The sequence below is a fragment of the Streptomyces fildesensis genome (assembly GCF_016107395.1).
Lineage (GTDB): Bacteria > Actinomycetota > Actinomycetes > Streptomycetales > Streptomycetaceae > Actinacidiphila > Actinacidiphila fildesensis.
On sequence record NZ_JAAIKO010000045.1, the window covers coordinates 1 to 57,671 of the forward strand.

The following is a 57,671-nucleotide window of genomic DNA, read 5'->3' on the forward strand; positions in this document are numbered from 1 at the left end:
CAGCGCACTCCTCAACACACCGTGTATACCCATAAGTTGAGGAATTCAGCACTAGCGCCGCCCATGCGTGCCAGTTGCTCACACCACACCCAGCAGACGCTCCAGCAGCCGCGACGCGCTGACCACGCCCAGCAGCCGGTCCCCGCCCGTGGGATCGGCGCCATGTTCGACCACCGCGACCAGGGGACTGCGCGAGGACGCCATCAGCGCGGCGACCTCCACCGCGGTGTCCTCCGCGTCCGCGATCGCCGGCGGGCCCGCGTTCTTCGGCAGGACGTCGGCTACCGTGCGCCCGGTCAGCGCCTGGCACAGGCGGTCCGCGTGCGGCTCGTCGATCACCGCAGCCAGCGCCGGATCCTCCAGCACATAGCCCGGCACCAGGAACCGCACCAGCTGTGAGGCGGGCAGGATCGCTCTCGGCATCCCGTAAGGGTCCAGCACCAAGACGGCCGGGAGCCGTTGCTCGGCCAACAGCCGCGCGGCGGCCAGCGCCTGATCACCCTCGGCGATGCTGGGATAGGGCTCGGCCAGATCACGGGCACGCATCAGCGGCTCCTCGCACACGATGAAGCGCCCACCGCCAGGGCCGTTCCCGGCCCTCTCCGGGGCACCAGGAACGGAACAGGATGTGCCGGCCGCAGCAGTAGGAAACCGCCTCACACGTCGCCACGGGAACCTCCAGATCGGCAAAAAGGATCGCCAAAGCGATCGCCGACCAGACTTCCCGGCACACCAAGCAGGACTCTACGCACCACCCCCGCCCCCGACCAGGACCTCCGGGCCCCGACATGTCGTTGTCAACTCAACGATGTTGCGTCAGATGCAACGTGAGCGTGGTCGAGGATCTACCGGGGGCTGCGTACCTGCTCCTTGCCGACGGCAAGTACACCTGGACCCGCAGTCTCGGAAGCACTGTTGGAAGGCTGGGCACGGCAGCAGCGCACCGGGTTCCTGGACTTCGAGTCGAAGATCCGTCCCAGAACCTCACTGGTCCGACGACTGACCAGCTTCACCCCATGAGCACCCCGTGGCAGTGGGAGCAGGCCGAGGTGGAGGCTTTCTTCGATCAACTGAGTACGGGCCAGAGTGAGTGTCAGTCATGGGAGCTTTGGTGGTTTGGCAGGGTTCCGCCGTGGAGTGCTCAGCTGGGGTTGATGGTCTTACGTAAGCCGTAGACGGCGGCGCCGAGGGCGAGGACCGCCGCGCCGGAGGCAGCTGATGCCAGTGGCAGGGCGAAGGCCAGGACAATGCAGCCGATGAGGCCGAGGGCGGGTACCGCACGTGGCGGGCAGCCTTCGGCGGGAGTGAGGGTGAAGGCCGCGGCGTTGGCGATGGCGTAGTAGGCCAGCACTCCGAAGGAGGAGAAGCCGATCGCCCCGCGCACGTCCACGGTCGCGGCGAGCACAACGACGACGGCACCAACGGCGAGTTCGGCGCGGTAGGGGACGTGGAAACGCGGATGGACGGCAGCCAGGACGGTCAGGGCGGTGACGGCGACGGCGACGGCCGTGTACACCACGAGGGTGGTGCCCAGGGCGATCGGGATGGCGCGGGGGATGGTGCGGGCGGGGTCGCGGACTTCCTCGCCGAGGGTGGCGATGCGCGCATAGCCTGCGAAGGCGAAGAACAGCAGCCCGGCGGCTTGGAGCACACCTGTGACGGTGGTGTCCGCGCCGATGTCCAGCCGGGCGGTGTGGGCGGTTCCACCGGTCAGGCAGACGGTCACCACGGCGGCGAGGACTGCCAGCACGAAGGCGACGATGACCCGTGTCAGCCAGGCTGACTTCTGCACCCCGGCGTAGTTCACCGCGGTGAGCGCCACGACAGCGGCGACCGCTACCGCGTGCGCCTGTCCGGGCCACACATAGGTACCGAGGGTCAGGGCCATCGCCGCGCACGAGGCGGTCTTGCCGACCACGAAAGCCCACCCGGCCAGGTAGCCCCAGAAATTCCCGAGGCGTTCGCGGCCGTAGACGTAGGCTCCGCCGGATTGGGGGGTAACGGGCGGGCTGAGGACGTGGCGTTGCAGTAGGCCACCACAGCGGCGAGCGCCAGGCCGACGAGCAGACCGGACCCGGCCGCGCCGGCAGCCGGGGCGAGTGCGGCGAAGATACCCGCTCCGATCATCGAACCGAGGCACTCCGACCTCGTCGCTCAGCCGTACGCCTCGGCCTCGACGACCCCACGTCCGTCCTCGCGCTGGCCGAACACCCCGATCCCTCGGCTAGAGGCCGGCTCGGTCTCTAGCGGCACATCCACGCGCCGACTCCGCGCTGAGCACCGACCCAGCCGTTCGAGAGCGAGCCGTTGCGAAGGTGCCTCGACGGCTGCCATCCGGCCGACGGTGGTCGGCTGGGGCTGCAAGAGGAAGCGGGGATCATAGGCGACGGCAGCTGCGCGCTGCGCGCATTTGAGCACTTTCGCTGAATCAAATCGTTCGCCCAGTGCAAAGGTTAGCGTGGCTCATGCCCCGGCACACCCAGGGGCAACAGCGTCCGCCCGATGAACCGTCGCGCACTCCAGGAGGCATGATGAAATCTCATGCGCGGAATCCGAGGCTCTCATCCCGTCGCGGCCGCCTGACGGCCGTTGCCGTCGCTCTCGTGGCAGTCATCGCCACCGTATCCGTATGGCTCGCGCAGACAAACAGCTCCGCTCACGAGTCAGTCTCCGCGAACCTCCCGGTGTCGGGGGCCGGCCAAGCCGCCCCGAGGGCGGGAAACACGGGTGCCGTCACCGAGTTGGACAAGACGTTCCTCACCAAGGTCCGACAAGCCGGCCTGTGGGAGATGCCGGCGGGCCGGCTCGCCCAAACGCATGCATCGAGTGAAGCCATCAAACGCGCTGGTATGCATCTGCTCGACGGGCACAGCACGCTCGATCAGCTGGTCCGCGAGGACTCCGCGGCGCTGAACGTGCCGATTCCCGACCAGGCCACCGCCGAACAACAAGGCTGGGTAACCCAGTTGGAAAATGCGCGTGGCGAAGCCTTCGACCAGCTCTTCGTGGACCTCCTCCGGGCATCCCACGGCAAGGTATTCATCACCATCGGTGAGGTGCGCGCGGGCACCAAGAACTCCTTGGTGCGGCGACTGGCAACGCAGGCCAACAACACCGTCCAGGACCACATGGATGTCCTGGAGGACACCGGCCTCGTCAGGGACACCACCCTCGACGACATCGCCTCGACCATTCCCAAGTGACCCTCCGCCGTGCCGTGCCACGAGATGAACCCTCAGAGCGCGGGGCGACGGCCGCGAGAGGCATCCCGAGCCTCGGCGTTCACGCTCAGCGACTGCGGGTGGCCCACACCTCAACGTACGGCCCCGGGTCGATGCGGTCGATAGCCCTGGTCCTGACCACAAACGAGGGCGGGCACGACGCCTTTCTTCCGCCCCATCGCCCCACCCCGTCGGAGTTCGCCGCAGGACGGTACACCGCCGTCTACGAAGTGGACATGGGCGTTCACTCCTGCACCGCGTCAGTGCCGCTACCCAGCGACAACGACGCCTTCGACTTCACCGCCGATCTGGACGTGACCTGGCAGGTCATTCAGCCGGATCAGTTCGCGACCAGCCGAGAGCGCGACATGCCCGCTCTGTTGGCCGGGCGGCTGGACGAACTGGATGCGCCCGCTCGGGCTCAGGCATTGCGTGGGGCTGTCGGCCCAGGCGATTCACGCCTCGGCCTGGTCCGTTTGCAGTCCAGCCGGCAGGACTTCGGGTTGAGGTGGGCGGCGCTGATGTACTCGGCCAGGGCCGTCGCGTGACGCCACGCCTTCTTCGAGGTGTTGGACCCGGTAATGGATCAGGCGGTCAGCGAAGGCGTTGGTGGTGGTCGTCGAGGACCTTCGATCTCCTGTCGGTCATGCCAGATCAGTACGCCCGAGCCAGGAAGGCTTGACCGGAACGCCGTCGTTGTACCGCTCCACCGGACTCGAGTCGCCCACAACCGGCGGTGTGGTGCCCTCGGATTCCGGTAGTTGCGCATCCACCGGCTCCGGCTGTGGTTCCGGCGTTGCTGTGGGCACGGGCGCCGCCGAGTCCTCGACCAACTCCGCCAGGGTGAAGCGCGTACTGAAGGACTGCCAGGTGCCGTCCACGACGAGAAGAAGCCCGTCACATGTTCGGAACAGACGGCGGCGCTGCGGACTTCTGGGGTGTTCGGGTTCGTGCCGGCGGGCGCGGGCCTCCAGTTCGGCCAGCGCCTCCTGTCTGCTGCCCTCCACGTGTTGCATGACGGAAGCCTCGGTGTGCTTGCGTTCCCCCAAGCCCACGGTCGTCTCCATGACCAGCCCCCACACGGCCATGCCTGTCTCCCTTTGGTTCGGTTCACTGGCCAACCCATGAACTGGGTGTTCGCGCAGGCGCGCTGAATCGGCGGTACGTCTCACGGCTCCGGCGGCAGCCGTAGCTCTGTGCAGTTTCCGAGCCGGACCTGGTCCATTGCGAACGCGGTCACGTACTCGCGCAACGACACCCGCTGTTCATGACGCTCGGCGGCCGTCGGAGGGTGGTATTCCTTCTGCCCCTCACCCCGGTCCGAGTAGCCGTAGCCCCAGTGCGCGGCGAAGCCGGTGTTCTCACCGTCGCAGCTGGCGATCGCCCACGCCTGGTCCTCGGTCAACGATGGCTTCCAGGCGCCGTCGCCCATCGGCAGCGGGTCGGGCCCCGATCCCATCTCGCGCACGTGCGGCCCCCAGTCGCCGTGCCAGCTGGTGAGTTCGACGAGCGGCCGGCCGGGCTTGGTTCCCTCGCCTGGCGCGTTCAGGGTGCACCGGCCGACGATGCCGCCGTCGGCGATGGCGATGCGGACCTTGCGTTCGAGCCCGTCGGCCGGGACATGGGTGGTGGCGAGAGCGTCGCAGGCGGTGCCTTTCGCCTCTGCTCGGGGCACGTAGGCGCCGAGGTCCGGTACCGCTCCGTCCTGCGGAGCAGGCAGCGGCCGACCGCCACAACCGAGTTTCTCGCTCACCATGTTCGTCATCCGTACCGCCAGTCGCAGCATCGCCGCTTTCTCCTGACGGCTCTCGGCGAAGTACGTCCACGTTCCCACCAGTAGCCGCCGCGGTCCTTGGCCGGGTTCATTGCCGGCGCGCGGGCACGGGGGCATGAGGTAGACGAGACTGTTCTCGGCTTCGAAGCCGGGCAGCCCACCGGGCAGCACCGCGTGCGGTGGACGGCCGGTGCCGACGAACGACAGCTCCTTCTTCTGACCTGCTTGGTCCAAGTACGCGTCGACAGCGACTACGACCTTGTCCCTGTCGTCCGTCAGCACGCAGTGGTACTCGCCACGATCCTTGTCGAAGGACTGCCGCTCCGCCCCGAGCCGCGCGTCCGTACGCACCGTTCGCAGATCGTCGCTGGGCAGCTTGTGGTCGCATGCCTCACGTGACAGCCACCAGTCCTTTACCGGAGCCTGGACCGAGAATCCGACAACGACCAGGACGATGGCCGTACAAGCCAAGCCCCACAGCCACTTGCGGTGCCGCAGTGCCCAATTCTTCACCGATTCCCCGCCCCCGTAGTCACTTCCGAGTCATCGCGCCACCCTTGCACAGGGGAGGGTGCAAGGCGCCCCCGGGCCCCGTTACTTGGGCCGCTTCGCCACGTCCAGTGTCCGTCGCCGTTTGCCGCCGTTTACCGCCGTTCGCCGAGACTCCTGAGGCCACGATGCCCCACCAGGCTGCACGGTGCGTCCGAATCGGGGATCCGACGGAAGGCACTCACTGTGCCAGTGGCGAGTCCGGCGCCATTGCGTCGACCTCTGCCGGTCATAAGGGCCGCCAGCCACCCGGCACGCTCCGCAGGCGCGCGCCGAGGTGCCTACACCACTGACGGGCCCTCAGGCGTTGAAGGTGAACACCCTCTCCGCGCCAATCTGTCGAAGTACCGGCCGTACGTCGGAGGAGGCGTCCCGGATCGTCACACTGCTGTACTCGGAACCCGAGCGGCGGAGCGCGCTAATGAGTCCGATCGCGGCGTTTGCGTCGATCCGCCGCACATCGCGAAAATCGATGACCCACTCGCCGGGAGCGCGGCGGCGACCCGAGGCGGCGCGTTGGGTGTTCTTGGACAAGGGGAAGCCCACTGCCCTGAGGCTCTGGGGCGGCCGGACGGACGAGTCCGGCCCATGCCCCGTCAAGATTTCGTTGTCGGGCGTCCGCGACGCCGCCCACCGGATCCTGGACCGGCACCAGAGCATCGACGCCCTCATCCACTCCACCGGCGTACTCACCACCCAGGAGAGCCGCACGGCCGACGGGCTCCACCCGTTCTTCGCAGTCAACTACCTCAGCCGCTACCACCTCACCCAGCTCCTCCTGCCCGCTCTGCGCCACTCCGAGCGGCCGACCGTGGTCATGAATGACCGCCGCCATCCCGCCGACCGACGACGCCGACTTCACCCGGTTCCCCACGTTCGACTCGTTCAATTTCGCCCGCGACCGCAAGCCGGCCCAACTCGCCAACCACCACTACGCCGCCCACCTCACCCGCACCGAACCCGGCCTCGCCGCCGGGGTCGTGAACGCGGGCGCCGCGAAGACCGACATCCTGCGCAGCGCCCCCTGGTACATGCGGGCCGGCGCCAAGGTCCTCGGACCGGTCGTCTTCGACACCGTCGAGACCTCCGCGCGCAACGTCGTCGAAGCCGTCCGCCGCGACGACTGGACGACGCCTGCCTACTGGAGCAAGACCGGCCGCTTCGAGCAGTGCACCCCCATCGCGCTCGACCCCACGGTCACCCAGCACCTGGTGGACGTCTCCCGCGCTCTCACCGGAGTCTGACACCGCAGCACTCGGCCACGGACACGGCGGGTCAGCCGTCCGAGACGTCGTCCTCGTCTTCATCGAGGACCGGCTCGTTCGGATCGCGCAGCGGACGCGGGCCGCAGGCCGCCGGCCGCCGGGCTGGAGCCCTGGAAGCTGTAGAGGCCGAGCATGCTGAGGTTTGCGCGGTGGAGCGGGGACAGCCGGGCGACGTCCTCGTCCAGGTCGTCGTGTTCGCGCTGGTCGGCGGGCAGCGCCCGCACGCATATTGAGGTCATGATCTCTTCGCTCGCCGGCCCGATCTGGTCGTGGTCGCGGCCCGCTCCGCCGTCCCCGTGCACTACACGTCGTGGGAACACTTCACCGAGGACCGGGACCAGGTCACCACTGCCTTCACGACCGCCGGCCTCGGGGAGGCCCTTCGCCGGCTCGTGCCGGGAGTCCCTGAGACGCTCGGGTGACGCCCCGCGCGCCGGGTCGACGAGGTGATCACTGTGCGGTCGTGGTGGGGCAGGCACTCTCCAGGATAGAAAGGACGGTATGACCGAGCGCACGAACCCGGTGGGGGCCACAGACGATGTCGACGCGGTGACCCGTGCGGTACTGACCGCCTCACGGGTCCTGGTCGCGGTCTCCGCGCGCTCGCTGGCGGCCGTCGAGGACCGTGTGACGCTGCCGCAGTTCCGTCTGCTGGTGACGCTGTCCACGCACGGAACGGCCAAGCTCGTGGAGGTCGCCGAGTGGCTGGGCGTCAACCCTTCCACCGCGATGCGCATGGTCGACCGGCTGATCGCTGTCGGCTTCGCCGACCGGCAGATCAACCCCCGTAACCGGCGCGAGACCATGCTCGCGCTGACCGAACGGGGACGCCGCATCGTCGAGGAGGTCACCACCCACAGGCGTGCCGAGATCGCGACGATCGTCGAGCGCGTGGCGCCTGCCCAGCGTGCCGTTCTGGTGGACGCGTTGACCGCGTTCGCCGAGGCGGCCGGCGAGCCCGCAGTCCCCCGGTCGGCGCAGGACCTCCACCCTCTGGGCTGGCCCGACCCGTCTGCCACCACGAACCGCTGATTTGCGGCAACCCGCAACAGACGACCCCTCCACGAGCGGCCTCAGTGCCGCGAGATCGACTGTTGTCGTTTCCGCACTGTGCATAGGCTCGGGCGGCTCGGTGGGACGCGAGGGTCCGATCGGTGCAGATCGGCTCCGCCCTGGGGCCCTCTCGTAAAGGTCGATGAAAACCGGTTACGGCTTCCGGTCGCGTGCGGCGCAGCGGGTTCGCCCTGCTCAGCATCGTCGCGGGCATGGTCGATATTGGCTTCACCCGCGTCCTGTACCGCGTCGAGGACGTCTGCGACTGGGTCTGGCGCGGACCTGAGTGGCTGCGCCCCGCTGCGGGCGGGATCCTGCTGGGTGTCCTGCTTCTGACGCTTCCTCAGATGTACGGGGTCGGTTACCCGGTGCTGCAGAAGGCCGCGCAGGGCGGATAGTGGCCGGGTTCCTGCTTCTCCTGCTGGCCGGCAAGATCCTCGCGACCACCCTGACGATCGGCATCGGCGGATCCGGCGGCGTCTTCGCCCCGAGCCCAGCCGTATCCAGCGGGTACGGCTGCGGAGGTCGGACCCAGTCGCAGCCTGCTGGGTTCGTGCCCTCCCGGGTCGGATTGCTCACGGTCTCAGGGGCAGCGAGCGCCGTCCCAGGAGCTCGGCCAAGCCGCGGCGGGTGGCGGCCAGGACCACGCGGTCCTGGGCCTGCAAGATGTAGCCGTCGGGGAGCTCCCACACCAAGTCGGCCGGGCGGTCGGCCGGCTCGTACCCAATGGATCGCGCGGTGGCCAGATCCGGGGTGCGATGGCCCGGGGCAGAGGTGTCCAGGGCCAGGACCCGCCAGGAGCCGGGCCGGAACGCCTCGGCGACGGTGCGGCCTTCCAGTTCCTGGTGGCCCGCCACCTCGACCGCCGCGAAGAGCAGCACCTTGCGCTCGACCGGTATGGCACCCAGGATCTGGCGGCCCATCATGGCGCCGCCGAAGGCTGGTGCGGCCAGGTGGGAGACGCTGCGACTGCGGGTGACGGCGTCCGGGTGGGCGGCGCGCAGGGTGCGGTAGACGGCGGTCGCGAAGTCGTCGTCGTACAGCCGCATGGACACCCTCAGGTCGGGCTTGACCGAGCGGGCGGAGAGGGCGGCCTCCAGGTTGGTGGTGTCGGAGCTGGTCAGGGCGAGCAGGGCGTGCGCCCGGTGGATCCGGGCGGCCTCCAGTACGCCTTCCTGCGCAACATCTCCGAGGACGACCGGAACGTGCAGGCGACGGGCGAGCGCGAGTCCCCGAGCCTGGGGATCGTTCTCCACGCAGACGACAGGGATGCCCAGTTCGAGCAGCCGGGCCAGTACCCGGGCGCCGACCTTGCCCAGCCCCAGGAGGACGACATGGCCGGACAGTCCGCGCGGCGGGCGGCGCAGGGCGGAGGCACTGCGGAAGGCGCCGAGTGCCTCCAGGACCCCGGCGACCAGGACCGGCAGGAGCAGCAGGCCCATGAGCCCGGTGAACAGCTGGATCACCTTGCGACTGGCCGGTTCGGCGACCGCCGGGTCGTCGATGGCGAACAGATCGAGGAGGGTGAGATAACCGGCGTGCAGCGGGCTGCCGCCGGTGGTGAGCCAGGACGACACGGCAAGGCCGAGCGCGGCTGCTCCGATACCGGCGACGGACCAGAGGAGCCGACGGGAGAAGAGTGAACCGAGCGGGACACCGGGGGCTTGCCAACCGCGCGGCGGTGATGAGGTTGATGCCGGGGCGATGGCTTCCAGGACAACGGTTCTCCGCCCCGTGGCCGCTGCCACTGTGCGCGCGTCGGGCAGCAGTTGCGGACCGGCGGTTCCGCTGCGGTCCGAACCCTCGCTGCCCGCCGGGTCGTTGACGGTGGAGGACAGCAGGGCAAGGGTGCACAGCCCCTCGTCGGCGACCTGGCCCCGGCCCGGCGGGGTGCGTTCGACAGCCCGCAACAGCAGCCCGTCGGCCTGTACGACCTTGCTGGTGCCGGCGATCGCCGAGGCGGCCAGCGCCGGGGCCGCGGTGTCCGCATCCGACAGCACGGTGGTGGATGCGTCGAGGACCTGTGGATCGATCCCGGGATCGGCGACCGCCGCCGCCTGGTCGAGGAGCGCCTCCAGGTGCTGGCCCAGCTTCCTGTTGTAGAGCCGGATCACCAGCCGCAGCCTGGGGTTGAGACGTCGGGCCGTCAACGCCGCCCGGATGTTGATCTCGTCGTCGTCGTAGACCAGCGCCAGCGCCTCGGCCCTCTCCACCCCGGCTTCCCGCAGCACCTCTTCATGAGGCTCGTCCGCCTCCAACAGGATTACGGCCTCGGCCTGCTCGTCGGGGATGACACCCCTGCGCGCCACGGCTGCCGTCATACGGCCGAGAAGTGCGGAGGTCCACTCGCCGCGTGGGCCCGGCGACGCCGGCCGCCGAGTGCCGTACCCGGTCCCCGGCGGCACGACGAGAGTCACCGGCTCCCCGTAGAGCTGACGCAGCTCGGCCGCGAGCCGGTGCGCGAGTGCGTCGTCGCCGCAGACGATCATATGGGCGACCGGGCCGGGAAGTTGGACCTGCTGAGGAAGTGACACCACGCCCCCTAGACTCCCTCAGCCCGTTGCCTGGTTCCTCCCCGGGTCCGGGACGCAGGACCCGGGAACGCAGGAAAGCCTCCGCCTCCGCCGCTCCGGCCGGGCCCCGGATGCACCGCGGGCCCTGCCACCCGTCAGGCCACCGACTCCGACTTGCTCTCCACGTCCTCGATCCCGGTGGGCCGCCCGGCCCGGACCCAGCGTGCATACAGCCCGCCGGCGATGAGCAGAGTGGCCGCAAGGGACAGCATCGGCCAGCCGCGCAGCAGGTTCACGGCGAGGGTGAAGGCGACGGCCGCCGCGGCCAGGGCGTTGACCCAGGCCAGTGCCGGCTTCTTCTCGGTGCGGGCGAAGCTGGTCATGGCGAGCAGGCCGACCAGGAAGCTGACGAAGACCGCGACCGCATAGAAGAGCACGAGTTTCTGCTCCTGGCCGGCCGCCGCGACGATGATCACGGCAGCGGCGGCCAGGTAGGCGACCACCGACCAGTACGGGGTGTGGTGCTTGTTCGTACGTCCCAGGACCGGCGGCAGTACGCCCGGCGCGCCCGCCGTGCCCGCCAGGGCCTTCAGCAGACCGGGTCCGGCCTGGAAGGACGAGCTGGCAGCCGCCAGCAGCAGCAGCGAACTGGTCAGCTGGAACGCCCCATACAGCCAGCCGGGGCCTGCCGCCGCGTGCGCGATGTCGGCGATCTGGGTGGAGTCGGCACCCGGGATGCCGACGTGCAGATGTACGGCAAGCGCGGTCAGCGCGATCGTCAGCCCGCCGACGATCACCACGAGCAGGGCGAGAGTGCCCCGGCCGAAGCGGCGCCGGTGGTTGTCATCCAGCTGGCCGAGCTGGGCGATCGCGGTCGACGGCGCCTCGACGCCGGTGGCCAGGGCCATCGCGACGGGGAAGGCGAGTACCACCGCGAGCACCGCCGACCGGCCCGGGTCGGTGCTGGTCGCGGCGTGCCCCGTCTCGTGCGGGGAGACGAAGCCGAGCACGAGCACGGCGACGGAGACCACGACGAACAGCACGGTCATCACCGCGAACAGCAGCCGGCCGCCGTGCCCGAACCAGGTCAGCCCGGCCACCAGCACCAGCAGCCCGAGGGCCAATGGGATGCGGGCCACCGCGAGTTCGGGGAACAGGGCGATCACCGCGCTGGACGCCGCCGAGATCGAGATGCCGATGGTCAGGACGAAGTCCACCACCAGCGCGCCGATGGGCAGGAAGGTCCAGCGGGGCCCGAAGGCCCGCCCGGCCGCGGCCGCGGCTCCCCCGCCCTTGGGGAAACGACGTACCAGTTGCCAGTAGTTGGCGGTCACCACCACGACCAGGCCCACCACCAGTGACATGGTCGGCAACAGCAGTGCCAGGTCACCGTCAAGGGCCCGCAGAGCCGCCTCGATGGCGTACGCGACGGATGACACCGGGTCGGCGATGACCGCGAAGGCGAACGCGAAGAAGAGGACCGAGCGGCGCGGGCCACGGGAAGCACCGAAGGGCGCGCCAGCAGGGCGAGCCTGCCCACGGAGAGACATGCTGGAGCCTTTCATGACGGAACAAATGCGGAACGCACAAACGCGCAACGCATTGCCGACCAGGCTTCCCGGCACACCGGATGAGAGCTTACGTCAGGAAGTCGACAGGGACCGTCAGGAAATCGTCAAGAATCCCGCACCGCAGGCCGGCACCATGCTGGTCAGGAACCGGGGGGCCGTACCTGCCGCGCACCAGAAGATCTCCGCGGCGAGCGGCGGGGGATCGCCTCGGCGAGCGGACGGGCGACCGTCACCGACGGCGAGGTCCCGGCGGCCGGCCCCTCTTCCTGGCCGGTCCGGGTCAGTGGCCGACGAGTTCGCCGGTGAGCTTGCCGTGCAAGTCGGAGCTGGGCTTGTTCAGGCCGGTGATCTCCACGCTCTTGCCGCGCTGCTCATACTTGCTCTCGATGGCGTCCAGGGCCGCGACGGTAGAGGCGTCCCAGATGTGGGCGGCGGAGAGATCGATGACGACCTTGTCCGGGTCGGTGACGTAGTTGAACTGGCCGACGAGATCGTTGGAGGACGCGAAGAACAGCTCGCCGGTGACCCGGTAGACCGCCGTCGTGCCGTCCGGATCGGTCACGGCGGTGACTTCGGCGAGGTGGGCGACGCGCTTGGCGAAGATGACCATGGCGGTGATCGAGCCGACGACGACACCGATGGCGAGGTTATGGGTGGTGACCACGCAGCCGACGGTGATCACCATGACGGCGATCTCACCGGCGGGCATCCTCTTGAGCGTCTTGGGGGCGATGGAGTGCCAGTCGAAGGTCGCAAAGGACACCATCACCATCACGGCGACCAGCGCGGCCATGGGGATGGCGGAGACGACCGGCCCGAAGACGACGCACAGCACCATCAGGAAGGCGCCGGCCAGGAACGTCGACAGGCGGGTGCGGGCACCGGACACCTTCACATTGATCATCGTCTGGCCGATCATCGCGCAGCCGCCCATCCCGCCGAAGAACCCGGTGACGATGTTCGCGATGCCCTGCCCGATGGACTCACGGGTCTTCGAGGAGTGCGTGTCGGTGATCTCGTCGACCAGTTTGGCGGTCATCAGCGACTCCATCAGTCCGACCAGCGCCATCGCGAGCGCGTAGGGAGCGACGGTGGTGAGGGTGTCCACCGTGAACGGCACATCGGGTAGGCCCGGTACCGGAAGGGAGGACGGCAGCGCGCCCTTGTCGCCGACGGTCGGCACGGCGATTCCGGCGGCGACAGTGATGACGGTCAGGATGACGATGGAGACGAGTGGCGCCGGGATCACCTTCGTGACCTTGGGAAAGAACACCATCAGGGCGAGTCCGCCGATGAGCAGCGGGTAGACGGCCCACGGCACGTCGTGCATCTCGGGAACCTGGGCCATGAAGATCAGGATCGCGAGGGAATTGACGAAGCCGACCATCACCGAGCGCGGCACGAACCGCATGAGCTTCGCGACCCCGAGCGCGCCGAGCACGATCTGAAGGACGCCTGCCAGGATCACGGCCGCAACCAGGTAGCCGAAGCCGTGCTCCCGGTTGAGCGGCGCGATGACCAGTGCGACCGCGCCGGTCGCGGCCGAGATCATCGCGGGGCGGCCGCCGACGAACGCGATGGTGACTGCCATCGTGAACGAGGCGAAGAGACCGATCGCCGGGTCGACCCCGGCGATGACCGAGAAGGAGATCGCCTCCGGGATCAGGGCGAGTGCGACCACCAGGCCGGCCAGGACTTCGGTGCGGAAGACCTTCGGCGACAGCCAGGACGGTCGCGCCACGCGTCGACGTGCGATCGCGAACAGTGCGGAGGAGGACAAGGAGGAATGCCTGTCGTACTCGGGCACACTCCAGGCGAGCGTGCGGGAAGACACATCCGGGCCGGAGAGCCCGTACGGCGCCCGAGCGATGCGCGCGCTCTTACGGGCTCGGTGGTCATCGCCGGGAGCGTCGTCGGTCCGGCACGGTGGACGGCGCGGGCTGCGGGCCCGCACCAGGGAGAGGAGGACGTGGGGTCCTCAACCGGAAGGAACTCTACCCTAACGTTAGAGTAGAGATCGAGGACGGCCACACAAGCCGCCGTACAGCCGCGAGAGGGCGCACCGGGTGAGCAGCGAGCACATGCAGATCGGCGAGGTCGCGGCCCGCACCGAACTCTCCCTGCGCACCATCCGTCACTACGAGGAGACCGGACTGGTCACCCCTTCGGCACGCTCCCAGGGTGGCTTCCGCCTCTACACCGAGAGCGACGTCGCCCGCCTCATGGTCATCCGCCGCATGAAGCCGCTCGGCTTCGCCCTCGATCAGATGCGCGACCTGCTGGATGCCACCGACCGCCTCGACGCGGACGGCGCGCCGGACGCCCGCGAACGGGAAGCGTTGCTCGAACGCGTGCGCACGTACGAACAGACCGCCACCGAGCAGGTAGAAAGGCTCCGAGTCCAGCTGTCCCAGGCACAGGACTTCGCCGCCGCACTCCACGCCCGGCTGCATCACGACGCGGCGCGGGCCGCCTCCAGCCAGCCGTGATCAGGACTGCGAGGGGCTGCCGTCCAGTAGCTGGTCACGGCCGGTGCGGTCCAGCACGTAGGGCGTACGAGACCGCCGCGCGCAGATGCCCGGTCACCCCCGGCACTCGGGCCTGTCGTCGCGTTGTCGCCGGGTCGAAGCTCGGATGGCGGCGATGCTCCCGCCTGCAGTCAGCCGCCCGCAACGCCGCCGGCACTGCCCGCCCAACACCCCATCGCGGGCATCACCCAGCGTCGGCGCTCCAAATCACCGCCATGGTTTGCAACGAATCAAATGAACCCCGACCCGAGAGGGCCCTGACCTGCGGAAAGACGGCAACGCGGCGCGGCGCGCCTCCCGGACCAATACCGTCGCAGCTCCGGCCCGGGACCTGAACAGACAAGAGGTACACGTGCTACGCGAAGTGTGGCCCTGCGTCGACGCCCACCGCCGCGCGGGCCGGCCCGTCGTGCTGGCCCGCCTGGTCGGCCGCGACGGCCCAGGATCACGGCCACTCGGGGCCACCATGGCCGTCGCCGGGGACGGAACGTGGCGCGGCTCGCTGTCGGGCGGCTGCGTCGAGGGCATCATCCTGGACGCGGCCCGCGCCGTCCTGGCCGGGGCCGCGCCCCATGTGACCGCTGTGGCGCCCGGGGAACACCTCCTGCCCTGGGAGAGCGCTCCGGCCTGCGCGGGCGAAATGCAGGTTCTCATCACGCCCGCGCCACCCGAGCCGGTGCACTCCGCCATCACCGCGGCCCTGGCCGAGGACCGCCCACTCGCGGTCCGGGTCGGGCTGCTGCCGCCCTACCCCCGGTCGACAGCCACCACCCCAGGCCAACTGCCCTACGAGGGACCCGCGTTCACCGAGGAGCTGGCAAGCCGGCCGCAGCTGCTGCTGATCGGCGCGACGGATCTCGCCGCTGTCCTGGCCACCCTGGCCCGGCCACTGCACCGCAGAGTCGTCGTCCTCGACCCGCGGCCCGGCCATGTCGCCTCCGGGGCCTTCCCCGATACCGTCGCAGTCGTCCGTGCCTGGCCCGACAAGTGGATCGCCCGCCACCCGCTCGGCGCACGCGACGCCGGTCGTCACACTCAGTCACGACCCGCGCATTGACGACCGCGCCCTCCGCGCCGCTCTGGCAGGCTCCGCGGGGTACGTCGCCGGGCTCGGCAGCCGGGCCACCCACGCTGGGCGCCTGCGCCGCCTGTCCGACGCCCCCGGACTGGACCGCCTGACCGGCCCCGCGGGCCTCGACCTCGGCGGAGCATCCCTCGCGGAGAGCGCCCTATCCATCCTCGCCGAGCTCGTCGCGGTGGACAACGGACGCGGCGGGCGGCGCCTGCGAGACGGCAACCTGCCCATCCAGGCCACCACGGCCACAGCGCACGCCTAGCCGATCAGGTGTTCCTCTTGCGCCTGCCCACCTCGGCCCGTTCGCACTGATGGACCTTGACAACACCGTTTTGGCGGCCTGCGGCGGGCGGTAAGGATCGCCGTTTTGGCCTGCCCGATGATCTGCTGCGCCTTGCCGGGGTCGGCGAAACGGCTGACCTACTCGGCGAGGGTGCGAGCGGTGGCCGGTATCGCGGCGCGGCCCTGCCCAGTGCATCAGACGACGAACTCGCGGCCTGTCGCACGTAGGCTTGAGGCGTGCTGCGAGGGCATGGAACGTTCGAGACTGGCCAGGATCCGGAGGATCGATGGCTACCGGGCACGATCACCAGTCGGTAGGAACTCACCCTCGGTTGCGGCACTTACGCACACGTCAAGGGATCACCGCAGGTCACGGCTCCTGCCGTATCCATGTGATCGCATGGTGATCGCCGCCCTCAACACCGACGGCCGACAATGGATATGCCGGCTTCCGTACGACCACGGGAAGCGATCACCATGCGCACCGCCTCCGACCACGGCCGCGTCTACCGCCGTTGCGGCTGCCGCAACCAGCAACACCGCCAGCTCGGAGCACACTGCCCCCAGCTCGCCACCGATCCGGGTCACGGCACCTGGACGTTCGCCGTCGACCTCCCCTCCCCCGCCCCAGGCCGGCACACCATCCGCCGTGGCGGCTACTCCACCGAGGAGTCAGCCCGCACCGCGCTGCGCCGGCTCCTCGAAGGACACAATTCCGGATTCAGCGCCGACCCCAACCAGACCGTCGGCGACTACCTGAACGCCTGGCTCAAGGCCAAGGACCTGGCTCTCAAACCGACGACCATGGCCCGCTACCGCACGTACGTCACCCAAGATCTCATCCCCGCCCTCGGCGAGATGCCCCTCGACGACCTCGGCTACCCCCATGTCGCCGGCCTCGTCCACGCCGAGCTCGCCCGCGGCAGAGGCCGGGTCACCGTTCACCGCATCCTCGCCACGCTCTCCAGCGCGCTGGGTGACGCCGTCAGGCACCACCGGCTACCCGCCAACCCCGCCCGGCCCACGATCATCCCCCGTCCCGCGGCAGCAGAACGTCGCATCTGGACTGTCCAGGAAGCCTCGCGATTCCTGCGGCACTGCCACGCCGCAGAACCGCTGTTCGCCGACCTCGTCGAAGTCCTCATCGGCACCGGCATGCGCAAAGGAGAAGCGCTCGCGCTGCACTGGAACGACGTCCACTTCAACCAGCAGGCCCTCTTCGTCCGCTACACGCTCTCCGCCATCGACAACAATCGCCTCGTCCTGACCACACCCAAAACCCGCAGCAGCAGGAACTGGGTCGCCCTCTCCCCACGCGTCGCCACCGCCCTCCGCAACCGCGCCCAGGACGCCCCAACCCTGAGCCGGCCAGATCACAGCGGGTACGTCTTCCACCGCCCCGACGGCCGCCCCCTCCACCCCGAATACGTCCTCAACCACTTCCACTACCTGTGCAAGGAAGCAGGCGTGCCCCGCACCGGAATCCACGACCTGCGACACCTGACCGCCACCATCGCCATCACCGCAGGCGTCCCCCTCACCGTGGTCTCCAAGACTCTCCGCCACTCAACGCTCTCCACCACCGCCAACATCTACAGCCACCTCACCGCCCAAGCCGCCCGCGAAGCCGTCACGACCATCGACACAACCCTGACCAGAAGCGACGACAGCACAGCAACCCCGACCCTCATCGCGGGACCACGACCACGAGGCGACCACAACCCCAAACTCCGCAATTGCCTCGCCCTGGCCAATCAACCCAGACCGAACCCGAGTTGCCCGACGCACTTCGAGAAGGGGGCGAAGAGCCGCGATCACAATGCGACCACCACTGCCACAAACACGGAAAAGGCCGTCTCCGCATCTCTGCGAAAACGGCCTCCGACCTGCGAAAACGCTGGTCGGGACGACAGGATTTGAACCTGCGACCCCTTGACCCCCAGACGCGCCAGTTGTTCGGAATCGCCCATGCCGTGTGGTCCCCAACTAGTCCCCAGGGAAATGGTCCTAGCGTCATGCCGCAAGCTCCCCTCCAGTGTGAGCGGCTTGTCAGGAATTCACAAGACGTCGAAAATGCGGAGGGTGGAGGCTGGAGATGGAGAAGGGGACCTGGGGCCTCCTACGCGATTGGCCGGCGCAGTCCCTAACGATCTGCGACAGGGCCCGAGGGCCGTCGGGCACCCTTTGGTAGTACAAGGGCACCGGCGACATCGCGGCCGCCTTCGCCGCACGCGTCAAGGCCGGGGCAACATCCGGGCCCGCAGCTTCAGCGAGCGCGCGGCCCGGTTGCACTCGCGGCCCGACGGCGATCTTGGTTGCTGAAAGGAACGGTGACGCCTGGACGTCGCGGATCACGGTGCGCTCGGAGACGTCCAACTCGCGGGCGAGAGCGACGGCGGTCAGACCGGGGCTCAACTGGACGAGGAAGGCCATACGGATCAGGCGGGCGGCACGCATGGCCCAATTCTTCCGGGACGGTGTCCGCAACCGCGCCCCGGCCCGGCTTCACCACTCGTGTCGGCACAGCCGGTCTGTCGGAATTACTTCAAAGGAAGTCATCCGTACGGCCCGACCGGCGGCCGGTGGCTCTGGCGACACGGATGCGGTCCTCGGCCCGGGCCCATCGGCGGTGCCGGGGCTCAAAGTCGGGAGCTCAGAGTGCCGGGGGTACCTCCTGCGGGCCGCCGCGCCCGCCCTGCCCCTGCCGATAACCTCATCCGCCCTGGTGGGAGCCGGTTTACGGGGTGCGCGCGATCACGGGTACCAGCGCACAAAATGGGCCTCTCGCACGGTTGGTCACCGCCCCGCCATGATGATCGCGTGCTGTGTCGACTGGCTTACCTGACCGTCATGAACGCCTTCGCCATGCTCCGCCTGCTGCCGATGAGCGACCGGGACAAGGACGCGGAGATCCTCGAGTTGCGCCATCAGATCACGGTGTTGCAGCGCCAACTCGGCAAAGACAGAGTGCGGTTCACCCCGGACGATCGCGCGTTCCTGGCAGCCCTGCTGCACCGGATGCCGTCGGAGGCGCTGCGCAAGATACGGGTGGTGGTGCGTCCGGACACGGTGCTGCGCTGGCACCGCGACATGGTCGCACGCCGCCACGCGGCCCGATCCCGGCCCAGGCGCCCGGGAAGGCCACGCACCGTGCGCTCCATCCGCACCCTGGTCCTGCGGCTCGCACGGGAGAATCCCCACTGGGGATATCGCCGCATCCACGGTGAACTCCTCGTTCTCGGGATCAAGGTGGGTGCCTCCACCGTCTGGGAAATCCTGAAGGATGCCGGGATCGACCCGGCGCCCGAACGCGCTTCCAGTACGTGGGCGGACTTCCTGCGCTCCCAGGCCGACGCCCTGCTGGCGTGCGACTTCCTGGAGACGGTCACCTTGTCCGGGGCGCGGCTGTACGTGTTCGCGGTGATCGAGCATGCCAGCCGGCGGATCCGGATCCTTGGCGCCACCGCCCACCCCACAGCCACCTGGGTCATTCAAGCCGCGAAGAACCTCGTCATGGATCTCGAAGACGCCGGCTGTCGGGCCAGGTTCCTGATCCGGGACCGTGACGGGAAGTTCCCCGCCCTGTTCGACGCCGTCCTGGCGGACGCGGGGGTCGACGTGGTGCTCAGCGGCGTACGGATGCCACGGATGAACTCGATCATGGAACGGTGGGTGCAGACCTGCCGGCGCGAACTGCTGGACCGCACCTTGATCTGGAACCAGCGACACTTACTGCACGCGCTACGGGAGTTCGAAGAGCACTACAACTCCCACCGGCCCCATCAGGGCATCGCCAACGCCCGCCCACTGCACCCGCTGCCGGTTCCCGTCACCGATCCAGAACAGATCGACCGCCTAGACATACGTAGACGCGAACGACTCGGCGGCATCCTCCACGAGTACCAACATGCTGCGTGACCTGTACGGATGAGGTTATCGGCAGGGGCAACGTCACCACACCGATCGACGAATCAACCCGGTCTACTGCGAAGTCTCATCGCTGAGCACTGTTGGGCTCGGGTTCATGAACCCGGTCAGCCGAGGCCATCGGCCATATATCAGACTGAAGGCGGTTATAGCAATTTGCTATAATTCGCTGCAGCACCGGAGTCCCGAGGAACTCACGAGATCACAGTTTGCAGCCGTTCGTACACGCACACACTAGGCGCCTTGTCCATTCCACCACGAGTGGTCGACTTTCGCTTCCTCTAGCGCTGCAAGACGGCGAAAGACATGCATAACGAATTCACTAGGAAGCCTGACCGCATGGGCTGTCAGATAATGACTAAGCCCGGTAGGCCAGATGAATTCCCCGTCTGTTAGTTCCGCATTGCCATTAGGCTCATTGCAGACTCGGCATCGAGAAACGCCCATGAATTGACGTACGATCTGTCCTTGATTGAGATAGTCGGCCACTATTTCGCGCTCCGATTCATCCCACTCGACATCCATCATCGCTGCGACATCCGGGAGGCCGGCGACACTTTCCGATCTCCAGTAACCCAATGCCTTCAGGTCCATATCGCCACCCTCACTTCGGTTCAAATGGAATCCAATCTCCTTCTACGGGTCGCTCATTTTTGTCCCACAATACCACCTTGCCGCTGTTGGTAATTCGGACGTCCTGCATGGGTGCCAGCACCAGCGTGCCGAGTTCATTGGCGAGTTCTTGGGCGCCCGTTCCGCAAGCCGCCTGGCACGCGAGCAGGCGCACAGGCTCCCCGTCCCATCCAGCAGCTCTGACCTCCTGCGCCAACTCGGCAGGCGAGATGTTGGTCCCCGGAAGTCCTGGGTCTCGGATGAAGCCGTTGGCCTCATCCCCATGCACGACGACGTCGAACCACCCTTCAGGGGTCTTGATTTTGGCGAAGGGGCTGTGATCACCACCCCTGATGGGATATTGCTTGGGCATAACGTGAGCAGACTTCCCCATCGTTATCCCTCCGTTTTCACCAACGGCGTCCCTCTGCCATCCCTTCAACCCGCCCAGTCCAGCCACGACGACCTGCTGGGTGAGTTGGTCGCCGGCGGCGTCGTACTGGTCTGCGAGTTCGTCGCAGCCTTGCTGACGGAGCATTTCAGCGGCGCGGTAGAGGCGGTAGGCGGGGCGGATCGGGAGGTATTTGTCGACAAAGGCGCCCGCCCCACCATTGCGTCCTGTGACAGCGTTAGCGAGGTCGCCGACGAAGACGAAGGGGAGCTTCGCGCCCTCTACGAGCCCGCCGCCAAACGCCTCAACGCGGCTCATAATCGGGTCGTACCAGCTGCGGCCGGAGGGGTCGGTGGCGTAGGTGGGGCCGTTGTTCGCGTAGGTGTAGTCCGCGGTGTAGGGGCTGGCCGTGCGCAGTTGGATGGGGTCCTGGCTGGTGAAGCGGCCGATGATGGGGTCGTAGTTGCGGGCGCGGAGGTTGTAGCCGGCGGTGGTGGGGGTGGATTCCTTGTATTGGCCGGTGTAGCCGAACGGGTCGGCCGGGGCGGTGGCGGCGAGTTTGGTCTGGGTCTGTTCGCCGTAGGCGGTGTAGCTGTTGCGGTACTGGTTGACGCCGGTGGAGTTGGTCAGGTCGGTGACCGAGCCGAGGGCGTCGTGGTGGTAGAAGAACGCGTCCGCGGCTGTCTGCTGGGTCTGGATCTGCTCCAAGGGGTTGTACGCGTAGTCCGCGATCAGGGCGCCGGAACCGTTGGTCTCGGTGGCGATCTGCGGGAGGGAGTTGTTGAGGTCCCAGGCGGTGGTGCGTTGCAGAGTGCCGGCCTTGGAGGCGATGGTGCGGTTGCCCCCGGCGTCGTAGGTAAAGGTGTAGCTCGTTCCGCCGGTGGTGGCTTGGGTGAGGCGGTTGTTGGCGTCGTAGGCGAGAGTGTCGCCGCCGCTACCCGTCTGGTTGCCGTCCGCGTCGTACGTGAAGGCGCGGGTGGTGGCGCCGGTGACCGCGCTGCTCAGCTGGTCGGCGGCATCGTAGGTGTAATCGGTGACCGCGGTGGGGGTGGTCTGGGTCTTGCGGTTGCCCGCGCCGTCGTAGGTGTAGGTGGTGGCGGTGGCCGGGCTGGGGCAGGTCGCGGCCTGGGTGGCCGCGGCGCACTCGGTCAACAAGCGCCCGGCTGGGTCGTAGGTGTAGTACTGCGAGGCGGCTGGCTGGCCGGCGCGGGTGGCGTCGACGCGGGTGGGTCGGCCGGCGTCGTCCAGCGTCAGCGCCCAGTTCGACAGCGCAGTGCCGGCTTTGGTGCTGCCGATGCTGGCGAGACGGCCGTCCTGATCGTAGCCGCGTTGTTCGGTGTAACCGTTGGTGGCGGGCAGTGTTGTGGTGGTGAGGTTGCCAGCCGGGTCGTAGCCGTAGGTGGTGACGGCGGGGGCGGGGGCGGCGGTCTGCCAGGGGTTGATCCAGGTGCCGTTGGTGGCGCGCTTGGTGTAGCCCACCAGGCTGGTGGCGCCGGCCAGGACCTTCAGGTCGGTGCCCGCCGCGGTCGCGGTGGCCTCGGTCAAGCCGGTCAAGGCGCCGGCGGCGCCGAAGACGTCACCCCAGGTGGTCCAGGTGCCATCGGTCTTGCGGACGGCGTGCCAGAGTTTGCCGGAGGCGACGGTCAGGACTTCCAGGCCGGAGGCGGTCGAGGCGACGGTCACGCGCGTCGGGTCGGTCAGCGTGCCGTGGACGGCCCCGAAGACATCCCCCCAGGCTGTCCAGGTGGCATCCGGTTTGCGGATGGTGTGCCAGAGCTTGCCGCCCGCAATGGCCACCAGTTCCAGCCCGGACGGTGTCGCGGCCACGGTGATGCGGGACGGGTTGGCCAGGGTGCTGCCGACCGCGCCGAAGACGTTGCCCCAGGGGGTCCAGGTGCCGTCGGGCTTGCGGATGGCGTGCCACAGCTTGCCGTCGGCGATGGCGACCATTTCCAGGCCGGAGGCGGTGGAGGTCAAGGAGGAGTAGGTGAGGTTGGTCAGGGTGCTGCCGACCGCGCCGAAGACGTCGCCCCAGGGGCTCCAGGTCCCGTCCGCCTTGCGGACGCTGTGCCACAGCTTGCCGCCGGAGACCATGGTGACTTGCAGACCGCCGCTGACCCAGGCCGCTGCCACCGCGCTGACGGCCGGCTTGCTGCCCGTCTTGGGGGCCAGATCCTCAAAGACCGGCCAGGTGCCGTCCGCTTTCTGCTGCGCGTACCAGACCTTGCCGTCGGCGACCGCCACCGCGTGGGTCTGTGTGCTGTCTCCGGCGATCGCGATGCCTTGGAGCTTGGAGGGATCCAGGGTGGCCGCCGTGACCGGGCCCGGGGTACTCATGGTGCTCTGCCGGCCGTCGGCGTCGTAGCCGTAGGCGTACGTCCTGCCGTCCGGGTACGTGCGATTGGTCAGCTGTCCCGCGTCGTCATAGCTGTAGGCGAAGGCCCCACCGTGATCGGGCGTCGCCGTCTTCAAGCGGCCGGCCGCGTCGTAGCCGAAGGTGCGGGTGCCGGTGGCATCGGTCAGCGTCTTGCGCTGGCCGTTGGCGTAGTAGGTGGTGGCCATCGCTGCGGTGCTGTCGCTGTACGTGGTTCCGGACGGCAGACCCCGCCCGTCGAACACGGTAGTCGCGGTGGTCCCGCGCGCATTGGTCACCGTGGTGGTGTTGCTGTCCGCGTCGTGCCCGATGCTCTGCTTGCGCCCCAGCGGGTCGGTGACGCTCTTCTGCCGACCCGCGTCGTCGTACTCGTACGTCGTGGGGTGTCCGTTGGGGTCCGTGCGGGTCGCCAGGGTGCCGGTGACGTTGTAGGTGTAGCTGGTGGGCGCGCCATCGGGGCCGGTGACCTTCTTGATCCGACCCAGTTCGTCGTATCCGGTCCTGGTGACGTGGCCCAGTGGGTCGGTAACTGTCTCGACCTGGTTCAGGGCGTTGTACCCGGTGGTGGTGATCTTGCCCAGGGGGTCGGTGACTTTGGTGGTGTTGCCGGCCTCGTCATAGCGGTACGTGGTGGTGAACTTGGTCGGGTCCGCGTTTGGGACGTTGCCGCGGGGGTCGACCTGGGTGGCTGTGCGCCCGTCCGCGTCGTAGGACCAGCTGGTCGTGAAGCCCAGCGGTGTCGTCTGGGTGGTGCGGTGGCCGTCCGCGTCGTAGCCGTAGGACGTGATCTTGCCCAGCGGGTCGGTCCTGCGGTCCTGAAGGTCGGTCTTGGTGTAGGTGTACGCCGTGACCTTGTTCAGCGGGTCCGTGGTCGCCGCGATGTTGTCGTTGCCGTCGTAGCTGGTCCTGGTGACGTGTTTGAGGGGGTCGGTCACCGAGACGGGACGGTTGAGCGCGTCGTAGTCGGTCGTGGTGAGCGCGCCGGCGGGCTCGGTGACGCTGGTGCGGTTGCCGTTCGGGTCGTAGCCGTAACTGGTGGTGAAGGCGGCCTTGTTGGCGCCGGGGAGGTTCCCGCGCGGTGTGAGGGTGCTGAGCAGGTGATTGTTCTTGTCGTAGGTGTAGGTCGTGGTGTTGCCGAGGGGGTCGGTGACGGTCTGGAGATTACCGACCGGATCGTAGGTGTTGGTGGTGATCTTTCCGGCGGGGTCGGTGACGGCGCGGACGTTTCCGGCCCGATCCCAGGTGTAGGAGGTCAGGTGGGAGGCGGCGTCGGTCACCGAGGCGAGCATCCCGGCGTCGTCGTAGTCGTAGGACGTGAGGTGCCCGAGAGGGTCCGTGACGGATTTCAGGGGTCCGCGCGGGTCATACACATAAGTGGTCGTGAAGGCAGCAGGATCGGCGCCGGAGACGTTTCCGCGCGGGTCGGTCTTCGCCGTGATCCGGCCTGCGGGGTCGTAGCGGAAGGTGCTGATCTCCCCGAGGGGGGTGGTGACCGATGTCCGGTTGCCTGCCGGGTCGTACCCGTAGGTCGTCTTCTTGCCTCGGGGGGTGGTCACCGATTCGAGGGCGCCGAGCGAGGTGTAGGTGTATGCGGCCTTGCCGCCGGCGGGGTCGGTGCTGTCCATCAGCTGGTTGGCGACGTAGTGGTACTTGGTGGTGTTGCCGCGGCTGTCGGTGTGGCTCTCCATGTTGCCGGCCGGGTCGTAGGTCCAGCTCTCGCTGTAGCCCACTGATGCGGGAGCCTGCCGGGTGAGCATGTGCCCGGCGCCGTCGTACGTCATCGACGTCGTGTTACCGAGTCGATCGGTGATGGCCACCGGGCGCAGGTAGCGGTCGTAGTCGTAGGAGACCTGCTTGCCGTACGGATCGGTGCTCTGCAGCAGGACGTTGCCGGAGTAGACGTCGCTCCACACCCCGCCGTTGGCGTCGGTGGTGTTCGAGGTACGGCTGTTGTCCCAACTGAAGTTGCTCTTCTTGCCGTTGGGATCGGTCTGCGTCACGACGCGACCGCTCGTGTCGTAGGTGTTGGCGACCTTCCCGCCCATGGGGTCGATGATGCTGTTCAGTCGCTGACCGGTGTCGTACCCGTACGTCGTGGCCTTGCCCGCCGGATCGGTGACGGTCGTCAGCAGCCCCGCGGTATAGGTGTAGCCCACGAAGGTGCCGTCCGGCAGCGCCACCTTGCTCAGCCGCCCGTCGGTACCGACGGTGAAAGCGGTGCTCCGGCCGGCCGTGTCAGTGATGGAAGCCAGCCGGCCCGAGGCGTACGCCAAGGTCAGTCCGTGGCCGCTCGTGTCCAGCAGCGCGGTGAGTTGGCCACTGCTGTTGAAGACACTGCGGGAGTGGTCCTCGGCCGTCACCGTGTACGTGCTCCCCGACACGTCCAGGACCAGATGGGCACCGGCAGGAGTGGCGTATGTCCCGTTGCCCTGCTTCTGGAAGACGACCAGCGAGCCGTCGGCGGTACGCAAGGACGCGGTACTTGCGGCCAGTGTCAGCTGGGAGTCGAACGGCATGGACCAGCCCCGGCCCAACAGACCCACCGCGGCGGAGTCCGAACGGTAGAAGCGGTCGAGGGACAGCGGCGTGCCCGCGCCGATCAGTGTCGCGTCCGTAGCTCTCTCGAAGAACGTACCCGTCGCGGTGTTCACCGGGTCCGCACGATGCGCCTGCGCGTAGCAGGTGCAGATGCCCACCTGCGCTCCGGGAATACCTGGCGTGTAGAACGCCGTGGTCGGCGGGGAGGTGGTCCCGTTCGGGCTGGTCGACCCGTCGGTGCCTTCCATGAAGATCCAGGCGTAGTACTGCTTGCCGTCCTGCAGGGGACCGCCCGCCGTGTTCGACGCCCACCAAAAGCACTGGTCCGCCGGGTAGGAGCTACTCCCCCACCAGCCGTAGCACCACGCCCCGGTCTCAAGGAATTTGCCCTGGGGGTTGCCGGTAGCCTTCTTGATCTCCTGCTGGTAGACCGGCTTGCCGGCCTGGTCCATCACATAAAGCCACAAGCCGCTGTACGAAGCAGCCGTGCCCGCACCGAACTTCGCCTGGCCGCCGATCGACAGATAGGCCGGATACGCAGTGGCGTAGGCCGACACCCACGCGGGGTCGGCGACTGCGGCAGCCGTGGCCGGGCGGGAGGGCTTCCGCGCGGCCACGGCCGGACCCGTACTCGCATGAGCCGCGGGGCGGTCGTGGGGTTGGAGGGCCTGCTTCTTTGCCTGGGCCTTGAGGTTCTTGTTGGTGCTCGGGTCGGCGTAGCCGCGCATGGGTGACAACTGGGCCTGCTGGGACGCCAACTGACTGCGCCGCTCGGCGAGAGACATCGCCGTCGGGGGCTTCGGAAGGTCCGCCGCGGATCTGGTACTCGCTGCTTCCGCGATGGCCGGCAACGCGTTCGCCTGTGTCGGCCGTGCTCGCGCCCAGCTGGGCGACCCCCCACTCACCGCCAACAGCGCGAGCACCACAAACGCCAGAAGCGTCTTCCGAGCATGCCTGAACATCCCGCCCCCTACGACCGACCAGCAACCGTAGGGATCTTCGGCGAAACCAGAAGCGATCAACCCGCCAACGCTGAGACATGGCGCAAAAGCATTCTTGATTCAAACATATGTCTCATTAACTGTGGGCCCGACCCTCGCTGGACTCCGCTGTAAGGCCGCGCAGGGAAGCCGGGCACCATCGCGGACGAACCGCACGCCGCACCGGCTCACGACACCTACGTACCGAACGGCATCGACATCCAGGGGCCGCCCAACCGTCCGAATCACTGGGGCTGAGTGGAGCAAGCTGTCCTACCCGGCGCAAATAGGTTCGCAAGCTTGACCCCTTGACGCCCCGTAAAGGGATCTGCTCAGGTCAGGAGGCCAGCAGGGGAGCTGGTGGTCGCCTGGTGGTCGCCTGGTGGTCGCAGGCTATTCCTTGCGACCGCGCGAAGACCGATCATGGACGCGAACCCTGTTCAACTCAATCGTTGGAAGCGATCACCATGCGCTCCACCGTCCACCGCGGCCGCGTCTACCGGCGGTGCGGCTGCCGCGACCAGAACCGCAGGCAACTCGGGGCCCACTGCCCCCAGCTCACCACCGACCCCGATCACGGCTCCTGGACCTTCGCCGTCGACCTCCCCTCCCCCACCGAACCCAACCAGCCCAGCGACCACACGAGCCCCACCCGACATCGGCACACCGTGCGCCGCGGCGGCTTCCCCACCCAGGACACCGCCCGCGCCGCCCTGCACCGACTCCTCGACGGCGCCCAGGGCGGATTCGACGCCGACCCCAACCAGACCCTCACCGTCTACCTCACCGCCTGGCTCAAGGACAAAGAACTCACCCTCAAACCCACCACCTACGCCCGCTACCGCGACTACACCCGGCACGACCTCATCCCGGCGTTCGGCGACGTACTCCTCGACGACCTCGGCCACCAGCACATCGCCGCCTTCGTCCACACCCAACTCGCCGCCGGCCGCGGCAAGGTCACCATCCATCGGTGCCTCGCGACCCTCTCCAGCGCTCTGGGCGAAGCCGTCCGCCACCAGCGCCTCACCCACAACCCGGCCCGGCCCACGCTCATCCCCCGCCCGGCCGCCGCGGAACGCACCATCTGGACCGTCCCCCAGGCCATCCGCTTCCTGGACTTCTGCCGCCACGCCGACCCACCCATGGCCGACCTCGTCGAAGTCCTCATCGGCACCGGCATCCGCAAAGGCGAAGCCCTCGGCCTGCACTGGAACGACGTACACCCGTCCCAAGACGTCCTCTACATCCGCTACACGCTCTCCGCCGTCGACAACAACCAGCTCGTCCTCACCGCGCCCAAGACCCGCACCAGCAAAACCTGGGTCGCCATCTCCCCACGCGTCGCCGGCGCCCTCCAACGCCGCGCCCACGACAAACCACCGTCATCCGAGAACGCATTCCGCGGCGGCCTGGTCTTCCACCAACCGGACGGCCGGCCCCTGCACCCCGGGTACGTCCTCAACCACTTCCACGACCTCAGCCGCCAAGCCCATGTCCCCCGCACCACCCTCCACGACCTACGCCACCTCGCCGCAACGATCTCCATCACCGCCGGCGTCCCGCTGACCGTCGTGTCCAAAACGCTGCGGCACTCCACACTCTCCACCACCGCGAACATCTACAGCCACCTCACCGCACAAGCCGCCCACGACGCCGTCGACAGCATCGACCACACCCTCACTGCAAGCGACCGAACCACCAACCGCAACCGCCGCAAACTGCGGCCGCGACCACAACCCGACCACAACCCCCGGGCCCACAACCGGATGAACATCCTGAAGACCGCACCGCCCAGAGCCGATTGCACCCACGAGGTGCGGGCCGGCCGAAGGGGCACGCCGCACTGCGACCACCACGCGACCACCGGACCCCGAAAGGCGGAAAAGGCCGCCTCCGCATTTCTGCGAAAACGGCCTCCGACCTGCGAAAACGCTGGTCGGGACGACAGGATTTGAACCTGCGACCCCTTGACCCCCAGCGTTCGACCAAGTTTGACGGTCTGTCATAGCTGGTCCCGTGCAGTCCAGATAACCCAGGTCAGGTCCCGTTCTACGAGGACCGCCATGACGACCATTCCGGCTTCATGACGACTCGTCCGTGAGACGCCTGTGAGATCCAGGCGGATGCAACCCCGGATGGAGGCACGAGCCCGCTCCGCTCAAGGCCGCGTGCCTACATCAGACAACATGACCGGTCGGCAACCGTGCTCCGAGGCGTCTGGACGTTGATGTCAGGAGCAGCCTGCCGGTCTCGGCTCGCACAGCCGAAATCCTCGGCGATCAGTCGCACCGGCCGCACAAGTATTCGCGCGGCAAGGAGGACCGCGGATTGGCCACCCCCGGCACGGGGGCCCACCGGCCGCGGTGCGCCCGGTGCGACGGTGGACCGTACGGCGACTGCCACGCCGGCCGGTCACCTCGACCCGAGAAACCCAGGCCGCGGCGCCGCACGACCGGGTCCTGGAGCGGTTCGGCTGCCAGGCTGGGGAGCCAGGCGTCGAAGAGCTTGTGGTTGGCGTTGACGCGGAAAGTGCCGTGCGCCCGGAAGCGCCCGGAGGGGCACCTGTGGCAACGGCGGAGAACAATCGGCAGGCAGGTGGGAACTACCACCCAGGTTCTGGACATGGAGATACACCGGTTCCAGTGAGAAGACCACAGCGAAAAGGAGCACGGCGCACAGGTGCGACGCGCGACGGTTTCAGCGCTCGGGGTGTCTCACTTGGTGTACATTGCCACGTCCTTGCCAGGGGCGACTGCGGGCGGGAGCACGCTAACCGCCCACGGGAGTACAGGTCCACTGAATTCCGGGCGCGGGCGGCGACGCCCCCGCGGCGAGCGACCGTGAGCGGCACTCACATCGGGGCCTCAGTCATAGCGGCAGGCTACGACCAGGCCCAGCCCACCACCTCGCAGGGTCCTCGAAGAGGAAATCCGGGTGCGCTGACCGGGCACGCAACGGGCACGGTGTTCGGCTACTCGTAGATCTCCGCGGCGCTCAATGCCCGTGCGAAGAACGTCCAATCGCCGTCGACCGGCATCTCCTGGCCGAAGTTCCGATACCAGTTCGGCGAGGACCTGATCCAGGGCGCCAGCGCTTCCAGGTACTGCTCAAGCGTGGGGTTCTCCCACTCGTCGTCACGGTGGAGGAAATCCGCCCGCAGGTCGATGATGTGCGCCACCAGAGCTTCCCTGCTGTCGACTTCATTGGCCGGATTCGCTGGCAGCTCCATCATGGCGGCACCGTACCGCGCCACCGACGCCAAGCGCATGCGACCCCGGAACCCGATGTTTCTCCGCCCGTTCGCACAGGGGCAGACCGCGCGTTGTACGTCCTCCGGCATCCCGAAAATCCGTCGCGCTCTGTCGTACCCGCTGTGGCATCTTGAGCAGCATGATCGAAGTGACTGACCCGCGTAACCCGGCGGCCGCGTAGGGGACATCTACGAAGACTGCTCCTTCCACCCAGTCCTCTGCACAGAGATCGACAATGACGGCGGCGTGGTACTCAGCGGCATCTCGCTCATCGACGGCAGCTTTCCTCGGTCGTGCGATGGCCAGTACTGTGCACCCATCCGCATCCGGGTCGAAGAGGTCATGACCATCAAACGTGACCTGGCGAGCTACGTCAGCCGGCGGCAGATCGAGCTGGGCAGAGCCGACAACGTATGAAGGCCGGCTGAGTCCATCGTCCATCGCACGTGCTTCCCAAGTCCGTTTTCCCTGCTCAGAGGCTGACTCGCCCGGGTTCACCGGCGTTCAGACCGGGTCGGGGCGTCAGGCGCGGCAGCGACGCGTACGCCCTCGAACCGAGCCGCACGGCGGCGAATGAGACGGAGAATGAGACGGCCGCAGAGGCGCTCACCAGTCCCGCCACTGGTCCGTGAGTTCATGCCGGCCAAGCCCGCGCCTGGCGGTCAGGGCCCTGACATCGACCCCGTGCTCGGTGAGGGCCTCATCGATGTAGGCACACAACCGCTCGCGCTCATCCGTCTCGAAGGCGCTTTCGTCGTGGTCCTCGTTCACGGCGTTCAGGGCCAGGACAACGCGCTCCACTACGGCGAAGATCTGCGCGTCGTCTCCTCCGGCGACCGTGGGCAACTCGGCCTCGAACGTGTCGAGGACGGCATCGGTCTCCAGCAAGAGCTTCTCAGGGAAAAGTTCGACCCTGTAAGCACACTCGGGATCAAGTATGCCAGCGCTCAGCTCCGCAGCCTCCTCGGCCACACCCCTGCGCCAGTGCGTCGTTGGTCTCTCAGTCATGAAGCGGACCGTATAGCGCAGGTCTGACAGCGATGCCCGCTCCCACAATCCAGCTCATGACTGCGACGCGCTGGCCGTGATCTCAAATCCGGAGGACTCATCCCAGGGAACCGCCTTCCAGAGGCTGACTACCGCGGCCCATATTCGATTCACCAGGGGCCAGTCAGGGTTGTTTCCGCTGAGGGTGACCATGGCCAGCAGATCGCATCCCCAGATGCCCTGCTCATCGTTGGGCGACGTGGCGATCACCGCTTCCGCTATCGCTGCAACCCCCACGTGTACTTCAAGCATGAGCAAGTCTGCGACTGATCCGTCACTGGCACTGTTCTTGGTGCCCAGCTTGGCGCGGCCACCGGATCGACGTACGGGCCTTGCCACTCGCCTACCAGAGGTTCGCCCGTCTCCAACAGATAGTCCAGCAGGCGATCAAGTGCCTCGTCTCCCTTCGCTTCTCCTGAGCGGCAGAAAAAGTTGAGCTGATAGGCCATCGGTCCCCCGTCGTTCGACGAATGCTCACGCATCGCAGTCTCCGCTCCATGGCGCTGAACGGCCGGCAGCTGCCTTCGGCAACCACAACGATGCACGCACGGCACCTGACATCGCGGTACCCAGAGGGGCGTTCCGTAGCAAATGGATGGAGACACGCGAGGCCCCCGTTCCCAGCGTTGCCGCTGGTGGCGGGGTCTTCTGACACCGTTCCAAGGTGCCGCTGGAGGGATTCGAACCTGTGCACCCGGCTCCGGAGGCCGGAGGCGTCCCAGCGGTTCTCGCACTTCAGGCGGCCTGCGTGGCTTTGGGTGCCCTGCCCCATCCCGCAAATACGCCGCTTCTGGGAGGATGCGATGTGATCACCCTCGACGTCAGTACCGCCGCCGACGAACGTGAGCTGCGGCCATGCTCAGGCAAGCCCTCGACCACTACCAGGCTGACTACTGCCCTGGCTTCGTATCCGAGTACATATAGCTGGCCTTCCACTCCGTCGACAGAACCTGGGCTTGGGAATCACAGGCCAAGCAAGCGGCTAGTGGGGCGCTGAGCTGCGGAAACGAGGTCGCGATCGGGGCCCAGGACGCAGGGTACCCAGGCCCACGATTGACCGTGGTTTACCGCCCCACCGGGCACGCAACGGGCACGGTGCGCAGCTACACGTATACCTTCGCGGCGCTCAACGCCCGCGCGAGGAAAGTCCAATCGTCGTCGATCGGCATCTCCTGGCCGAAGTTCCGGTACCAGTTCGGCGACGACTCGATCCAGGCCGCCAGCGCTTCCAGGTACTGCTCAAGCGTGGGAATCTCCCACTCGTCGCTGCGGTCGAGAAGATCCGCCCGCAGGTCGAGGATGTGAGCTACAAGAGCTTCCCTGCTGTCGACTTCATTGGCCGGGTTGACTGGCAGCTCCATCATGGCGGCACCGTACCGCGCCACCGGCGTAACCCGCGCACCCATCCGCATCCGGACCGAAGAGGTCATGGCCATTGAACGCGACCTGGGCGGGGTGGCTCCACCTCGGAGCCTTCGGGTCCGCGGAAGGCGCGATGACTACAGCCGCCACCGCTTCTCGCGCGACCTGGCTTCGGACGGCGATGTCTCCCGGACCAGATGGTACAAATTCTCGAAGTAGACCTGCCAACGGATGGGGTCTTGCAGAGAGGGACTTCGCCTCGCGCGCTCCGCGCGAATCAGCGGCTCCATCTTCTCCCAAATCAGGATGACGGAGCCGCCCAAGTACCCCGAGACGGGCTCCACGTCGACCACGTTGTGGGTGACCAGGGCGCCGACGTTGTCGTAGAACCAAGCCAGGTCACGCACGAGTTTCTGCTTGTCCGGCGGGAGGGCGTCGAGCCCCTGTGACAAATCGAAGGTATCGAGCTCTCGGTAGACGAAGGCTCGGGCCTCGGTGAGGTTGTCGTCTCGATGCTCACTGAAGAGCCCAATGACGACCGGCAACGTGTTGGAGTGGCGGGCCAGCGTTAGTTGCCGGAGGGACACCAGCACCGAGACGACCACGGCCGTGATGGATAACGCCAACGCTACTACGTTCACTCAGGTCCTCCATGGGCCATGGACGGGCCGCAGGCTCAGCTGTCTTCAACCGCGGGAGCCTGCACCTTGCCGCGCATGGCGGCACTCCCTTGCCCGCCGGGCGACAGCATCACGATGCCGTCGTTGCCCATGCCGCCCAAGAAGGCCTCTTGGATGACGTACGGGGCACCTGCTAGGACGAAACGCACTGAACCATCGTCGTACGCGGTCACGCGCACCTTGCGGCCGTCCGGCAAATCCATGTGCTCGTTGAACACACGCGTGCGCTTCTCCGACATGTACCCCCCTGGGTGCCACCAACATTGAGCAGTCACGGTACCCGCCCCCGTAGTTGAGCGGCACTCCTCGCGCCATCAGTCTGCGGAGAGTGCCGCGCGACAAGGGCGCGTCGCGTGCTGGGGGGGCGCGGGTCTGGCTCACGTTGCTTGTCGGGCGTAGGGGGCGGGATGTTCAGGAGTGCTCAAAAAGCGCTACTGGTGTTCGTGGCATTGGTATTGCTCGCGGTGACCAGCGGCTCTCCGGCCGGGGCGCTCTCGCGGACGGCACGGGTCCCTGCGTCGTTGCCAGCGGCTCTGCCGACCAGAGCGCTGGCGGATCTTCCGAAGCCGCAGAAGGCGATGTCCCCCGCCTACGGCGAACAACCATCGCGGTCGTCATGACGGGGCGGGACCAATGATGGAACTACGATCATGGGAATCCGGTCATCGAAGCCGTCGAGGCAGCGGCCGTCGCGCTGTGTCGGTCCCGGGTGGCTCTCGGAGCGGCCGGACCTGATCGTGGATCCGTGGCCGTCAACGGGAACCGGGAGCTGCTCGCCGGGCGTCCGGTGTGGATCTTCGGTGTCTACATGCCGGGCGCTCTGCGCCGCCCCTGGAGGCCGCTGGCCGACAAGGAGGGGCACAAGGTGATCCGCAAGGTCCAGTCGGCCTTGCACCCTGGCGGACACCGCCTGTGCCTGGCATCGCCACCCGTGATCAGTTGCCGTGCACGGAGACCCGGATGTTCGGGCTGATGCGGCTGCCGGTACGGCGACCAGCGGGACTGGGACGTGAGCGACTTCTTCGGCGATGACACCGCGGCAACCCTGACGTAGCGGGCCATTGGGGCCGAGGGGCCCTGTCGCGCGGGCCGCACGGCCCTCGCGGTGGCTCCCTGGGCGCGGGCACGCTGGCTGTATATGTCGGTGGTGACCGTTCGACTCACTTCGAGAGCCGAGTTCGGCCATCGCCGTACCAAGGAGCTGATCGCCATGACATCCACGACTACGACGATGCCGGACTATCCGGTGCGGGTGGATGCGGTGCTGGACGCGCCGCTGTCGCGCTGGCTGTGGCTGGTGAAGTGGGTGCTGGTCATCCCGCACTGGATCGTGCTGTTCTTCCTGTGGATCGCCTTCATCGTCGTCAGCGTGATCGCCTTCTTCGCCATCCTGTTCACCGAGCGCTATCCGCGAACGCTGTTCGACTTCAACGTGGGTGTGCTGCGCTGGAGTTGGCGGGTCGCTTACTACTCCTACGGTGCGCTCGCCACCGACCGCTACCCGCCCTTCAGCCTGGGCGAGGAGCCCGACTACCCGGCCCGGCTGGACATCGCCTACCCGGAGCGGCTGTCACGTGGGCAGGTGCTGGTGAAGTGGTGGCTGCTGGCCATCCCGCACTACATCATCATCGGCTTCTTCCTCGGCGGCGACCATTTCGGCTGGTGGTCCGGCGGGCTCATCGGCGTCCTCGCGATCTTCGCAGGCTTTTTCCTGGCGTTCACCGAGAAGTACCCGAAGGACCTCTTCGACCTGGTCATGGGCCTCAACCGCTGGGTTCTGCGGGTAGCCGCCTACACGGCTCTGATGACGGACGTCTACCCGCCGTTCCGGCTGGACATGGGCGGCCGTGAGCCGGATGCCCAGCCGTGATCGCCGCTCTGGCCACAGCGCTCCTGAACGTGCACGCGTGCTGATCTGAAGGCGACTGGTTCCACCCCTGGCTGACCGTCGGGGCGCTGCTCGATGCTCCCGTCGCCTTCGCCGCAGCCCAATCGCGGCCCAGCGCCCGTACCGACCCCTGACCCCCGCCACCCGGCCGTACCGGCCATAGTCGCCCCGGAGGCGAGCATGACCCATATGTCCACCACGGTCTCCGGTCCGGTAAGGCCGGCCGGCCTGACCGAGGAAGAGGCCGCCAAGCGGCTGGCGGACCACGGTCCGAACGAAATGGCCCGGCAGCGCCGAATTCCGCTGCGGTCGCGGATCGTCGCGCAGCTGCGCGACCCGTTGATCCTGGTCCTGCTGGCGGCGGTGGTGCTCACCGTGGCAACGGGAGACCATCCGGATGCGGTCGTGATAGCCCTGGTGGTCCTGGTCAACACCACCGTCGGGGTGATCCAGGAGATACGGGCCGACAACGCGGTCGCGGCGCTGACCGCGATGACCGCACCGACCGCGCGGGTGCTGCGTGGCGGCACCGAACGAGAGGTGCCCTCGGCGGCCGTGGTGCCGGACGACATCCTGGTGCTAGGTGAGGGCGACATCGTCCCTGCGGACGCGGCTCTGGTTCAGGCCTCTGCCCTGCTCGTCGACGAGTCCGCACTGACCGGCGAGTCGGTGCCGGTGGACAAGGACCCGGACGCCGCCGACCGGGACGCCGGACAGCTGCAGGCGGGGACCGTCGTCCTACGCGGCCGGGCGGTCGCCACCGTTACCGCCACCGGGGCCCACAGCGCGCTCGGCCGGATCGCCGCCTTGCTGCACCCGCGGTCGGAACTCACGCCGATGCAGCGCCGGTTGGCCGGCCTCGGGCGGGTACTGGCTCTGGTCACGGTCGCTCTGTGCCTGGTCGTCTTCGCTCTCGGACTGATGCGTGGCCAGTCTCCGGAGATCATGGCCGTGACAGCGATCAGCCTGGTGGTAGCAGCCGTCCCGGAGTCCCTGCCCGCTGTCGTCACCCTTGGCCTGGCAATCGGCGCACGGCGAATGGCGGCCCGTAACGCGATCGTCCGCAGACTGCCCGCTGTGGAGACCCTCGGCTCGGTCACTGTGCTGGCAACCGACAAGACCGGCACCCTCACCGAGGGCCAGATGGTCGTGGAGCGAGTCTGGACCACTGAGGGCACAGCCACCTTCACCGGCAGGGGGTATGAGCCCGTCGGCCGGTTCCTCGCGGATCCGGACGTCAGTCGTGCCGCACGGACGCTGCTTACCGCAACAACGCTGTGCAACGACGCGTCACTGCGCCCGCCCGGAGACGGTGAGGACCGGTGGAACGCGCTCGGTGACCCCACTGAGGCGGCTCTGCTCGCTGCCGCTGCGAAGGCGGGATGTGACCGTGAGGAACTGCTGAGCACCCGTCCCCGTATCGGCGAGGCTCCCTTCGACAGTCTGCGCAAGCGCATGTCCACCTGGCACCGCTTGCCCACCGGGCAGATCGAGGTCTGTCTCAAGGGCGCACCGGAGGCGGTGCTGGACGGCACGCTCCTGGAGGAGAGCCCCGAGGTTCTGGATCTTGCCCGCCGGGAGGCCGACCGGCTGTCCGCCGAGGGCTTCCGGGTGCTGGCCGTGGCATCGGCCGTGCATGGCGGCCTGCCTACCGGGTACGAGGATGCGGAGTCCGGACTGCGGCTGCTCGGCCTGACAGCGCTCAGCGACCCGCCCAAGGAAGCCGCTGCGGCCACCATCGCGGCCTGTCGCCGCGCGGGCATCACCCCGGTGCTGATCACCGGTGACCATCCGGCAACCGCACGCGCCATTGCCACCCGGGTGGGCATCCTCGGCGCGGAAGGCGACGGTGCGGTGATCAGCGGCCGCGAAATGACCGACGGGCAGATACCTGATCTCACCCGGGTACGGGTGTTCGCCCGCACCACCCCGCAGCAGAAGCTGGACATCGTGCAGGCATGGCGGGCCCAGGGCGCGGTCACCGCGATGACCGGCGACGGTGTCAACGACAGCCCGGCGCTGCGGCAGGCCGACATCGGTGTGGCGATGGGCCGCCGGGGCACCGAGGTCGCCCGGCAGGCCGCCGACCTGGTACTGGCCGACGACGAACTGGCCACCGTGGTCTCGGCGGTGGAGGAGGGCCGCCGGGTCTACGACAACATCCGACGCTTCCTCCTCTACGCCCTGGCCGGCGGCGCAGCCGAGATCCTCGTCATGCTGCTCGGCCCACTGCTCGGGCTCGCCCTACCCCTGCTGGCAGGCCAGATCCTCTGGATCAACCTGCTCACCCACGGCCTGACCGGAGTCGCCATGGGCGCCGAACCGGTCTCCGAGAACGCCATGCTGCGGCCGCCTCGCCCGCCCCACCAGCATGTGCTCGGGGACGGGCTGTGGCAGCGGGTGCTTCGTCTGGCAGCACTGGTCACCGTTGCGAGCCTCGCGGCGGCCGAATGGGCCCGGCACTCCGGACAGCCGTGGCAGACCACCCTGTTTCTCGCTCTGCTGATCGCCCAGCTCGGCGTCGTACTCGGTCTGCGCGAGCGGCTGTTCACCCGGGAGAACCCCTTCCTGCCCGCGGCTGTTCTGGCCTCGGTCGCCCTGGGTGCTGCGGCGCTGTACCTGCCGTTCCTGCAGACCGTGCTGCAGACCTCACCGCCGGCCTGGTCCGGTCTCACGGCCGCCGTGGTCGCCGGTCTGGCCGGCTTCTGCGCCGCCCGCGTCGAGAACCGGTCCGCACGGATCGGTTCTCGACGCGGGCGGCGGTGACGGCGGAGCGGAGAGCACATGGATGGGGCAATGGGGAACTCCGGCGAACTGACAGACCTCCTGGTGGACGACCGGGATCGACGTTGGGACCGCGGTTCGGAGCGCGGCGCCGCCGGGAAGGACGGTCAACGCTGATCGAGCCCCATGGGCGTCCGTTCACTCACGGCCAGTAGAGTCGCGCCGCTGGTGGTTCGGTGACGTGGAAAGGGCAGCGTGACGGTTGCACACGAGGGCCGGGCAGACGGAGCCCGAGTAGGTCTGGCAACGATCGCCCGGGAGTGGGGCCGGATCGGTTGCATCGGGTTCGGCGGTCCACCGACGCATATCGCGCTGCTGCGGCAGTTGTGTGTCGAGAGCCGGAAATGGATCGCGGCCGAGGATTTCGAGGACGGGATCGCGGCGACCAATCTACTGCCGGGGCCGGCGTCCACGCAGCTGGCGATCTTCTCCGCATGGCGGCTGCGGGGCCTTGTCGGCGCGTTGGTTGGCGGGGTGTGCTTCATCGTGCCGGGGCTAGTGCTGATCCTGGCGCTGGCCGCGCTGTTCCTGGCTGGGGATCCGCCCTTGTGGGTGCGGGGAGCGGCGGCGGGCGCGGGGTCGGCGGTGGCAGCAGTGGCTGTGCAGGCGGCATGGTCGCTGGTCCCGGCGAGCTGGAAGCGTGCCGGTCCGGCGCGGTCGGCGCGGACCCGATGGATCGGCTACGGCATGGCGGGCGGAACCACGGCGGCGCTGACCGGACCGTGGTTGGTCCTGGTGCTGGTCGCTGCCGGTCTGGTGGAGGTCGCGGTGCGCTCTGGCTCCGGGCCGGCTGTGGTCCGGCGGATGCGGTCGTGGCCGCTGCTGGCTGTCGCTCCGGTGGCGAGCGGTGGTCTGCTCGCGCTGGCTTGGGTGAGCCTGAAGGTCGGCGCGCTGTCCTACGGTGGCGGCTTCGTGATCATCCCGCTGATGCAGGCCGACGCGGTCGATCGCTACCACTGGATGAGCGACGGGCAGTTCCTGAACGCGGTGGCGCTGGGGCAGATCACCCCAGGGCCGGTGGTGCAGACCGTCGCAGTGGTCGGCTTTGCCGCTGCCGGGGTAGGAGGTGGTCTGCTGGCCGCCGCAGTGGCGTTCGCCCCGTCGTTTGTGTTCGTGATCCTCGGCGCACCCCGGTTCGACCGACTGCGAGTCAACCTGCGGGTACAGGCGTTCTTGACCGGAGCCGGTCCCGCGGTGATCGGTGCGATCGCCGGGTCCGCGATCCCGCTGGCTCTCGCGATGCAACACGTGTGGCAGTTCGGCGTACTCGCCGCCGCAGCCATCTGGTTGCTGACCGGGCGCCGGAGTGTAGTCACTGCCCTGCTGGGGGCAGGGGTGCTGGGGGTGGCCTTGGCACTGGCCGGCTGGCCAGTGACCTGACAGCCCCAAATGACGACCGATCAGCAGTTCGGTCCTTCTGCGCGGCACCTGTGCTCAATGGTGCGCGTGGTGCGGCTGCCGGGGCCGGGGCCGGGCCAAGACCACATCAGGGATCCGACGGATCTGCGACCGACGCGTGCGCCGAGCGGACAGCCGATCCACCAGTGCCTCGGCGGCCAAGGTCGCGACCAGCACCAGCAGCATTCCGGCGCACAGCAGGCACACGAAAAGCCTCCAGAAGTCCGCGGTCAGGGTCGTATACACGGCGGTCATCTCCTCACAGCTGATTATCAACAGGATCTTCCGCCCCTCAGCTTCCCCTCACTGCGCGCCCTCCGCCCGGGGCCGGAAGGGTCATTCGGGGCCCGTACGGCCGGTCATGTGTGGGCCGTACGGCCCCTGATGCGGTACAGCCGGGAACAGGATCCTGGAATCGCACCCGCACAGTCCGTGAACGTCCAAGGCGAGGAGGAAACGATGAGTGGGAAGCTGGAACGGCGCCAGGGATGGCCGCCGCTGCTGCCGGAACTGTTCGACTGGATCGAGGCCGGTATTCCCGCCGTGCCGGGCATGCGGAACGTGCCCGGACTGCACGGCATCCGCATCGAGCAGCAGCTGGCCGATAGCACGTACGTCGTGAAGGCCGAGTTGCCCGGAATCGACCCGGACCAGGACGTTGAGATCAGCATCGACGGTGATGTGCTGACGATTCGCGCCGAGCGCGCGGAAAAGACCGAGGGCAAGCACCACTCGGAGTTCCGTTACGGCGCGTTCGCCCGCTCCGTCCGGTTGCCCGCGAGCGCCCGCGCGGACGAGACCACGGCCGACTACAAGGACGGCGTCCTTACCGTGAACGTCCCGGTCGCAGAGCCGAAGACCGGGGCGCGCACCATCAAGGTGCAGCGCGCCGACGCGTGAGAACCGAGTGATTCCTCGGCACGGCCGGAACAAGGGACGACGGCCGCCCCGAACGCGCGACTCCGGTCCGCGGTCGGGGCGGCCGCACGCTCCCGGAGATGCCCGTCCCACGCCTGGATCCTCAAGCGGCGACCATCCACCAGAGCAGGGGGAGTTGCGTGCCCGGGTGGCCGAGGCCGGCAGGCACTTGCTGCCGGGGCTTGTCGTGCTGTCCGGCTACCAGCGGGCCTGGCTGCGCGGCGACCTGTCGGCAGGGGGACCGCAGCGGCTTACCTGATTCCTCAGGTGATGGCGTACGCGGGGCTGGCAGGACTGCCACCGGTCGCCGGCCTGTGGGCCATCGTGCTGCCGCTGTTGCTCTACGCGCTGCTGGGATCGTCCCGCAAACTGTCGGTCGGGCCGGAGTCCACCACCGCACTGATGACCGCCACCGTCATCGGACCGCTCGCCGCCGGGGACCCGGCCCGGTACGCGGTTCTGTCCGCCGCTCTCGCGGTCGCGGGCGGGCTGCTCTGCCTCGTCGCCTGGGCAGCGCGGTTGGGCTTCTTCGCCGATCTGCTGTCCCGGCCGGTTCTCGTCGGCTACATGGCGGGCGTAGCCCGGATCATGATCGTGAACCAGCTGCCCCGGCTGACCGGCGTACCCGTGCACGGGACGGAGTTCTTCCCACAGCTGTTCTCCTTCGCCCGGCACCTTCCGCAGGCCCATCTGGTCATGCTGGCCTTCACCGGAGCAGCCCTCGTCTTCCTCTTCGCGGTGCAGAGGTACTTCCGCCGCCTACCAGGGCCGCTGCTCCTCGTCGTCACGGAATCACCGTCATCGGCGCCATCCCCTCGGGGTTGCCCCAGCCCGCGCTGCCGGACCCGGGCGACCTGCCACAGCTGATACTGCCCGCGCTCGGCGTCCTGCTGGTCGGCTACACGGACGTCATCCTCACCGCCCGGGCCTTCGCGACCCACGATGGCGGTCACCGGCTCGACGCCAACCAGGAGCTGCTGGCACTGGGCGCCGCGAACCTCGGCGCCGGATCCCTGCACGGCTTCCGGTGAGCAGCAGCGCCAGCCGTACGGCGCTCGCCGACGCGGCAGGCAGCCGCACGCAGGCATACTCCCTCGTAGCCCTCGGCGCCGTGCTCGCCGTGCTGCTCGTCGCGAGCCGGTTGCTGGCCCACATCCCGGGGGGCCGTGCTGGGCGCCATCGTCGTCTATGCCGGCCTGCGGCTGATCGACGCCGGTTCGGCGACCTTCAGGTGCGAGTCATCGAGCTGATACGTGAGCTTGCCGACCACGGCGACCACTCCGTCGATCAGCGGGGTGAGGCGCAGCGCGATGTCGATCTCGCTGCGGCGTTCCAGCCGCCCCTCCAGCTTCACCACCCCATCATCCACGGTGACGCCGGTGGTCTGCGGGACGACCCACAGGGTGCGGACCAGCACCTCGTCGATCACATCACGGCGGATATCACTGTCCGGCCGCAGGAAGACCTGCAACAGGTCACGGCGGGTGACGATGCCGATCAGGCAGTCCTGCTCGTCGACGACGGGCAGCCGCTCCACCTTGTGCTCCATCATCGTGCGGGCGGCCTCAGCAATGGAGTCCTCGGCGTGCACCGTGACCGCCGGCTGGGACATCAGTTGTCCCGCGGTCCGGGCCCGGACCTTGATCTGCTCCCGGCGGTGGGCACGGGAGAGCCGGCTCCACCGCGAAGCGGTGTCAGCGACGCTCGCGGCCTGGCGCATCATCAGGTCCGTCTCGGAGATGACGCCGATGACCCTGTCGTCGCCGTCGACGACGGGAAGTCCGCTGATGCCGTGCCGGGACAGCTGTTCGGCAACCACTTTGAACGGCGTTGCGTAGACGGGCTTCGGTGGTAGAACCGGCATCGACCCGGTCCTGTCACCGGCGGCGTGCGTCAGACCGGAACGAACGCCACCGGGCTCTCCGCGAACCCGGCGACCGCGTGCCCCACCGGGCCGAGCCCGTCCGGTCCGCGTCCCAACACGACCAGTCCCGCGTGCGCGGACGCGTTCACCAGAGCCCAGGACGCGGTGAACAGCCGCACATCCGGAAGAACAGCCACCTCGGCGTACTTCTCCCGCCAGCCACGCAACGTGTCATGGAGGAGCTGCACTTCCTCGTCCTCCCATTCGGCCCGGTCCTCCTGCAAAACCGTGTAACGCGCACGACCCTTCACCGGCGCCGGCAGCCGCCAGGCGTGCACCACGCGCAGCCGACAGCCCTGCCGTTGCGCGCCGTCAAAAGCGAAGCCGGTCGCAGTTGCCGCCGGGTGGCGCGCGTCAAGCCCAAGAACGATCTCGCCGGCCGTGGTTCCCCGTACCAGCACCACGGGGCACTGCGCGCTGGCAGCAATCTGTCTGGCATCGCGGTTCATCGCACTGATCACGAGGAGGCCGGCACCAGCCGAAGCCGAAAGGAGGTCGGACTGCGGGCGTTCATCTCGCTGAGTCGTCATCGACAGCGCGGGATGCCGCACCCTTACAGCGGCCAGCACCCCGTCAAGGCCACCAGGTAATCCGGAACCCATCAACCGTAACGCACCGGCGCCGTTGCGCCTCCACCGCTGCCCATTCAGCAGTCTCCAGACCCTGGACGGAACCGTCCAAACCAGCGACCACACAACGCTCCCCCATGGAGCTCACTTCCGGATTCCACTCTCGGCTCGTCATACGCGTTCCGCATGGGCCGGTTAGTTCCTGTCACGGGTCCAGCGGCCCCTGGGATCGAACAGCCACTGCACCGGTTGTCGCAGATGGCAGACGACCTGCCACAACGCGCCGAGGCCGACCTCGACCCCGTCCTCGCACGGCCAAGTGCCATCTCCGACCTCGACGTCCGTATCCGTCTGCTCCCCCAACAGACACACGACCCGCATCGGCTCGGGGTCCGCCGAGGACCAGCGACCCGCAGCGCACGCTCGTCGCCTACAGCAGCAAGAACGGGTCGACCGCCCAGATCGCCCGGTGAATCGGGCAGCCGCTGCACGAACAGCACATCGATGCCGACGTCGCGCCCATCTCCGATGTCCCCAGCGTCGCGGCGTACGACGCCGTGGTACTCGGAGCCGGCCTGCACGCGGGCCGCTGGCCGGGGGAAGCGCTCCGTTAGTCCGCCGCCACCGCCAGGCGCTGACCGAGCAGGAAGTCTCGCTGTTCAGCAGCGGACCACTCGACGGTTCTGCCACCAAGCGCGCCATCCCGGCCGTTCCTGCGGTTGTCCGCATCGCCACCAAGCTGGGTGTACACGGCCACGCCACCTTCGGCGGTCAGCTCACCGATGGGTCCCGTGGATTCATCGCCCGCCAGCTCAGGAAACAAGGCAGGGTCGGTGACTTCCGCGACCGCGAACACATCCGCGCCTGTGCCCGAGACATCGCATGTGCCCTGACCACCGTCCTCAACCAGGCTTGAACCGATTGCTTCGGTGCATGGCAACAAGTTCGCGGCCTCGGCGAAACAGAGCGGCACGGTCCGCGCCAATATTCTGCGTTTCCTGTCCTGCGCCCCACGGCTCTACTTCCGTTCTCCGTTCGCCGCGCGGGGGATCTGGTTGGTGTCGAAGGTACCGTCGGCGATTTCCCGGGCGAGGCTGGTGAGTTGGTAGCTGTGGCTGCGGGCGTAGCGGCGGAGGGCGGTGAAGGCGTCGTCGACGCTGGTGTTCCAGCGTTCGGCGAGGATGCCCTTGACCTGTTCAAGGACGATACGGCTGGTAAGGGCGTACTGGAGTTGTCCGCGTTCGAGTTCGCTGTGGGCCAGGGTGCGTTGTTGGAGGATCGCGATGGTTGCGACGTCCGCGAGCGCCTGGGCGAGGGTGAGGTCGGAGGCGGTGAGGGGGTCGGGGTCGGTCTGGAACAGGCCCATCGCGCCGATGGTCCGTCCGCGCAGTCGCAGGGGCAGGGCGCTGGCGACCACGAAGCCGGTGCCCTCGGCCTGGACGGCGAACTGCGGCCACTTCGCGGCAACCGTCCGGTCGGTGAGGTTGATGTTGGTGCGGACGTTGCCGCTGTTGTAGCAGTCCACACACGGGCCCTGGGCGTGCTGCTGGGCGAACAGTTCCAGCAGCCGGGTGTGTTCGTCAGAGGCCGCGATCGTCTGCAGGGTGCTGTTGCTGTCGGCCAGCATGATTCCCACCGCCGCGACGTTCAGCAGCTCCATGCAGCGCACCGACAGCTGCTGCAAGAAGTCGATCACGTCGAAATCGTCGGTCAGGGAGTCGGCGACCTCGACGAAGACCTCGGTCAGACGCTGCTCTCGGATCATGGAATCAGTCCTTCTCTACGACAGGCGGCGGGGTCGGCGAACCGTTGCTCCGGTGGGTCAGACGAAGACGACGATCCACGACGTCTTTCGCTACTTCGGTGAGGGAACGCCGGCTGCTGTAAGCGTGCCCCCGCAAACGCAGAAGAGCCTGCGGCAGGGGCAGGAGAAGTTGCGCGCTGACCATTCCGGTCGCCTGATGGACAACGGCATTCAGCATCTGCGGGAGCCCGTCCGGCTGACGGACGGTTTCGGCACTGCCATTCGCACCGTTTTGGGCACCGGTTTCGGGTGCTTGCAGTTCCTTGCCGTTCAAGCAGCGCATGGTCAGGACCGCGGCCAGCGCGATGGCGTCGTCGGCCTGCTGGGCGCTCATAGGTCCCGGGGTGCGGCGCACAGCGGTCAGGACCCCAACGCGGATCGCACCGAGGCCGAGTGGGAAGCAGTAGACCGCTCGGGCCTGTAGGTCCGGGGCCTCCATGCTCAGCGCCGGCCAGCGTTCGGTACGCACCTGGGCCAGGTCCGGAACCCACACCATCGCCCCTGTGCGCACCGCATCGGGCCCCGGGCCCTCCCCGAGTGTGTGCTGCATGTCCTCGAAGCACCGGGCGGCGTCGTCGGAGCACCACAGCAGCTCGGTCCGATCACCTTCGGTCACGAGCGACACCGACAATCCGTCCATCCCGAGGGCTTCGGCCGCCGCCACAGCGATATCGGCGCCGGCCTCGCTCCAAGGGTCCGGGTGTAGCAGACGCAACACCTCAGCCATTCGGTCACTGATCACGACAATCACCGCGCATCGTGCCCCGACCAGCCGGCCGGCTCCCGACGCGCCACGGAATCGGCCCTGTTGCCAGTGGGCGGGCGCCTGACACGTCCGCTGGGGTCCAGCGAAGGCAGCGGTCCTCCACAGCCGCGTGACCCGGCGGCGCCGCAGTCAAGTTCATCTCACACGCCAGGGTGATCGTGGTCCGGATTCCGTGGTCGTGTCGGTTGTGGTTCAGGCTGTGCGGAACTGGCATGGCGCCTCGGTTCATGGTGACCGCCAGGTGCACTGAGGGGGCGGACGGGCACGTGGCTCCGCCTGGCAGACATCCCTGAAGGCGCTCTTGGCGTCCGGGTCCGGCAGCCGAAGCGTTGGTCAGGCGATCCCCACTCCCAGGACCGCGCTATCAACAGCTTCGGCTGAAAAGGGTGCCATGGTGACAGACAGAAGCGTCCATTCATCACTGGCACATGGGCGTCAGTACGGGTCACGCCAGGGTCCGGGACGTGGAGCCAGCATAGTCCCCGGGTCTACGCCTACCTGGCGCTATTCCAAAGATCACCGATCAGCACCAGAGGCGGCGCGCGGACTGCGGTGCAGCTCAACCCCCGCAGGCTCGGTGCCCTAAAAGTGCGAGGGCCGGCGAGCGCCCCCGGTTACACGCCGCGGACAGCCCGGCAGCCGCAGGGTGCCAGCAGTACCCACAGCCCGGAGGACAGGCGGGCGGAGACGGTGTGCTCGGACTGTCCCAGGATCGTGGAGGTCCGGGCGCAGGATCGGTCCCCCAAGAGGTCGAGGGCGAGCTCGATCCGGTCCACGGGAGACGCGTCCTGAGGACAGCTGTGGTGAGACATGGAACCGGTGTCATGGCTTTGATCCTGCCGCAGCCGCCGAAGAACCCGGTCCGGAGAATCGGCGAGCAGTTCGGCCCAGGCCGAGGCGATGACACCTGGGTGATCCGCCGAAGGCGGAACGAGACCGCACAGTGCCATCAAGTGGCAGTCGCACCATGCGAAGACCGCACGCCGGCGCGCAATAAGTTCCTCGTCCCGCCGATGGGCAGGATCCCTCGGGGACTTCACCCAGGGAACGGTCGGCTGGCTCTCGTCCACCGACGACGCCTCGCCATGGCGCCTCGCGCTGACCGGCAGATTCGTGGGGCCAATGGGCGGTTGGGCTATCGCGTTCACGTATGGCTCCCGGATGCGGTCGCGTCCAGCGTGCTGCTGAACAGTGAACACGCCGGGGTCCGGGACGTCGAAGCCCCATTTTACTCTCATCGTGCTGGCCGTCGGAGAAATCAATGGCTCAATCACGCCCGTCCTGGCTCCTACCTCACGCCACACCGTGCAGGGGCAACAGGCGCCACGTCAGCAAGCTGACACGTCGCCTCGTACAACGCGACCGGACGCAAGGACCGGGAGGACCGACCGTGCGGCACCGAAACAGGCGGCGGATCGAGACCGACGCGAGGTGTCACGAGAAGAGAGGTGAAGCCGGTCAGGGCGAAGAGCCGGGCCACGGACCTACTGGGGTGATGCAGGCACAAAGCCCCGCCGGCAGCGGCAGTGCGCCGGCGGGCGGACAAGAAGAGGTTCAGCCCGCTGCAGTCGCAGAACGTGACGGCGCTCAGATCGACGTCGATGGAGCGGATACCGTCGAGCAGGCACTGCTCCAACGACACGCGCAGCAGAGGCGCAGAGTCAAGGTCGATGTCGCCGGCCACGGCGATCAGCGTCCGGCTCCCGTCGTCGTGACGATGGACATTGAGCAGGGACGGGACGGGCATAATGCCTCGGTTCCACAGACCGGCCGGTCCAGTGCCGCGGTGGAGCCGGAACCCCGGACCCGCCTGGCACTTCCGGTACATCCGTACGTCGGGATCGGCAGGCGAGAGAGCCGCTCCAGGAACCTATGATTCGGGCCACGGAACGCAATTGATTCGCCTCTGAGATGGGCAGGCCCGGTCTGCTGCAGGCCGCAGACCGATTAGGAGCATTACCGCTGATGCATCGTGGTCAGCGCGTTCATGAGCACCCGCGGGTCGCGCTGGCCCTTGTAGACCGGCGGCGGCTCGTTGCCAAGCTTGAGGAGGGTGTCGACGGCGGTCCAGGCGGTGCGTACCGCGTACTCCACCGTGAACACCACGTCGTCCGGAACCTCGGCGAACTGGCCGATGAAGGCCAGGTTGGTGGCGCCCTTCGGTACTACCTGTGGCCGGTCACCGTGCTCGCGGACCAGGAACTGGCTGGTGATGTAGGGCATCAGGCACGGGATGACGGTCGAGGCCTCCGCGATGCGGTCCAGGTTCGCTTCGAACTTCAGGTGGTACAGGACCTCGCGCAGGATCTCCTGCCCTGTGCAGTCGGTCATCGGCTTGCCGACGTAGTCACCGGGGCGATCCGGGAAGAGCCCGTAGCCCCACCAGACCGTGACGCCGTGGGGCTGCTCGCGGTACACGGGCTGGCGGTTCAGCACGATGGTGAGCAGCCAGTTGGAGGACGGGAAGGTCATCAAACCGCCCTCGCCGGCCTCGCGCCCGCTCAGCGCCTCCATCAGCTCGACGAACAGTGGGTCCTTGCAGGTGACCGTGAAGGACTCCCAAGTGGAGTCCTTCACGCTCCGGTCGAAGACGTGAGGGTTACCGAAGTCGTCGCGTCCTCGGGCCAGCCACTGCCAGAGCTGCCAGGACCCCGGCTGCTCGATCTTCCCGTCGCTGTCGACCAGGCGGCCAGCGTCGTCCCAGGGAAAGGCATCGTGAGCAGCGAAGGTGTCCTCAGTGACCGACTTCGACGGGTCGTCGGCGGAGGGGATCGACGACAGCAGATCGTAGGTACAACGGAACTGGCCCTCGAACATTCGGCCGCCCCGCATCGAGTACCCGGTCTCCGCGGTGCCTCCCGCATCCAGGCTGCCACCGATCACTTCCTGCTCCTCCAGCAGGTGGATGTCACGGCCCGCGAATCCGCCGTCGCGGATCAGGAAAGCGGCGGCCGACAGTGCAGCGATACCGCTCCCCACAAGATATGCCTTGGCCATAACATGCTCCTCTTCATCGTCAGTGCGCCCACAGCTGTCACCGGCTGAAACGCCATCTGCTGCGCGCCGCCGACGGCTCGTCCCCCGAGATCACCACTCTTCGCGGTGATCAATGCTGCGGCCAGGGCCTACTGGTTACCCCGGCCCGTCCGACCGGCCCAACGGTGCTCAGGAGATCGGGCTGCAGGGCCCGGAGCCGAGCCCGCTCGCGCCAGGGCCGCTCAGGCGTGCGGTACCACCGCGACCGGTGCCGAGCAGTGGTGGAGCACGGCCAGTGTGATGGGGCCGATGTGCCTGCCGATCGGTGAGTGGCTGGTGCGCCGTCCGACGACCAGAAGTGACGTGTCCGCGGAGGCCGTCAGCAGGTGCTCCGCAGGCCTTCCCGGCACGGACTCCGCCATCACCTCGACGGCGGAATACTTGTCCCGCCAGGGACGCAGCATCTCGGTCAGGGCATGCGTCTGTTGAGCTGCAAGAGCGGATTCCGGAGTGCTGCCGACCGTTGCGTCGCGGTACTTGTAGGCCGACGGCATCTTCCAGCAATGGATGACGCGCAGCCTCGCGGAGCGTTGCAGCGCGGCATCGAAGGCGAACTCCAGCAGTTCGTCGCATGGCCGCGCGAGATCGAGGCCGAGAACCACATCGCGGTACGGAGTGTCGGTCGACGGCAGCCCGGCTTTGTCGGGTTGATGTTCGTCCTCTGCGGTCTCACCGGCTCTTACGAGAACCACCGGCCGCTCGGCGCAGGCGACCGTTGCCAGCGATGCTGATCCGATGAGGAAGCCCGAAATGCCCTTGATCCGGGGGGACCCGAGGGCCAGGAGTTCGGCCTCTTCCGCGACGACCGGGAGAACAGCCGCGGGTTGCCCTCCCACCTGGTCGATGACGATTTCCAGCGCGGGGTACTGCCGGGTGAACTCAGCGGCGGCCTCGCGCGGTATCCGCTGGGCCCAGTGGCGTTGTGCTTCCAAGCCGTCAGATGTCTCGCCGGGATGGGGATGCCAGTTCCAGACATGGACGAGCCGCACTGGCAGGTTCCTGCGCAGCGCCTCACGGGCTGCCCAGCGAGCGCCGGCCATGCTTTCAGGGGAGCCGTCCAGGCCGACGGCAACGGGAGCGGACACGAGAGCTACTTCCAGAAGAGAGTTCCGGTGAACTCGTTCGACAGCAGCCTCCGGCTCTCCACACGCCCGGTACAGGGGCCGCACGGCCCGCTCCGGGGCCGATCGGCCTTACCCGCCGCCTTCTGGCGCGTGATCACCGGGATCACGCGGGGCCGGTCAGGCCCTTGTCAGGGCCCTGCAGCCCCTCCCCCCGCGAATTCACGGCCTTCACGCTGGAATGGAGCAGGTCCACCGACTCCGGCGCTCCGGTGTTGAAAGGAGTCGATCACGATCGACAGCAGGGGTCCGAGGGGACCATCATCTGTTCCACCGACGCTACTGAAGAGTGAGCGATGCACCGACACAACGGTTTCCGGAAGCTGGATCGCCGGGAGAGTCTGCGTCTGCTGTCTCTGGTGACGATCGGGCGTGTCATCTACACCGAGGATGCCTTGCCCACGATTCTGCCGGTGCACTTCCTCCTGGACCCGGACGGTGCCGTGTTGTTCCAGGCCTCCGCCGCCTCGCACATGGCGCGCGCGGTGCGGGGTGCGGTGGTCGCGTTCGAGGCGGACCACTTCGACGAGTCCGGCCACACCGGTTGGAGTGTGGTGATCACCGGCCGGGCCTCCGTGGTCACGAACCTGGTCAAGGACGCACGGTTGAGGTCGAGCGGTCCGCGGCCGTGGCTGGAGACGGGTGACGGGATCTTCATCCATGTCGAACCCGAACTCGTGGCAGGGCGCGTCGTCGACCGGAACGGATACGTGCCGGCAGAGCAAGTGAACCCTCCGCCGCCGACATGCCCTGACGACGAAGCCGGAATGCGCCCGCCCCGAACCGGCTATCCCCTCGGTACTGGCGTGTGCCAGACAAGGGTCGTTCCGCCCTCCGGCGGCCACATCAACTCCATGTCCCCGCCCAGTTGCAGGGCGCGCTCCCGCATGTTCCGCAGGCCGTTGCCGTTCCGCTCCGCCGGAAGTCCGACACCGTTATCGGTCGTCGTGAGGACGACGTGCCGGCCGTCGGTCTCCAGGGCCACCTGCGCCCGGGTGGCGTGGGCGTGCTTGGCGACGTTGGTCAGTGACTCCGTGAGCACGGCCAGCACATGGTCGGCGACCTCCCGCGGCACCTGAGTGTCGAGCAGTCCTTCCATCCGCACGCTCGGTGTGAAGCCCAGGACCGCGGAGGCGTCGGAGGCGGCCCGCACCGTACGCGCCCGGAGGGTGTGTTCGGCGCCCGTCTCACGGGACCGCAGACCGAAGATGGTCGACCGGATGATCTTGATGGTCTCGTCCAGGTCGTCGACAGCGCGCCGGACCCGTTCCGAGGCCTCGGGGTGCTCGATGAAGCGGCGCGAGCTCTGCAGCGTCATCCCGGTAGCGAAAAGGCGCTGGATCGCGAGGTCGTGCAGATCCCGGGCGATCCGGTCCCGGTCCTCCAACAGCGCTATCTGCTCGGCGCCGGCACGCCGTTCGGCCAACTCCATCGCCACCGCCGCCTGCCCGGCGAAGCCCTGCAGGTGCTCGATCTCCTCCTCGACAAAAGCTGTTCGTGTGGCCCCGCGGGCCAACAACAGCACACCGCGCAGCCCGTCCCCGATGCCGATGGGAACGGCCACCGCGGCCTCCAGCCCGGCGATGCGGGGCCAATCCACGGTCATCCGCTCGTCAGTGGTGATGTCTGCACTGGTCAGAGGCTTTCCTGCAGCGTAGGCCGCACCCACCAGACTGCCCTCGATCGGCACCATCAGACCGCGAATCGCTTCCGCGTCGCGTCCGATGGCCAACTCGACCGAGAGCATCAACGGGTCCGGGACCGGTAGCGCGATGAGGGCGAGTTCCGCGCCGGTGATCTCTTTGGCCCGCTCTGCGATGAGGCTGATCACCTCGCTGCGTGGACTGCCCGCCATGAGCGTGTGGGTGATCTCCGCGTTGGCCTGGAGCCACCGCTCGCGCCGCCTGGACTCCTCGTACAGCCGGGCGTTGTCGATCGCCACCCCGGCGGCCACGGCCAGCGTGGCCAGGACGGACTCGTCCTCGGCGTCGAACTGCCCGCCGCCGCGCTTCTCCGTCAGATACAGGTTGCCGAAGACGTGGTCGCGCACCCGGATCGGTACCCCGAGGAAGGAGTCCATCGGCGGGTGGTTCGGCGGAAAGCCGTACGAGGAGGGGTGATCGGAGATCCGCGGCAGCCGCAACGGGTGCGGATCGCGGATCAGCACACCCAGGATTCCGTGCCCCGACGGGTACGCGCCGATCGCGGCGATCTGCTCCGGCGTGAACCCGACCGTCACGAACTCGGCGAGCCGCTCGCCGTCCGGCCCGATCACCCCCAGCGCCGCGTACTCGGCCTTCACCAGCACCGCCGCCGCCTCGACGATATTGCGCAGCACCTGCTCCAGATCCAGCTCGCCCCCGACGGAGAGCACCGCCTCCAGCAGACTGCGGACCTGGTCCCGGGTGCCGCGCGCCACGTCCAGCCGGCTCTGCAACTCCTCGAGAAGCTCATCGAGCCGCAGCTGAGGAGACTGCCCGGTGCCCTCGTCGCCGTTACCCACCGATATGCCTCCAGATGCACGTGACGGAATGGAGTCGGTCCCTCAGCTCCGTCCACCGTACTCGCCCCTTAATCACCGCAAGGAGCCCTTCGTCCCTTCCTGGAAGCCCCGGGGGAACAGGAAGGGCCCGCCCAGGGCCCTCGGTAGGTGATCATGATGCTTTCGGCGCGAGGCTGGAAGCCTCGGAGAGGGTGACACCATGGAGCCGGGGCCACCTGGCCCCGGTCACAATCTGTGGTGAGCCGCAGACCGCTCGGTGAGCGCGGTTCGGGTGCTGTCCGCTGGACAGGGCGCCCGGCGCAGGATTCAGAAGCTCTTGATGTCCGACAGTGACCGTCCCTCCCCCGCGGCCGGGATCGCGGTCTTCCTCCTCGACGACCACGAAGTGGTACGGCGGGGAGTGCGGGACCTGCTGAACGACGAACCGGACATCACGGTGATCGGCGAGGCCGGCACCGTCGAACACGCCCTCATCCGCATTCCCGCGCTCCGCCCGCAGGTCGCCGTGCTGGACGTGCGACTGCCGGACGGAGACGGAGTGACCGTCTGCCGGGAACTCCGCTCCAAGATGCCCGAACTCGCCTGCCTGATGCTCACGTCCTTCGACGACGAGGAGGCGCTCCTCGACGCGATCATGGCCGGCGCCGCAGGGTTCGTGCTCAAGCAGATCCGCGGCTCCGACCTGGTCTCGGCCGTCCGCGCCGTCGCCGCCGGACAGTCGACGCTCGACCCCAGCGCGGCGGCCAGGCTGATGGCCAAGCTGCGCGGCGCGGAGGAACCCGCACCGGAACTGGTCGCGCTGCCCAGCCTGACCGAAGGCGAGCGGGAGGTCCTGGCGCTGGTCGGCGAAGGGCTGACCAACCGACAGATCGGACAGCGGCTCTACCTCGCGGAGAAGACCGTCAAGAACCACATCTCACGGCTGCTCGCCAAGCTGGGCGTGGAACGACGCGTCCAGGCCGCCGTGATCGCGACCCAGGCCCAGGACCGGCTGAACCACGAAGGACATCACGACACCGGCAACCGACGGTGACCCGCGCACACTGACCGCTCGTCCCGGGGTCGGGCACCGGGCCATGCAAGGGGCCCACTGCGCGGGCGAGCGGGGCCAACCGGCCCTACCGCGTGCGGCACACCGCGTGTGAACTGACCAAAGGTGCGGTTTCGCACCCGCCGACGGATCGAGTCGGGCGACCAGTCGGCAGTCGTCGCATGCATGGCCGGAATCGGCCTGTCGAGGTGTGGAGAAGATCATGAGCATTGCATGCGTGGTGGCGGCCGTTGACGGCTCTCCGGAAAGTCTGCGAGCCGTGGACTGGGCGGTGGACGACGCCTTCCGCCGCGGAGTGGGGCTGCGGCTCGTCCACGCTTCTGCCTGGGAACAGTTCGAACAGCAAACCGTGGACGACATGGAACTCGCGCCCGAGCGTAAAGCCATCGAGGAGGTCCTGGACTCCGCGGCCGAGCGGGCGTCCGCGCGCCGGCCCGGCGTAGCGGTGGACACCGAACTGCTCGCCGAGGACGTCCTGTCCGCGCTGCTGGGCCTGCAGCGATACTCCCCGCTGCTGGTGCTGGGAACCCGCGGCCGCGGCGGATTCCCCGGGTTGCTGCTCGGCTCGGTGAGCTTGCGGGTCGCCGCGAGGGCCGCGTACCCGGTCGTGGTGGTACGCGGTGAACGTGAACCCGCGGAGGTCGGGCGCCGTGTGGTGCTGGGTGTGGGGTCGCACGATGTTTCAGCGGCGGCGGAGTTCGCGGTCGAGGAAGCGGCGGCTGGACATGCCGATCTGGAGCTCGTGCACGCCTGGCGCCCCGAGATCGACATGTCGGGGGTGTCAGTGGTGATGGACGTCGGTGCGGCAGCCGACCGCGCACAGAACCTGCTGGGCGCCGTGCCCCTTCCCGAGACGGGAGTCAGCGGTCTGCGAGTACGGCGCAATGCCGTGCAGGGCAGGTCTGCCTCCAGCTTGCTGCGTGCGGCCGCCGGAGCAGACCTCCTGGTACTCGGCGCACGCCGCCGGCACGAGCATCCGGGCCTCCAACTCGGCTCGATGAACCACGCCATGCTGCACCACGCCCCCTGCCCGGTGGCGATCGTGCCCGCTCACTGACCCCCGGCGCCGGAGGCAATCGCCTTGCACCAGGGCCGTTCGGCAGCCCGGTGCCCGTTCCGCCCCTGCCGGGCGCACCGACACGGTCCCCTTCTCAGACTGGTCTACAAGGACCATTCGGCGTTCAGCGGGACCTTCGGCCCCTCACGCATCCGGGGACGGCAGAGCACGCTGGAGGCAGAACAACAGCAGCTACACATAGTTGAGTTGAGCCGAGACGCAGAACAAGAGGCACTCGCTCACAGCGCCACTGCCAACGCGGACATTCACCGGCAACTCCAGGACCTTTCGCACACGTTGTGCGTCTCCACCGGTCCACGAGATATCGACGCGGCGCTCGTCGTCGCACGCACGCAGACCCGGTCGATGCCGTCCGTCCCCCGAACACCCGCGGTGGTCCCATCACGGCGGCAGTCCCTCAGCCCGTCCCCGTAGAGCGCGGTCGGCTCGAAAAGCCGGCAGCGAACCAATCTCAGGAGATCGACATGCCGAAGCAGACCCAGGAACCCGCCGCCCGACGTGTGGTCGTCGGGGTGGACGGGTCGGAGTGTTCCACCTCAGCACTACGCTGGGCGATGGCCTACGCACAGCTGACCGACGCCACAGTCGAAGCCATCACCACATGGCATAACCCCGACATGTACGCGTACAGCTACGGGTGGGTCCCCGGCGTCATCGACCTCGGTGACATCGCCGCCAGCATCCAGAAGAACCTCGACGAGGTCGTCGCCAACGAATCGGAGCGCCTCGACCGGCCGGTCGAAGTGCTGGCCCGTGTGGTGGAAGGCCATCCCGCAGAGGTCCTGCTGGCCGCAGCAGCGGGAGCCCAGTTGCTGACCGTGGGCACCAGGGGACACGGCACCTTCGCCGGGATCCTCCTCGGCTCGGTCAGCCAGCACTGCGTTCAACACGCGCCGTGCCCGGTCGTCGTCGTTCCTGAATGAGATTCCTACCGGCCGGCTCCTCCGTACCGCCCCGCGAGAGAGAGCTTGGTCGGCCCCAACACCCATCGCCACACCGGCGCCATCGGATCCGTACACCATCGATCATGCCGGGAGGCAGCCATGATGAACACGACAGCAGTGAAAGCAGGACGGGGAGCCGTCGAACGGCATCCGGGCGAGCAGGTATCACTCGGCTCCTTCCCCACCTACGACGAGGCGCAGAGCGTCGTCGACTACCTCGCCGACCACGAATTCGAAGTGGAAACCACCCAGATCGTCGGAAGCGATCTCCGGATGGTGGAGCAGATCACCGGGCGGCTGAACTGGGGGCGCGCCCTGCTCTACGGAGCCACGAGCGGAGCATGGTTCGGAGTCTTCGTCGGCCTGCTACTGAGCATCCTGAGCGCGACAGCCTTCTGGAAGGCCATGGTCTGGGGCCTGAGCTGGGGCGTGCTGTTCGGTGGGATCTTCGCGCTGTTCCAGTTCGCGATGACCGCGGGACGCCGGGATTTCACGTCCAGAAGCGCCGTCATTCCCAGCCGCTATCAAGTACTGGTCATGGCGTCGCACGGCGATCACGCACGATCAGTACTCAGCACCCGGTGAGCACCCGGCAGGCCGAGACCACGGCCCGCCGCTGCCCTCGACGCCAGGACCTGTCTTCAAACTGGCGCCCGCCCGGCGGTGTCTGGCACGCACGCTCGCTGCGTTGTCGGGATCACCCCAGTACGTCCAGTACAGGGGCGACCCTCCGCCTTGCGATCGCACGCACCAGACACCGCCGGGCCCGCCCTCCGGGCGAACGCCGCCAGTTTGAAGACAGGTCCTAGGAGATTCGGGCTCGACGGAGCCGCCCGGCGGGTCCCCCGTCGGCCGGCTCACTGGCGCTTCGAAGTGCACCGGGTGGACGACATACTCACCGTGATCTGGCACCACCCAACCTGGTGATCAGGCCTTCTCCAGGCGGAAGCCGGTGATGAGACCGGGCCGAATGCTCAGCACACAGCCCATCGGGCCGCCGACCAACGGACGCAGCAGTTCTCCGTACCGCTGGCCGTCGCGGCTGTCGCGGCCGTCCGTAACGGGCAGCACGTAGCCGGTGACGACCACGCTCCAACCGAGGTCCGTCACCGGGTCGATGGCATCGGCCTCGTAGGCCACGACAATTCCGGGGCAGTCGTCGGGCGCCATGAGCGCAGCAATGTCCCCACCGTCGAACAACCGGAAGACGATGTCCCCGGCCTCGATGATGTGGTTGACCGGGCATACTGCCGGCAGTGCGTGGCGGGTGAAGACAATGCGGCCGAGAGAGACCGTGCCGAGCAGTTTCAGGGCTTCGTCAGGATCGAGCGTCGCCGTACGCCGCGGCCCGATTGCGGTGCTATCAGCCGTCGGCGTTCTCGGGGTGATCCCCTGGTACATCCTGATCGCCTCCCTCTCCAACTCCCCTACAGATCACCGCTGTGCCGAACACCGGGTGTTTCCTGAGCGGCTGGGGCCGTCGCCGTCGCGATCCTCAGCCGAGAGGAACCGTGATCACCGGGCAGTGTGCCCGGTGGAGCAGTCCGTGCACGACGGAGCCGAGCCGCATGCCGGTGTAGCCGCCCCGGCCTCGGCGGCCCACGACCACGGCCAGTGCGTGTTCGGCGGCGCCTGCGAGTTCCTCCACCGGGTGGCCGGTCGGTACCTCGTGCTTCAGCGCGACGTCCGGGTACTGCTGCGAAAAGCCGGCCGTCATCTCGGACAGCATCCGTCGCTGAGCCTGCAGTGCGTCCTCCTGGCCGCGGAGCGTGAAGATCGGCGGCTGCTGCCATACCGAGATCGCGCGCAGGCCGGCTCCTCTGAGATCGGCCTCTTCGAAAGCGAGCGCCACTGCCGCCTTCGATGGTTCGCTGCCGTCGATGCCCACGACCAAGTAGGTCGGCTGTTGCGTGATGTGCTCGGCGTCGCCCACGACGACGACCGGGCACTCTGCCTGTGCTGTGAAGGGGACGACCAGGGAGCCTGCGCTGAAGAACTCCGAGGTACGACTCAGGCGACGCGAGCCCAGCACGATCATGCGAGCCCGGACATTCGCCCGATCACCGGGGTGGGGAACCCATCGACCAGGTCCACGGCCTGATCGATCCCGGGGTAGCGCTCCCGGCTCCAGGCGGCGGACGCTCTGAGGACTTCCGATGCGGTCTGGTGCAGCGTGATGCTGCGGGAAGTGTCGTCAACGTGCTGCGTGTCGTGCCGCGGAGGAACAGCGACGACGAGCCGCAGCGCGAGCCCGCGCCGTCGGGCTTCGTCCACCGCCCAAGCCAGGGGAAGGTGCCAATCCCTCGCCGGGTCGATGCCTACGATGATCTCGTGTCGTTCGCCGACGTCGGTCATGACGTGCTCCTTTGCTCACGGTCGTGCCGCGGAATGAGCTGCACGGGACAGTGGGCGTGGTGCACCAGACTGTGCGTCACCCGCCCGAGAGTGGGTCCGATGTAGCCGGGCGACCGCCGGCCACCCATCACCAGCAGGTCCGCGTGCTGCGAGGCCTCGACCAGAACGCCGGCCACGGAAACGTTCTTCTCCGCGTCCAGCTGAACGGTCAGGCAAGGGAACTCCTGACGGATCCGATTCGCCACCGCGGCCAAGTGATGAACCTGCTCGCCGGCCATTTCCCCCAAGCCGTCGACCATGGTCACGACGTTCCCGACGGACTGCAGGACGTTCCACACCTGCAGCATGCGCAGCGAGGCTTTGCGAAGGACAGCCTCGCGCGCGCTCGATGCCCGCCTCCGAAACGTAGGCCTCTCGGCCGTCCGTGTCGACGGCGTACACGATGTGCAGGGCGCGCTCACGGTGCACGGCCTCGACCGCTGCCCACAGCGCTGCGTGACGGGCCGACTCCGAACCATCGACGCCGACGATGACGG

Annotated in this window: 51 protein-coding genes, 1 tRNA gene and 5 pseudogenes (1 of these 57 running past the window's edge); 23 read left to right on the forward strand and 34 right to left on the reverse strand. The window is 68.0% G+C overall.

Translation table 11 applies throughout. The features are described 5' to 3' along the window. Positions 1-78: 78 nt before the first annotated feature. The gene (locus tag C6N31_RS35350; RefSeq protein WP_198359025.1) at positions 79-546 is read right to left on the reverse strand and encodes a CBS domain-containing protein; all 468 of its coding nucleotides are present in this window, start codon (positions 544-546) and stop codon (positions 79-81) included. Positions 547-1,141: 595 nt separating this feature from the next. Beyond that, positions 1,142-2,127 (reverse strand): annotated as a pseudogene (locus C6N31_RS35355) (APC family permease). 404 nt (positions 2,128-2,531) lie between these two features. Between C6N31_RS35355 and C6N31_RS35360 the strand changes: the two are divergent. Together C6N31_RS35360 and C6N31_RS35365 are read left to right on the forward strand one after the other, a co-directional pair. Then, on the forward strand, positions 2,532-3,203 hold the full coding sequence (locus tag C6N31_RS35360; RefSeq protein ID WP_498063726.1) for a DUF4142 domain-containing protein: 672 nt from the start codon (positions 2,532-2,534) through the stop codon (positions 3,201-3,203). 254 nt (positions 3,204-3,457) lie between these two features. Then, positions 3,458-3,769, forward strand: a complete 312-nt coding sequence (locus tag C6N31_RS35365; protein WP_198359027.1) for a hypothetical protein — start codon at positions 3,458-3,460, stop codon at positions 3,767-3,769. Between the two features lie 96 nt (positions 3,770-3,865). Here the strand turns inward: C6N31_RS35365 and C6N31_RS35370 are convergent, their stop codons facing one another. The 3 genes from C6N31_RS35370 to C6N31_RS35380 form a co-directional block, all read right to left on the reverse strand. Next, on the reverse strand, positions 3,866-4,309 hold the full coding sequence (locus C6N31_RS35370; RefSeq protein WP_198359028.1) for a hypothetical protein: 444 nt from the start codon (positions 4,307-4,309) through the stop codon (positions 3,866-3,868). A gap of 80 nt (positions 4,310-4,389) precedes the next feature. Further along, positions 4,390-5,508 carry a hypothetical protein gene (locus C6N31_RS35375; RefSeq protein WP_198359029.1) on the reverse strand — a complete coding sequence of 373 codons (1,119 nt, stop codon included), beginning with the start codon at positions 5,506-5,508 and terminating at the stop codon, positions 4,390-4,392. Positions 5,509-5,844: 336 nt separating this feature from the next. Further along, positions 5,845-6,090: an STAS domain-containing protein gene (locus C6N31_RS35380; RefSeq protein ID WP_198359030.1), complete on the reverse strand. Its 246-nt coding sequence runs from the start codon at positions 6,088-6,090 to the stop codon at positions 5,845-5,847. Between the two features lie 275 nt (positions 6,091-6,365). On the opposite strand from C6N31_RS35380, the gene C6N31_RS35385 reads away from it, so the two are divergent. After that, positions 6,366-6,788 (forward strand): hypothetical protein, encoded by a 423-nt coding sequence (locus C6N31_RS35385; RefSeq protein ID WP_198359031.1) that lies wholly within the window; start codon positions 6,366-6,368, stop codon positions 6,786-6,788. Positions 6,789-6,847: 59 nt separating this feature from the next. Here C6N31_RS35385 and C6N31_RS35390 read toward each other — a convergent pair whose 3' ends face one another. Further along, complete coding sequence (locus C6N31_RS35390; protein WP_198359032.1) at positions 6,848-7,048, reverse strand: hypothetical protein; 201 nt, start codon at positions 7,046-7,048, stop codon at positions 6,848-6,850. Positions 7,049-7,078: 30 nt separating this feature from the next. Between C6N31_RS35390 and C6N31_RS35395 the strand changes: the two genes are divergently transcribed. From C6N31_RS35395 to C6N31_RS47060, 3 genes and pseudogenes are all read left to right on the forward strand, one after another. Then, positions 7,079-7,231 carry a hypothetical protein gene (locus C6N31_RS35395; protein WP_198359033.1) on the forward strand — a complete coding sequence of 51 codons (153 nt, stop codon included), beginning with the start codon at positions 7,079-7,081 and terminating at the stop codon, positions 7,229-7,231. A 79-nt stretch (positions 7,232-7,310) separates the two neighbouring features. Further along, positions 7,311-7,841: a MarR family winged helix-turn-helix transcriptional regulator gene (locus C6N31_RS35400; RefSeq protein ID WP_198359034.1), complete on the forward strand. Its 531-nt coding sequence runs from the start codon at positions 7,311-7,313 to the stop codon at positions 7,839-7,841. Positions 7,842-7,905: 64 nt separating this feature from the next. Continuing rightward, positions 7,906-8,385 (forward strand): annotated as a pseudogene (locus C6N31_RS47060) (chloride channel protein); the annotation flags it as partial. Between the two features lie 52 nt (positions 8,386-8,437). Here the strand turns inward: C6N31_RS47060 and C6N31_RS35410 are convergent. The 3 genes from C6N31_RS35410 to C6N31_RS35420 all read right to left on the reverse strand — a co-directional run bounded on the left by C6N31_RS35410 (position 8,438) and on the right by C6N31_RS35420 (position 13,726). After that, positions 8,438-10,351, reverse strand: coding sequence for an NAD-binding protein (locus tag C6N31_RS35410; RefSeq protein ID WP_198359074.1), 1,914 nt, complete (start codon positions 10,349-10,351; stop codon positions 8,438-8,440). A 179-nt stretch (positions 10,352-10,530) separates the two neighbouring features. Then, a complete protein-coding gene (locus tag C6N31_RS35415) occupies positions 10,531-11,925 on the reverse strand; it encodes an amino acid permease (protein WP_198359035.1) in 1,395 nt (464 codons plus the stop codon). 301 nt (positions 11,926-12,226) lie between these two features. Further along, a complete protein-coding gene (locus tag C6N31_RS35420) occupies positions 12,227-13,726 on the reverse strand; it encodes a SulP family inorganic anion transporter (RefSeq protein ID WP_198359036.1) in 1,500 nt (499 codons plus the stop codon). A 301-nt stretch (positions 13,727-14,027) separates the two neighbouring features. Here C6N31_RS35420 and C6N31_RS35425 point away from each other — a divergent pair, with 301 nt between their 5' ends. The 5 genes from C6N31_RS35425 to C6N31_RS35450 all read left to right on the forward strand — a co-directional run bounded on the left by C6N31_RS35425 (position 14,028) and on the right by C6N31_RS35450 (position 19,749). Continuing rightward, complete coding sequence (locus C6N31_RS35425) at positions 14,028-14,435, forward strand: MerR family transcriptional regulator (RefSeq protein WP_198359075.1); 408 nt, start codon at positions 14,028-14,030, stop codon at positions 14,433-14,435. 391 nt (positions 14,436-14,826) lie between these two features. Then, the gene (locus C6N31_RS35430) at positions 14,827-15,531 is read left to right on the forward strand and encodes an XdhC family protein (RefSeq protein ID WP_198359037.1); all 705 of its coding nucleotides are present in this window, start codon (positions 14,827-14,829) and stop codon (positions 15,529-15,531) included. After that, positions 15,446-15,811, forward strand: coding sequence for an XdhC family protein (locus C6N31_RS46235; protein ID WP_198359038.1), 366 nt, complete (start codon positions 15,446-15,448; stop codon positions 15,809-15,811). The genes C6N31_RS35430 and C6N31_RS46235 overlap by 86 nt, the downstream gene beginning before the upstream one ends. 497 nt (positions 15,812-16,308) lie before the next feature. Then, entirely contained in the window at positions 16,309-17,751 is a 1,443-nt protein-coding gene (locus tag C6N31_RS35440; RefSeq protein WP_198359039.1) for a tyrosine-type recombinase/integrase, read from the forward strand. Positions 17,752-18,651: 900 nt separating this feature from the next. Next, on the forward strand, positions 18,652-19,749 hold the full coding sequence (locus tag C6N31_RS35450) for an integrase core domain-containing protein (RefSeq protein ID WP_198359040.1): 1,098 nt from the start codon (positions 18,652-18,654) through the stop codon (positions 19,747-19,749). A 243-nt stretch (positions 19,750-19,992) separates the two neighbouring features. Here the strand turns inward: C6N31_RS35450 and C6N31_RS35455 are convergent, their stop codons facing one another. Further along, entirely contained in the window at positions 19,993-20,352 is a 360-nt protein-coding gene (locus C6N31_RS35455; protein WP_198359041.1) for a hypothetical protein, read from the reverse strand. Between the two features lie 10 nt (positions 20,353-20,362). Beyond that, a complete protein-coding gene (locus C6N31_RS35460; protein ID WP_198359042.1) occupies positions 20,363-26,458 on the reverse strand; it encodes a DUF6531 domain-containing protein in 6,096 nt (2,031 codons plus the stop codon). A gap of 647 nt (positions 26,459-27,105) precedes the next feature. Between C6N31_RS35460 and C6N31_RS35465 the strand changes: the two genes are divergently transcribed. Continuing rightward, on the forward strand, positions 27,106-28,611 hold the full coding sequence (locus C6N31_RS35465) for a tyrosine-type recombinase/integrase (protein WP_198359043.1): 1,506 nt from the start codon (positions 27,106-27,108) through the stop codon (positions 28,609-28,611). On the opposite strand, the gene C6N31_RS35470 is transcribed toward C6N31_RS35465, so the two are convergent. From C6N31_RS35470 to C6N31_RS35500, 7 genes are all read right to left on the reverse strand, one after another. Then, positions 28,590-28,703 (reverse strand) — tRNA-OTHER (locus C6N31_RS35470). The genes C6N31_RS35465 and C6N31_RS35470 overlap by 22 nt on opposite strands. Before the next feature lie 924 nt (positions 28,704-29,627). Continuing rightward, the gene (locus C6N31_RS35475; protein ID WP_198359044.1) at positions 29,628-29,888 is read right to left on the reverse strand and encodes a DUF7660 family protein; all 261 of its coding nucleotides are present in this window, start codon (positions 29,886-29,888) and stop codon (positions 29,628-29,630) included. A 625-nt stretch (positions 29,889-30,513) separates the two neighbouring features. Continuing rightward, a complete protein-coding gene (locus tag C6N31_RS35480; protein WP_198359045.1) occupies positions 30,514-30,915 on the reverse strand; it encodes a hypothetical protein in 402 nt (133 codons plus the stop codon). Between the two features lie 54 nt (positions 30,916-30,969). Next, complete coding sequence (locus C6N31_RS35485) at positions 30,970-31,212, reverse strand: hypothetical protein (RefSeq protein WP_198359046.1); 243 nt, start codon at positions 31,210-31,212, stop codon at positions 30,970-30,972. Between the two features lie 845 nt (positions 31,213-32,057). Further along, a complete protein-coding gene (locus C6N31_RS35490) occupies positions 32,058-32,318 on the reverse strand; it encodes a DUF7660 family protein (protein ID WP_198359047.1) in 261 nt (86 codons plus the stop codon). Between the two features lie 135 nt (positions 32,319-32,453). Further along, a complete protein-coding gene (locus C6N31_RS35495) occupies positions 32,454-32,957 on the reverse strand; it encodes a DUF4760 domain-containing protein (RefSeq protein WP_198359048.1) in 504 nt (167 codons plus the stop codon). Between the two features lie 35 nt (positions 32,958-32,992). Then, a complete protein-coding gene (locus tag C6N31_RS35500) occupies positions 32,993-33,235 on the reverse strand; it encodes a hypothetical protein (RefSeq protein WP_198359049.1) in 243 nt (80 codons plus the stop codon). A gap of 971 nt (positions 33,236-34,206) precedes the next feature. Between C6N31_RS35500 and C6N31_RS35505 the strand changes: the two genes are divergently transcribed. From C6N31_RS35505 to chrA, 3 genes are all read left to right on the forward strand, one after another. Continuing rightward, positions 34,207-34,866 carry a DUF4389 domain-containing protein gene (locus C6N31_RS35505; protein WP_198359050.1) on the forward strand — a complete coding sequence of 220 codons (660 nt, stop codon included), beginning with the start codon at positions 34,207-34,209 and terminating at the stop codon, positions 34,864-34,866. Between the two features lie 198 nt (positions 34,867-35,064). Then, the gene (locus C6N31_RS35510; protein WP_232486055.1) at positions 35,065-37,650 is read left to right on the forward strand and encodes a cation-translocating P-type ATPase; all 2,586 of its coding nucleotides are present in this window, start codon (positions 35,065-35,067) and stop codon (positions 37,648-37,650) included. Between the two features lie 213 nt (positions 37,651-37,863). After that, positions 37,864-39,048 (forward strand): chromate efflux transporter, encoded by a 1,185-nt coding sequence (chrA, locus tag C6N31_RS35515; RefSeq protein WP_198359051.1) that lies wholly within the window; start codon positions 37,864-37,866, stop codon positions 39,046-39,048. Positions 39,049-39,102: 54 nt separating this feature from the next. Here the strand turns inward: chrA and C6N31_RS35520 are convergent, their stop codons facing one another. Then, entirely contained in the window at positions 39,103-39,312 is a 210-nt protein-coding gene (locus tag C6N31_RS35520; RefSeq protein WP_198359052.1) for a hypothetical protein, read from the reverse strand. Positions 39,313-39,525: 213 nt separating this feature from the next. Between C6N31_RS35520 and C6N31_RS35525 the strand changes: the two genes are divergently transcribed. Both C6N31_RS35525 and C6N31_RS35530 read left to right on the forward strand, forming a co-directional pair. Then, on the forward strand, positions 39,526-39,966 hold the full coding sequence (locus C6N31_RS35525) for an Hsp20/alpha crystallin family protein (RefSeq protein ID WP_198359053.1): 441 nt from the start codon (positions 39,526-39,528) through the stop codon (positions 39,964-39,966). A 154-nt stretch (positions 39,967-40,120) separates the two neighbouring features. Continuing rightward, positions 40,121-41,195, forward strand: a pseudogene (locus tag C6N31_RS35530) (SulP family inorganic anion transporter); the annotation flags it as partial. Here the strand turns inward: C6N31_RS35530 and C6N31_RS35535 are convergent. The 9 genes from C6N31_RS35535 to C6N31_RS35575 all read right to left on the reverse strand — a co-directional run bounded on the left by C6N31_RS35535 (position 41,171) and on the right by C6N31_RS35575 (position 49,168). Then, entirely contained in the window at positions 41,171-41,848 is a 678-nt protein-coding gene (locus tag C6N31_RS35535) for a CBS domain-containing protein (RefSeq protein ID WP_198359054.1), read from the reverse strand. The pseudogene C6N31_RS35530 and the gene C6N31_RS35535 sit on opposite strands and share 25 nt — an antisense overlap. 29 nt (positions 41,849-41,877) lie before the next feature. Next, positions 41,878-42,477 carry a universal stress protein gene (locus tag C6N31_RS35540; RefSeq protein ID WP_198359055.1) on the reverse strand — a complete coding sequence of 200 codons (600 nt, stop codon included), beginning with the start codon at positions 42,475-42,477 and terminating at the stop codon, positions 41,878-41,880. Between the two features lie 610 nt (positions 42,478-43,087). After that, positions 43,088-43,462, reverse strand: coding sequence for a hypothetical protein (locus C6N31_RS35545; protein ID WP_198359056.1), 375 nt, complete (start codon positions 43,460-43,462; stop codon positions 43,088-43,090). Between the two features lie 33 nt (positions 43,463-43,495). Next, positions 43,496-44,242: a GAF and ANTAR domain-containing protein gene (locus C6N31_RS35550; protein WP_198359057.1), complete on the reverse strand. Its 747-nt coding sequence runs from the start codon at positions 44,240-44,242 to the stop codon at positions 43,496-43,498. Between the two features lie 4 nt (positions 44,243-44,246). Continuing rightward, the gene (locus C6N31_RS35555; protein ID WP_232486056.1) at positions 44,247-45,008 is read right to left on the reverse strand and encodes a GAF domain-containing protein; all 762 of its coding nucleotides are present in this window, start codon (positions 45,006-45,008) and stop codon (positions 44,247-44,249) included. 653 nt (positions 45,009-45,661) lie between these two features. After that, entirely contained in the window at positions 45,662-45,823 is a 162-nt protein-coding gene (locus C6N31_RS35560) for a hypothetical protein (RefSeq protein WP_198359059.1), read from the reverse strand. A 512-nt stretch (positions 45,824-46,335) separates the two neighbouring features. After that, on the reverse strand, positions 46,336-46,794 hold the full coding sequence (locus C6N31_RS35565; RefSeq protein ID WP_198359060.1) for an STAS domain-containing protein: 459 nt from the start codon (positions 46,792-46,794) through the stop codon (positions 46,336-46,338). Between the two features lie 209 nt (positions 46,795-47,003). Further along, a complete protein-coding gene (locus tag C6N31_RS35570) occupies positions 47,004-48,044 on the reverse strand; it encodes an oleate hydratase (RefSeq protein ID WP_198359061.1) in 1,041 nt (346 codons plus the stop codon). A gap of 221 nt (positions 48,045-48,265) precedes the next feature. Beyond that, a complete protein-coding gene (locus C6N31_RS35575; RefSeq protein ID WP_198359062.1) occupies positions 48,266-49,168 on the reverse strand; it encodes a universal stress protein in 903 nt (300 codons plus the stop codon). A gap of 332 nt (positions 49,169-49,500) precedes the next feature. Here C6N31_RS35575 and C6N31_RS35580 point away from each other — a divergent pair. Continuing rightward, positions 49,501-49,785, forward strand: a pseudogene (locus C6N31_RS35580) (pyridoxamine 5'-phosphate oxidase family protein); the annotation flags it as partial. A 206-nt stretch (positions 49,786-49,991) separates the two neighbouring features. Here C6N31_RS35580 and C6N31_RS35585 read toward each other — a convergent pair. Next, positions 49,992-51,707: a sensor histidine kinase gene (locus C6N31_RS35585; protein WP_198359063.1), complete on the reverse strand. Its 1,716-nt coding sequence runs from the start codon at positions 51,705-51,707 to the stop codon at positions 49,992-49,994. Between the two features lie 319 nt (positions 51,708-52,026). On the opposite strand from C6N31_RS35585, the gene C6N31_RS35590 reads away from it, so the two are divergent. The 5 genes from C6N31_RS35590 to C6N31_RS35610 all read left to right on the forward strand — a co-directional run bounded on the left by C6N31_RS35590 (position 52,027) and on the right by C6N31_RS35610 (position 55,365). Next, a complete protein-coding gene (locus tag C6N31_RS35590; RefSeq protein ID WP_198359064.1) occupies positions 52,027-52,740 on the forward strand; it encodes a response regulator in 714 nt (237 codons plus the stop codon). Between the two features lie 220 nt (positions 52,741-52,960). Then, positions 52,961-53,815, forward strand: coding sequence for a universal stress protein (locus C6N31_RS35595; RefSeq protein WP_198359065.1), 855 nt, complete (start codon positions 52,961-52,963; stop codon positions 53,813-53,815). Positions 53,816-54,022: 207 nt separating this feature from the next. After that, the gene (locus C6N31_RS35600; protein ID WP_232486057.1) at positions 54,023-54,250 is read left to right on the forward strand and encodes a DUF5133 domain-containing protein; all 228 of its coding nucleotides are present in this window, start codon (positions 54,023-54,025) and stop codon (positions 54,248-54,250) included. Between the two features lie 50 nt (positions 54,251-54,300). Continuing rightward, complete coding sequence (locus C6N31_RS35605; protein WP_198359066.1) at positions 54,301-54,759, forward strand: universal stress protein; 459 nt, start codon at positions 54,301-54,303, stop codon at positions 54,757-54,759. A gap of 120 nt (positions 54,760-54,879) precedes the next feature. After that, positions 54,880-55,365 (forward strand): YflT domain-containing protein, encoded by a 486-nt coding sequence (locus tag C6N31_RS35610; protein WP_232486058.1) that lies wholly within the window; start codon positions 54,880-54,882, stop codon positions 55,363-55,365. A gap of 342 nt (positions 55,366-55,707) precedes the next feature. Here the strand turns inward: C6N31_RS35610 and C6N31_RS35615 are convergent, their stop codons facing one another. From C6N31_RS35615 to C6N31_RS45745, 5 genes and pseudogenes are all read right to left on the reverse strand, one after another. Next, entirely contained in the window at positions 55,708-56,181 is a 474-nt protein-coding gene (locus tag C6N31_RS35615; protein ID WP_198359067.1) for a pyridoxamine 5'-phosphate oxidase family protein, read from the reverse strand. Between the two features lie 94 nt (positions 56,182-56,275). Further along, positions 56,276-56,818 (reverse strand): universal stress protein, encoded by a 543-nt coding sequence (locus C6N31_RS45730; RefSeq protein WP_306665053.1) that lies wholly within the window; start codon positions 56,816-56,818, stop codon positions 56,276-56,278. Next, entirely contained in the window at positions 56,815-57,135 is a 321-nt protein-coding gene (locus C6N31_RS45735; protein ID WP_306665054.1) for an adenine nucleotide alpha hydrolase family protein, read from the reverse strand. The genes C6N31_RS45730 and C6N31_RS45735 overlap by 4 nt, the downstream gene beginning before the upstream one ends. Further along, complete coding sequence (locus C6N31_RS45740) at positions 57,132-57,434, reverse strand: universal stress protein (RefSeq protein ID WP_306665055.1); 303 nt, start codon at positions 57,432-57,434, stop codon at positions 57,132-57,134. Before C6N31_RS45740 ends, C6N31_RS45735 begins: the two co-directional genes overlap by 4 nt. 88 nt (positions 57,435-57,522) lie before the next feature. Then, positions 57,523-57,671: pseudogene (locus C6N31_RS45745) on the reverse strand (universal stress protein) (its annotated part continues 34 nt past the right edge of the window); the annotation flags it as partial.

Bases quoted from the DNA above. Each gene is read 5' to 3' on its own strand.
- C6N31_RS35350 (WP_198359025.1), bottom strand. From the start codon at position 546: ATGCGTGCCCGTGATCTGGCCGAGCCCTATCCCAGCATCGCCGAGGGT.
- C6N31_RS35360 (WP_498063726.1), top strand. From the start codon at position 2,532: ATGAAATCTCATGCGCGGAATCCGAGGCTCTCATCCCGTCGCGGCCGC.
- C6N31_RS35365 (WP_198359027.1), top strand. From the start codon at position 3,458: ATGGGCGTTCACTCCTGCACCGCGTCAGTGCCGCTACCCAGCGACAAC.
- C6N31_RS35370 (WP_198359028.1), bottom strand. From the start codon at position 4,309: ATGGCCGTGTGGGGGCTGGTCATGGAGACGACCGTGGGCTTGGGGGAA.
- C6N31_RS35385 (WP_198359031.1), top strand. From the start codon at position 6,366: ATGACCGCCGCCATCCCGCCGACCGACGACGCCGACTTCACCCGGTTC.
- C6N31_RS35390 (WP_198359032.1), bottom strand. From the start codon at position 7,048: ATGACCTCAATATGCGTGCGGGCGCTGCCCGCCGACCAGCGCGAACAC.
- C6N31_RS35400 (WP_198359034.1), top strand. From the start codon at position 7,311: ATGACCGAGCGCACGAACCCGGTGGGGGCCACAGACGATGTCGACGCG.
- C6N31_RS35410 (WP_198359074.1), bottom strand. From the start codon at position 10,351: ATGATCGTCTGCGGCGACGACGCACTCGCGCACCGGCTCGCGGCCGAG.
- C6N31_RS35415 (WP_198359035.1), bottom strand. From the start codon at position 11,925: ATGTCTCTCCGTGGGCAGGCTCGCCCTGCTGGCGCGCCCTTCGGTGCT.
- C6N31_RS35425 (WP_198359075.1), top strand. From the start codon at position 14,028: ATGCAGATCGGCGAGGTCGCGGCCCGCACCGAACTCTCCCTGCGCACC.
- C6N31_RS35440 (WP_198359039.1), top strand. From the start codon at position 16,309: ATGCGCACCGCCTCCGACCACGGCCGCGTCTACCGCCGTTGCGGCTGC.
- C6N31_RS35455 (WP_198359041.1), bottom strand. From the start codon at position 20,352: ATGGACCTGAAGGCATTGGGTTACTGGAGATCGGAAAGTGTCGCCGGC.
- C6N31_RS35460 (WP_198359042.1), bottom strand. From the start codon at position 26,458: ATGTCTCTCGCCGAGCGGCGCAGTCAGTTGGCGTCCCAGCAGGCCCAG.
- C6N31_RS35475 (WP_198359044.1), bottom strand. From the start codon at position 29,888: ATGATGGAGCTGCCAGCGAATCCGGCCAATGAAGTCGACAGCAGGGAA.
- C6N31_RS35480 (WP_198359045.1), bottom strand. From the start codon at position 30,915: ATGACTGAGAGACCAACGACGCACTGGCGCAGGGGTGTGGCCGAGGAG.
- C6N31_RS35490 (WP_198359047.1), bottom strand. From the start codon at position 32,318: ATGATGGAGCTGCCAGTCAACCCGGCCAATGAAGTCGACAGCAGGGAA.
- C6N31_RS35500 (WP_198359049.1), bottom strand. From the start codon at position 33,235: ATGTCGGAGAAGCGCACGCGTGTGTTCAACGAGCACATGGATTTGCCG.
- C6N31_RS35505 (WP_198359050.1), top strand. From the start codon at position 34,207: ATGACATCCACGACTACGACGATGCCGGACTATCCGGTGCGGGTGGAT.
- C6N31_RS35510 (WP_232486055.1), top strand. From the start codon at position 35,065: ATGACCCATATGTCCACCACGGTCTCCGGTCCGGTAAGGCCGGCCGGC.
- C6N31_RS35525 (WP_198359053.1), top strand. From the start codon at position 39,526: ATGAGTGGGAAGCTGGAACGGCGCCAGGGATGGCCGCCGCTGCTGCCG.
- C6N31_RS35535 (WP_198359054.1), bottom strand. From the start codon at position 41,848: ATGCCGGTTCTACCACCGAAGCCCGTCTACGCAACGCCGTTCAAAGTG.
- C6N31_RS35550 (WP_198359057.1), bottom strand. From the start codon at position 44,242: ATGATCCGAGAGCAGCGTCTGACCGAGGTCTTCGTCGAGGTCGCCGAC.
- C6N31_RS35555 (WP_232486056.1), bottom strand. From the start codon at position 45,008: ATGGCTGAGGTGTTGCGTCTGCTACACCCGGACCCTTGGAGCGAGGCC.
- C6N31_RS35565 (WP_198359060.1), bottom strand. From the start codon at position 46,794: ATGCCCGTCCCGTCCCTGCTCAATGTCCATCGTCACGACGACGGGAGC.
- C6N31_RS35570 (WP_198359061.1), bottom strand. From the start codon at position 48,044: ATGGCCAAGGCATATCTTGTGGGGAGCGGTATCGCTGCACTGTCGGCC.
- C6N31_RS35590 (WP_198359064.1), top strand. From the start codon at position 52,027: ATGTCCGACAGTGACCGTCCCTCCCCCGCGGCCGGGATCGCGGTCTTC.
- C6N31_RS35595 (WP_198359065.1), top strand. From the start codon at position 52,961: ATGAGCATTGCATGCGTGGTGGCGGCCGTTGACGGCTCTCCGGAAAGT.
- C6N31_RS35605 (WP_198359066.1), top strand. From the start codon at position 54,301: ATGCCGAAGCAGACCCAGGAACCCGCCGCCCGACGTGTGGTCGTCGGG.
- C6N31_RS35610 (WP_232486058.1), top strand. From the start codon at position 54,880: ATGATGAACACGACAGCAGTGAAAGCAGGACGGGGAGCCGTCGAACGG.
- C6N31_RS35615 (WP_198359067.1), bottom strand. From the start codon at position 56,181: ATGTACCAGGGGATCACCCCGAGAACGCCGACGGCTGATAGCACCGCA.
- C6N31_RS45730 (WP_306665053.1), bottom strand. From the start codon at position 56,818: ATGATCGTGCTGGGCTCGCGTCGCCTGAGTCGTACCTCGGAGTTCTTC.
- C6N31_RS45735 (WP_306665054.1), bottom strand. From the start codon at position 57,135: ATGACCGACGTCGGCGAACGACACGAGATCATCGTAGGCATCGACCCG.
- C6N31_RS45740 (WP_306665055.1), bottom strand. From the start codon at position 57,434: ATGGTCGACGGCTTGGGGGAAATGGCCGGCGAGCAGGTTCATCACTTG.